Genomic DNA, 55,893 nt, shown 5'->3' on the forward strand with positions numbered 1-55,893 from the left:
GCCGACAAAGATTCGCGAATTCGCGTCGTCCGCAGCGGCGGCAACACAACCACATCCATCCCACTCACCGCCGCATCCACGGGTTTGGCCGCCCCTGCCGCGGCGACCGAGGATGTGGCCACCCACCCCGGCGCCGTGGTCAGTCCGATGGTCGGGGTCGCCTATCTTTCGCCGGAGCCCGGCGCCTCGCCGTTCATCAGCGTGGGTCAGCAGGTAACCGCGGGCCAGACCCTGTTGCTGATCGAAGCCATGAAGACGTTCAATCAGATCAAGGCCCCGAAAGCCGGTTCGGTGACCGCCATCCTGGTGCAAAGCGGTGCGCCGGTGGAGTACGGCGAAGCACTGGTCATCCTGGAATAGGCCGTTGTTTCGGAAAATCCTCATCGCCAATCGCGGCGAGATCGCCCTTCGCATCCAGCGCGCCTGTCGGGAATTGGGGATCGCCACCGTGGCCGTGCACTCCACCGCCGACGCCGAGGCAATGCATGTCCGCCTGGCCGACGAGAGCGTTTGCATCGGACCGCCCCCGGCGAAGGACAGTTACCTGAACATTCCCTCGATCCTGTCCGCGGCGGCCATCACCGGGGCGGACGCGATCCATCCGGGCTATGGCTTCCTCTCGGAGAATGCCGGCTTCGCGGACATGGTCGATGCGCACGGGCTTACCTTTATCGGCCCGACAGCGGAACATATTGGCATGATGGGCGACAAGATCGCCGCCAAAGCCGCAATGGCCGCCGTCGGTGTGCCCTTGGTGCCGGGTTCCGACGGCGAGTTGGCGGGTCTGGACAGCGCTCGCTCGGTTGCAGCGCACATCGGCTATCCGGTGCTGATCAAGGCGGCGGCGGGCGGTGGCGGTCGCGGCATGAAGGTCGCCCGCGAGACGGCGGATCTGGAGGATGCCTTTACTTTGGCACGCGGTGAGGCTCGCGCGGCGTTCGGCAGCGATTCCGTCTACATGGAAAAATACCTCGACCGGCCGCGGCATATCGAGTTGCAGATCATGGCCGACAACCACGGCCACGTGGTGCATTTTGGTGAGCGTGACTGCAGCCTGCAACGTCGCCATCAGAAGCTTCTGGAAGAGGCCGGCTCGCCCGCGATCAAACCGGCGCAGCGCGACGCACTAGGGGAAACCGCGACGGCGGCGCTGCGCAAACTTGGCTATCGCAACGCCGGAACGCTAGAATTCCTCTACCAGGACGGGCAATTCGCGTTCATCGAAATGAACACCCGGCTGCAGGTCGAGCACCCGGTCACCGAGATGCTGTGCGATATCGATCTGGTCCGGGAACAGATCCGCGTCGCCGCGGGATCGCTGCTGGGCTACGAGCAGCGCGATATCAACTTCGATGGTCATGCCATCGAGTGCCGGATTACCGCCGAGGATCCGGTGACGTTCATGCCGACGCCCGGACGGGTGACCGCCTTCCACGCCCCCGGCGGCCTCGGTGTGCGGGTCGACTCGGCACTCTACGCCGGCTACTTCGTACCTCCATTCTATGATAGTCTTGTGGCGAAGTTGATCGTGCATGCGCCGACCAGATCCCGCGCGATCGACAGGATGCGTCGCGCGCTCGACGAATTCGCCGTCGTGGGCATCAAGACCACGATCCCGTTGCACCAACGGATCGTGGATGACGCCGGCTTTCAAGCCGGTGACTATACGATTCATTGGCTGGAAGACTTCGTCTCGGGCGGCTAACCCAGCGCTGGTCGCCCAGAGGGGATGTTTGTTCAATCGTGCCTCGCCCGGCTTGCCGGGGCGGCCCTGTTTTAGCGGAGCATGACCATGACAGACCAGCATGACCATGATGTGGACTGGAAGCTGAACGGTGTAAGGGTGATCAAGGGTGATCAGCTCGATACCAACACCGCGCAGACGCCGGGCATGAACCGAGCCGCGGCAATCAATCTGGCTCGGGTGGGCGCGCAGAAAATTTGGGCCGGCACGGTGAATATCCATGCCAACGCCAAGACTGGCGCGCATCATCATGGCGCACTGGAAAGCGTGATCTATGTCGTGCGCGGCAGGGCCCGGATGCGTTGGGGCGAAAAGCTCGAGTATGTCGCCGAGGCTGAGGCAGGCGATTTCATCTTCGTCCCGCCGTATGTGCCGCATCAGGAAATCAACGCCTCGACGGAGCAGACGCTGGAATGCGTCCTGGTGCGCAGCGACAACGAGGCGGTGGTGGTGAACTTGGATATCGAGCCGGTGGAAAAGCCGGAGGCGGTCTACTGGGTCGATCCGATCCATAAGCATCCTGCGTAGGATCCGGTCGCAGAGAAACGGTGAGACGCGGAGCGTCCCACTATTCCGCAGGTGAATCGGATACTTAAACAAAAAGCGACGTATTGCGCTCATCTATGCGCGATCCTGGTCCGGCGAAGCCTGTCCGAGGTCCCGCGGTCTGCAACGCCGAGGTCGAGCGGCGTCGCGGCGAACAGTACTGCCGGTTCCCCCTAGTGGGCCCCCCGCAATGCCGAGACAATGATGGCGATCCCCTGCGCGTGCCAGCGCTGGATTGCCTTGTGGTCGGCACCCAGAGCCTTGCCCAGACGGCGCCACGGAAACAGGTGGCGGTCGGTGACCGGATTGACCAGGCTACGGGCGCCGACCACGCGCCGAAGCACGTAGCGATCCACCGGAATCAGCGGGATCCAGCTCATCGCTTCGTCCATCCGGGTAATCCGTTCCGCTGATGGGACGGACGGACGGATCTGAGCCTCGGTCCAACCGTAGGCATCCAGCGCCGTCCGGACGATCTCTAGTGCCGATGTGCGCAACCGGGTTGTCCAGCCGGTGCCGGGCAAGGCGAGCAACGTCGCGCCAGCCTCCTCCAGGCGATAAACAACGTAGTCGGCATCGACCTCATACCCGTTGGTCATTATCGGGCGGACCGGCGCCTGGGGGACCGCGGCCCTCGAACTACGGGATGTCGTCATGATCGAATCCTTCCGGCGATTGAGAAGCAGCTTCGGAATGCTCAGCGGATCGTGCCGGGCGTCTGGAACGGCACGTTCTCCAGGCTGGTGCCGCGGTTGATCGCGCACCAGCTATCGGCATGTCCGGCCGGGAGCGGCTCGCGCCCTGACTCGTCGAGGAACGCGACGGCGTTCACTGGGGGCCGTTCGGCGCCCATTTCCCGGGCACGCTCGATGACCGCCAGGCGGGCGAGGCCGAGTGCCAGGGCAACGATCTCCCAGCTTGCACCCTCGGTGCGCAGGCGGCGGATTTGGGCATCCTGTCCGTCGGTCCAGACTGTCTTCCTAGGCATCGGTGGCTCCGTCATGAACAATGAGTGAACACGACGTTAGTTAGATAAAATAACGCTACCTGTCAATCAAAATGACAGTGGTTACAGGAAAAATTCCCTCACTGCCGAGGGCGGTTAGCCGAGAAGGCAAACCTAACGAATGATTCCAGTTGCTCAGTGCCGCTTAATGACCGGGCCTCGCTGTCTCTCATCGGCAAGGGGGAAAATATCCATACGCGGGCGAAGCCGAGAGTTCTGGAAGATTTTATTGGCGATGTTAGGCGATGTGAGTTATACTAACCTACATGAGTAGTCCGCAAGATATCGGAACCCGCATCCGCGCCGCGCGGCGGGATCGTGGCCTGACCCAGGACGAACTGGCGGACCAGGTCGGTGTGTCACGCAGCGCCGTCGCCCAGTGGGAGACCGGGCGTACCGGTCAGATCACCGGCAACCTCTCCCGTATCGCCGGCACGCTGGAGGTGAATGTCGAATACCTGATGTATGGCGACGATAAGCGAGCGATGGGGGACGTTCGTCAGGGCGATGAATTGGCGCTGCTGCGCCTGTACCGCGAATGCAACCCCGAGGATCGTCAGATGCTGCTGCGCACTGCTCGACGCCTGGCTCGGCAGTAATCGCGGCGAGCGGACGTGCCTCCTAGGCAATTATCGGACGGCGGTCCGTGGCAGCCGCCATGGTTATGGTAGAACCGGCCGGCGCTGGTGGAGCGGGCCGGGCAAATCGTCCAATTTCCGTGCGGGATACCTGAATGAGCCAACATCGTCTCGATCTCAGCTCGCTAAGGAGCGCGGTCGCCTCACTTGAAGGCAGCCTCGACGTGGTCGGCGATCGTATTTGGTTCGGTGAGCAATCGGCCACCGTGCAGAACACGCTGGTGGCGGGGGTCATCCAGAATTTCGAATTCGTCTTTGAGTTGAGCGTCAAAATGATGCGGCGGCAAATCGAGCAGGAATCCGACAGTCCGGAGGAAATCGATCACCGCGATTTTCGCGACATACTTCGAATTGCCGCCGAAAAAGCCCTGATCGCCAACGTTGAGCCGTGGTTCGGTTACCGCAGAATGCGAAATATCAGCGCCCATACCTACGATCACGAAAAGGCCCGCCAAGTCTATCAGGACACGTTGACGTTCGTGAATGATGCCCGAGCCCTGCTCTCGAGCTTGGAAACGCGCAATGGGTGAGCTCCCGCCGATCGATATTCGCCCGGATCTTTGGCCGATCGTTCGCGATATTCTGACCCGGCACGTCGCCGGCTATGAGGTCTGGGCCTTTGGATCGCGTGTCAGAGGTAACGCCAAGCCCTACTCCGATCTCGATCTGGCGATCATCTCGGACGCGCCGTTGCCGCTGCGGGTCAGCGCTCGGTTGGCTGACGATTTTTCCGAATCGGACCTTCCCTGGCGAGTGGACGTGGTGGACTGGGCAGCGACACGGCCGGCGTTCCGCAGCATCATCGAGCGTGACAAAGTCGTGTTGCAACGGCCGGGCGGTGGGAACCCTGGTGACGCGGCGGACGTTCCCACGCCATGAGCACGCAAGAACCGGACGCTCCAAATACCAAGCTGCCGCCGCGACCCGATCCGCCGGGGGGCGCGGCTGCCTTGCCTGAGGGCACCTTGCCGGCACCTTATCTCGGCCCGCAGGGCGATGAGAACCGCGATCCGCCCGCCAATGCGCCGGCGCCTATACCGCCGACGGAAACCGTCAAGGACACCAGCCGCTAACGGCCTTGTCAGGCGCCTCGGCTCGACCGGACGCGGTCTTGGGCTAGAGACGCTCTTGGGCTAGAGGATGACAGCGCTCCGCTAAACGCACGTGCGTCATGCGGCTAGACCGTCCGGACACGCTGGAAGCGCAGCCCGAAAGGAGGGCGAGAGTCTTTGAACACTCCACCCGGCGTCAACAGCCTGCGAACCGGCCCGAACGAACGGGGCCGGTTCGGCGAATTCGGCGGCCGCTTCGTCGCCGAAACCTTGATGCCACTGATCCTGGAGGTCGAGCGCGCCTATAACCAGGCCAAAGCCGACCCCGCCTTTGACACTGACCTGAAGCATCACCTGGAACACTATGTCGGCCGGCCAAGCCCGCTTTGGTATGCCGAACGGCTGACCAGGCAGCTCGGCGGCGCAAAGATCTACTTCAAGCGCGATGAACTGAACCACACCGGCAGCCACAAGGCCAATAACTGCATGGGTCAGATCCTGTTGGCCCGGCGGATGGGGAAAACCCGCATCATCGCCGAGACCGGCGCCGGCCAGCACGGCGTTGCTACCGCCACGATGTGTGCGTTGTTCGGACTGCCCTGCACCATCTACATGGGCGCCACCGACGTCGAGCGCCAATCGCCGAACGTCTTCCGCATGAAGCTGCTGGGCGCCGAGGTGAAACCGGTTACCTCCGGCGCCGGCACGCTGAAGGACGCCATGAACGAGGCGATGCGCGATTGGGTGGCCAACGTCGCCGACACCTACTATCTCATCGGCACCGTCGCCGGGCCGCACCCCTATCCGATGATGGTGCGCGACTTCCAGTCGGTGATCGGCGAGGAGGCGAAGGCGCAACTGCAGCAGGCCGAGGGCCGGTTGCCCGACGCCGCGGTGGCGTGCATCGGCGGTGGGTCTAACGCCATGGGGCTGTTTCACCCGTTCCTCGACGACACGACGGTCCGCCTGATCGGCGTCGAGGCCGGTGGTCATGGCGTCGACACCGGCCAGCACGCAGCCAGCCTGACCGGCGGACGCCCCGGCGTGCTGCACGGCAACCGCACCTATCTGCTACAGGACGACGACGGACAGATCATCGAGGCCCACAGCATCAGTGCCGGCCTCGATTACCCGGGCATCGGGCCCGAACATGCCTGGCTGCACGATATCGGCCGTGTCGAGTATGTCTCCGCCACCGATCAGGAAGCGCTCAGCGCATTCCAGCTCTGCACCCGGACCGAGGGGATCATCCCCGCGCTGGAACCGGCGCACGCACTGGCTCACGTGATCAAGCTGGCACCGACACTGGATCCGGACAAAATCATCCTGATGAATCTCTGCGGCCGCGGCGACAAGGATATCTTCGCCGTCGCGGAGCATCTTGGTGTGAAGCTGTGAGAAGAGCGCGGCCGTGAGTCGCATCGCCGCCCGGTTCGCCGACCTCAAACGCCAGGGCCGCGGCGCGTTGATCCCGTTCCTGGAGGCCTGGGACCCCGACCAGGCAACCTCGATGGCGTTGTTGCGCGGGATGCCGGACGCGGGCGCCGACCTGATCGAAATCGGCATGCCGTTCACCGACCCGATGGCCGACGGTCCGATCGTCCAGGCGGCTGGAAAAAGAGGCCTCGCAGCCGGGGTGAAGCTGGCCGACGTATTGGCGATGGTGCGCGATTTTCGGCTGACCGATGCGGCAACCCCGGTCGTGCTGATGGGGTATCTGAACCCGATCCTGTCGTACGATCCGCGGCGTTTCTGCGTCGATGCGGCGGCCAGCGGCGTGGATGGGTTGATCATCGTCGATCTGCCGACCGAGGAGGCCGATGTGTTGCTGCCGCACAGCAACGCCAACGGGCTGGATTTTATCCGCCTGGTCGCACCGACCACTGACGATCAGCGCTTGCCGCATGTGCTGACCGATAGTTCCGGTTTCGTCTATTACGTCGCCATCACCGGCATCACCGGCACCCGCAGCGCCACCACCGAACATCTGCAAGCGGCGATCCCGCGTCTCAGGCGAGTGACCGATCTACCGATCGCGATCGGGTTCGGCGTGCGAACGCCGGAACAGGCCGGCACCGCATCTCGCATCGCCGATGCGGCGGTTGTGGCCTCGGCTCTGATCGAGGCCTTGTCGGCCGATCTCGACACTGACGGCAAGGCGCGTCCCGGCGCGGTGGAAAGAGTGCTGGACCAGGTCCGTGCCCTGGCGGCGGCGGTCCGGCGCCGGGATTGAGTGACCCGGGATCGGACCCGTTCGTCCTATTCGTATTGCTCACCGTCGTATCGGACAAACCCCATCGGCCGGTGGGTAAAGTGCAGCACCGGAAGACCCTCGTTATCCTGTCCCGGTTCGGCCTGATCCGCTGGTATGAACAGCCCTTGCAATTCGACCGGCTTGCCCACCTCGAAAGGGATATCGGTGCCGATGCCGCCATCGGTCACTCGGATGGCCACAAACACGTTGCCTGAGTAATCCGCGCCATCGTCCAATGCCTGTAAATCGTCGATCCAGAGATGCTGGTGTTCGGCGCCGTCGTGCGATGCCCGATCCGGAAACAGCCTCGACACCGTTGCCTCGACATGTCGCTTTTCGCCGCGCCCGGACCCGTCTGGGTTTTGCAGGCCGATGTTTCGATAATGCCGAGCCATGACGCATCTCCGTGAACGAGGCTAGGACAAGGTATCAGACCTCCCGCGTCCGGCGCATGTGAAGCCCCGGTGACGCAGGCTTGCCGGATCCTCGATCCGGAGCTATCGACGCCCGTATGAGCTGGCTCACCGAATACGTCCGACCCAAGATTCGTACGCTGTTCACCCGGTCTTCGGTGCCCGAAAACCTGTGGCACCAGTGTCCCGCCTGCCAGCAGATGATCTTCCATCGCGACCTCGCGGCCAATCTGAAGGTGTGTCCGCATTGCGGCCACCACATGCGCGCCTCCTCCACCGAACGGCTGAACTGGACCTTTGACGAGAACGCCTTCACCAGCATCGAATTGCCCAAGCCGGTCGCCGACCCGCTGCGCTTCCGCGATACCAAGCGTTACCCCGATCGCCTGAAGGAGGCCCGCGACAAGAGCCATACCGACGATGCCATCACCGTCGCCCACGGCATGATCGAGGGTCACAAAGCCGTGGTCGCGGTGATGGACTTCGACTTCATCGCCGGGTCCATGGGCGCCGCGGTCGGTGACGCCATCGTCGCGGCCGCCCGCCTGGCCGTGCTTCAGCAATCAGCGCTGATCGTGTTCACCGCCTCGGGCGGCGCGCGGATGCAGGAAGGCGCGATCAGCCTGATGCAGATGCCGCGCACCGTCATCGCCACCCGACTGGTCAAGGACGCCGGCCTGCCGTTCATCGTCGTCCTGACTGATCCCACCACCGGCGGCGTCACCGCGTCCTTCGCCATGCTTGGCGATATCCAGATCGCCGAACCCGGCGCCTTGATCGGTTTCGCCGGTGCCCGCGTGATCGAGCAGACCGTGCGCGAAAAACTCCCCGACGGCTTCCAGCGCGCGGAATACCTGCTGGAGCATGGCATCATCGACATGGTGGTGAAGCGCACCGACATGCGCACGACGCTTGGCCGGATCATCGGGCTGTTGACCCAAAGGGAGGACCTGGCCGCCGCGTGACCGACGCAATCGAGCAGATCGCGGCGCGCCTCGAGCGCCTGCATCCCAGGCTGATCGACCTCAGCCTCGACCGGCTCCGCGGCCTGCTCGTTCGGCTCGACCATCCGGAACGGCGCCTGCCCCCGGTGATCCATGTCGCCGGCACCAACGGCAAAGGCAGTACCTGCGCCTTCATCCGGGCGATGGCCGAGGCCGCCGGGCTTCGCGTCCACGTCTATACATCGCCCCACCTGATGCGCTTCAACGAACGCATCCGCGTTGCCGGCGCGCTGGTCGGGGACGATGAACTGCTCGCCGCGATGCAGCGCATCGAACGCATCAACGATGCCGCCCCGATCACCGTGTTCGAGGTCATCACCGCCGCCGCCTTCGACCTGTTCGCCGCCACGCCGGCCGATCTGTGCGTGCTTGAAGTCGGCCTTGGCGGGCGCGGCGACGCCACCAACGTGATCGACGCCCCGGCGGCCTGCGCGATCACCTCGATCTCGCTCGATCATCGCGAACTGCTTGGCCCCTCGGTCGAGATCATCGCGGCTGAGAAGGCCGGTATCATGAAGCCGGGCACTGCGGTGGCGATCGGCTCGCAACCACCGGAGGTCCGGCGCGTCCTGCTGGATCACGCCGCCGCGCTCCGGGTGCCGGTCAAACTGCGCGGCCGAGACTGGGATCTGGCCCCGACCGTAAACGGTTTTCGCTATGTCGACGGCTCGGGCAGCTTCGAAGCACCGGCACCTTCATTGCCGGGCCTGTTTCAGCGCGACAATGCCGGCATAGCGATTGCCGCCTTGCGTATCGCCGCCGTGCCGCACGAAGCCGCGGGTCTGGCACACGCCGAATGGGCCGCCCGCCTGCAACGCCTGCACGGACGTCTCGCCAGGCTACTGCCATCCGACTGGGAGCTCTGGCTCGACGGTGGTCACAATCCCGGCGCCGGTGCCGTGCTGGCCGAACACCTTCATGGCTGGGCCGATCGTCCAGTGCATCTGGTCGTCGGTATGAAACAGGCGAAGGATTCAACCGAATTCCTTCGCCCGCTGATACCGGCGGCAGACACGGTCTGGGCAGTCCGCGAACCGGATCAGCACGCCGCCTTATCCGTCGAGGCCATAATCGCGGCATCCGGGGGTGCCGCTCGGAGCGGACCCCGGGTCGAGGATGCTCTGCATGCGATACCGCGCACTGCTAGACCTGCCCGCGTGCTGATCTGCGGCAGCCTCTATTTGGCTGGCGAGGTGTTGAAGCTGGACCGCTAGAAGATCCGACCGGGTGGCGCTATCCAAGGCTGCAATGTCAGGCACCGGAACGTCCGAACAGACCCGTCAATCGCTGGAAGCTGCGGCGGCCAAAGCCGAGGTTTTCGAACCAACCTGCCTGTTCCACGGCCGGTCTGAGATCGCTCTGGGCGAGGCGCTCACGCGGCATCCGGTCAGCCTCAATTTCTATGCGCTCGGCGCCACCACCGCGGTGCGGAGCCATACTCTCGAAAACGTCGTCTTGGATACAGACTCACTCATCCTGTTCAAGGACGGTCAGGCGATCGCCGAGACGGTATATTTCGAGCCGGCGGGTGCGGCCCGGCAGCTTTCCGGAAACCTTGCACTGACCTCGCTGCCGGACGACGAGGATCTTATCTTTGGCTACAACAACGCGCACCTGGGTTATCAGCACTGGCTGACCCAGTGTCTTCCGGCGATCGACTGGTCGTTGCGGCGAAAACGAGCACGCGGTGTACGTCTGATCCTGCCGAGACTGGCACCCTGGCAGGAAGAAACTCTCGCTGCCTTGGGTCTGGACCGCATCCCTCGGCTGACGCCGGAAGCGAACACCCGCTACCATCTGCCGCGTGTCGAGTATTCGGACTTTCTGATCGGGGCCACCAGTTTCGCGATCTGCATGAGCGGGCTGGAGACCGCGAAACGGCTTGCCAAAGCCATGCCGTGCCTCGCATCGGATGACAAGGTGCTCTACATCGATGAGGTCAATCCATATTATGGATCGATCCGCAACGAAGGCAATGTGATCGATCTGTTGCGCAGGCGCGGCGTCACCATCGTCGAGCGTACGCGCCTGTCGACCGCTGAACGCATCAACCTGTTCCGCCACGCCGACGCGATCATCGGCCCACTGGGCCACGGGCTGACCGACGTACTGTTCTGCCGCCCCGGCACGCTGCTCTGGGAATGGATGCCGCGGCACCATCAGAATGCATCGTTCAATCGTCTCGCTCAGGCGGCGCAGGTTGATTACTGGGGCGACATGTTTGAGACCGTCGCCGAACCCTCCAGTCCCGGACAGTGGGAAATCGATCTCGATCTGGTCGAACAGCGGCTGAAGGTGCTTTCCACCCGCCTCGCCCATCGCGCAGCCGCCGTGGCGACAACCGCGGATAGCGTGGCCATCGCCACACGCAGCATCAGCAGCCGCCCCGTCAGGGAGTTGATGGCGGGTTTCGAAAGCCTCGGCGACAACTGTGAATTTGGCCTGGTCCAGCAACAGGCCGGGGTCGCATCGGCCGGTCTTCTACGATTCAACGGTTTCCATGTTGCATCGGAATTTCGTCTGGAAAAGCTGGTGGCGGCGTTGCACAGCAGGTTTGAGGGGCTTGGTGCACCCGGCACGATCACCGTGTCTCCAGAGGGTGCACCGGGCCAGCGTGAACTGATCGTGCACGATTCTGCGTTTGGCTTGTTGTGTCATTCCGGCACGCAAGAGGGCCAGCTTGACCCCGAGGTGCGGATCGAACGGGCGGCGAAGGTTCTAGGCTTTCTTCGTCGGCGCCTGCTGGAGGACCTGGCGACGGGGCACAAGATTTGGGTCTGGAAGTCGCAGGGCAAGACGCGGCGCGAGGAAATCCAGCCATTGCTGCAGACGCTGCGCCAACTGGGTCCGAACTCCCTGCTTTGGGTCGTGGAAGCCGACGACGACCATCCGGCCGGGTCGATCGAGCCACTCGAGTCCGACCTGATCAAGGGTTACGTCGATCACTTCGCGCCCTACAAAGGCGTCGCCAATATCCACTCCGCGTCCTGGTTCGAAGTGTGCTGGCGCGCCGATGAATTCTGTCACCCGGATCGACCGGCGCCTGAACCGGGGCCCGAAGCCGAATACCAACCACCGCCGCCCCCGCCGACGGCGATGGAGTTTCTGGCCCGCAATCCACCGCCCACACCTTTGGCGACGCCCGCCGTGAAGCCGCGACCGGCCGCTGGGTCAGTGATCGGGCGATGGTTGCGCCGGCCGTAAGTTCTTGTTGCCGTTGTGCGCAATGGACCGAGCCAGATCATGCCACGGCCAATGCCTGGTCGAGCTCCCGAAAGTCCGGAAGTGAAACGTTCAGCGGCTTGCCCGCGCGCAGGATTGCCCGGTCCGATTGCGGCCGCGCCAGCAGTTCGGTCATCGACCGCGCTCGGAACAGCACCAGATCGGCCGGCGCGCCGACCGCGATACGTCCTCGGTCGGTGAAGCGACAAGACGCAGCGGGCGTGGCGGTCACCGAGGCGGCCCACGACCCGAACGGATGATCGAGTTGCGCGATGCGCACCGCTTCGCGATAAACCTCCATCATGTCGTAATCGCCGTAGGCATAAAACGGATCACGGCAATTGTCGGAGGCAAACGACACCGGTACCCCGGCGGAACCGAATTCGTGCACCATGGTGATGCCGCGCCAGCGCGGCGTGCGGTCGGCTTGCCGGCCTTGCAGATACATATTGCACATCGGCAGGTTGATCACATGCAGGCCGGCATCGGCGCACAATCCGATCGTAGCCCGAGCCTCTGCCTCTGTCTGGACCGACAAGGAGCAGACATGGCCGACCTGGATCGGTGCCTTGAAGCCCCGCCGCACAGCGGTGCGGGCGACAGCATCCAGGGCCCGCGACGACGCGTCGCCGGTCTCGTCCAGATGCAGGTCGAGTGACAGTCCGCGTTGTTCGGCCAGCAAGAAGAAGCGGTCCAGCGAGGCCTGAAATTCCGGCGATGACGCGCGACCGTCCTCGCCGGTGGTGGTCATTCCAAGAATGCCTTGGGAATCAGCGACCTCATCGGCCAGGGCCACACCATCGTCGCCGGCGAATCGCTCCAGCGGACAGATCGACACCGCTTGCAGGTCGATGCGTCCGGCCCACGCCTCGCGCAGGCGGCGGAACACCGCCCAATGCGCGCGAGCATCCGGCCAATAGCTGTCCAGATGGGTGCGGATCGCGGCGGTGCCGTGCGACAGCGCGCAGCGCAGGCCGAAGTCGAAGCGCGGCTCGATGTCGCTTTCGCTATAGTATCCGCGGCGGTCAGCGGTCACCGCGCTCCTGGCACCGGCATGGGTGCCGTCCGGATTGGGTTGCCGCGGCCAGGTCTGCGTCTTGTCCAGATGCACATGCCCATCGACGAAGCACGGCCAGACCTGGCCTCGGTCCAGGTCGATGCCGCCGGGCGCGGTTCCGGCGCCGGCAATGGCCGCGATGCGGCCAGCGGTTATGCGCAGGTCAAGCCGAACCAGCCCCTCGACGTCCGCAGGTTCCGGCACGCCGGCAAGCACCGCGGCCGGGACCTGAACGTTCCGTAGCCAGATATCGGGCGGCAGGGTGGTGGGAAACCAGGACGGGTTCATGTTGGCATCCGATACTTGGCATCCGAATGGTGGGTCATGCGACCAGACTCGCCGGTCTGTTAACCGAGCGCCCAGGCGATCGAGGCGCGGGCGAGTGCGTCGATCGTGTCGACCACCGGGACCTGAAGTGCATCGGCGGGGCCGGCCTGAATGCCAAGCGGAATTTCGGTGCAGCCCAGTACCACCGCCGTCGCACCTCGCGCGGCGAGGCTGTTCACCACCTCGGCCAACGGTGCGTAGGCTTCCGCGACCCGGTTTGCCTTGACCGATGCGATCGCCGGAGTCACCAGGCGACCCATTTGGTCGGGTTCGGGTTCGACGACCTGCCAGCCCTCGGCTTCCAGGCGATCCTGATAAAGCCGCATGGCAAGCGTCGCGGCTGTGCCCATCAGACCGATACGACCGCGCCTGACGCCGATGCGCCGGAGCTCGGCGGCGGCGGCGTCCACGATGTGCAGGATCGGCATCTCGACGGCGCGGATCATCGGGTCGAACCAGCCATGCGCGGTGTTGCATGGTATGGCGATCGCACCGCAGCCGGCGGCTTTCAGGCCGTTGATGCCGCGCAGTAGCCAGGGCAGCGGATCCGATCCCGTCCCCAGGCTCGCGGCGGTTCGATCCGGAACGCGCGGGTCCGACCAGAGCACGGTGGGGATGTGGTCTTGATCCCGCTCAGCCGGGGTCAGCAGGGTCAGCCGCAGCATGAAATGGGCGCTGGCCAGGGGACCCATGCCGCCCAATACGCCAAGCACCTTGTCGGTCATGCTTCAGCCTCGCTGCGCCGCGCGGACCAGTGTATCGAGCTCGCTGAGGAAGCGCGAGCGGTGCTGCTTGGTAAGCGTGGCCGGCCCCCCGGTCGCGACCCCCATTTCGCGCAGATATCGGCCGACCTCGCGGCCAGCCAGGGCATTGCCTATGTTGTCGTGTGTCCAGACCTTGGCGTTTGGTGCCAGCGCCCGGCCGCCTTTGGCCAGACAGCGCGACGCCAGGGGGATATCGCTGGTGATGCAGACATCCGCCTTGGTCACGCGGTCGGCGATCCAGTCGTCGGCGACGTCTGCTCCTGCCTCGACCGTGATCATGCTGACGTTGGGCCGCCCGGTGGGGCGGATTGGACGGGAACCGTTGGCCACCACGAAGACCTTCAGGCCCAGGCGGTCCGCGACGCGATAGACTTCGTCGCGGACCGGGCAGGCGTCGCCGTCGATGTAGAGGATGGTCATTCCGCGCGAATCGCGCCGCAACGGTCGCCACAGATCATGCGGCGGAGCGCATGCCCCGGTTGCCGCGGTCGTTGTAGCGACGACGCTGCGCCTGGCCGGGAGCAGGCCGCTTTGGCTGGTGCGTCATCGGCGCTGGCGCGTCGCCGACCACCGCGATCGAAACGTTCATCTGGCGCTCGATCTGACGCAGGATGCCACGCTCCGACGGATCGCAGAACGAGATCGCCACCCCGGCGGCTCCGGCGCGCGCGGTGCGGCCGATGCGGTGGACGTAGCTTTCGGGCTCCGCCGGCAGGTCGAAGTTGATGACGTGGGAGATCCCGGTCACATCGATCCCGCGGGCGGCAATGTCGGTCGCCACCAGAACCCGAGCGCGGCCGATGCGGAACTCTCGCAGGGCCTTTTCACGCTGCGGCTGGCTCTTGTTGCCATGGATGGCGTTGACCTGGATGCCGGCATTTTCCAGCACCCCGGCCACCTTGTTGGCACCGTGCTTGGTCCGGGTAAACACGATGACCCGGTTGAAAGCATCATCCCGCAGCATCGAAAGCAGCAAAGACTGCTTGCCGCTCTGCGCCAGGTGATGGACGAACTGGTCGATCTTCGGCGTGGTCTCCTCCCGGCGGGCGATTTCCACCCGGATCGGCTCACGCAGCAGGCTGTTCGCCAGGCTGCTCACCTCGGCCGGCATCGTGGCCGAAAACAGGCAGGATTGGCGGCGCGGCGGCAGTGCGGCGACGATCCGGCGGATGTCCTTGATGAAGCCGAGGTCGAGCATCCGGTCGGCCTCGTCCAGCACGAAGTGGGTGACGGCCCCAAGCTGCAGCTCACGGGTCTGCATCAGGTCGCACACCCGTCCCGGCGTGCCGATGACAATGTCGGCGCCACGACGCATGGCCTCGACCTGCTTGAAGCGGCTGGCTCCGCCGATGATGACGGCGGTGCGCAGACGCAAATTGATGGCCAGCGCGCGGACGGTTTCGTCGATCTGCAGTGCCAGTTCGCGCGTCGGAGCCAGGATCAGGGCGCGGGCAACGAATGGCGCCGGACGGATCTGCTGGGCCGCCAGATGCTGCAGGATCGGCAGGGTGAAGGCAGCGGTCTTGCCGCTGCCGGTTTGGGCGATACCAAGCAAATCCTTGCTCGCCAGCAGCGGCGGGATCGAATCAGCCTGGATCGGCGTTGGCGCTTGGAACTTGCGCGTTTCAAGGGCGCGCAGAAGCGGCTCGGACAGGCCGAGGGCCGTGAAGCTAGCTTGGGTCAAGACGTGGTTATGCTCCAGCGCTCGCCACGATGTGTGGACCAATAAGCGCCTGAAAGTTCGTCGCCCCGCGCGATTAAATGGGGACGAATGGTTTTCGGATGAAATTTTCCGGAACTTCGGCCGAGGAGAACCACGCCCGTTAATCACGCAATCACGGAAACACCAGTGCTATATCGGCCAGAGGTTCCCAGATTGCAAGGTCTTTGTGCAGGTGCGTTGTGACGCCGCCGGGTCTCTGCTCGGTCGCCAAGCAACGAATCATGACCCTGAGCGCCGCGTCACGGTCCACACCGTGATGTCCCAGGAATTATGGATGCCGACGATCAGCAACAGCCCGACCGCCACTGCCAGCGCAGTGCATCCCTGGCCCGACCGCAGCATCAGGCTGGCGCCTGATGCTGTCTCCAGCAGGTATCCGATGATCGGCATCACCAAGTACCAGGTCCGATCTTCCAGATCGATCTTGGCGAGCAAGTCGCTGCGCATCGAATCGCGCCACGACAGGCCGCAATGAGCCAGGCCGACCATTCCGCACGCCATGATCGCCGCGCCGAGCAGGAGCCAACTTTGCAGCGGTGATAGCAGCACCAGGCAGGCAACGAGCACGCTGCTGAAGTTAAATACGCTGGCCGACAGGAACACCCGCAACGGCGCCGGACGATCCGTGGTGAACACGCCGGAGGCGACCGAGGCGGCAACAAACAGCAAGCCGACCATGGTGGCGGACGCGGTGCCCGCCAGCGTGTAGAAATCGTGCCATGGTTCCAGAGCGTCGGTCAGCCGCATGACGTGGCGCCCTGCATGACAATCCCGCCTTCAATGATGGTCAATCTCGATACCGGGCCGCGGCAGTATCCATATGAAGGTCCGCGGTCATCGGCGAGCCGCCGGCTCGTTCCACACCGATGGCGCCGTCGCACCGACCTGGCCGGTGATGCGCCCATAGGCTTCAGGGCGGCGGTGCTTGTCGAAGGCGAAGATCGTCGTGCGGCCCAGCGTACACATATCCAGGTCGCAGTCGGCGGTGATCAGTTCGTCGTCCCAACTGGTGGCCATGGCGATGATTTCACCCTGCGGGTTGACGATGATCGAATGTCCGAACAATTCGCAGCCGTCCTCCACGCCCGCCTTGGCGGTGGCGACCGCGAAGCACGCGTTCTGGTAGCACCCGGCCTGGATCGATAGATGCGAGTGGAATACCCGCAGGTGATGCGCCTCGAAGCCCGCGGCATCCATGTTCAGGCTTGGGGTGTTGTAGCCCAGCGCGACCAATTCGACGCTTTGCAGACCGAGCACCCGCCATGCCTCGGGCCAGCGGCGGTCGTTGCAGATCATCATGCCCATGTTGATCCCCTCCTGGCTGCCCATCGGTGCGCGGATCACCGGGAAGCCCAGGTTGCCGACCTCGAAGTAACGCTTCTCCAGGTGTTGCACGACCCGCTTCGGATCGTACTCGGCATGTCCAGGCAGATGGACCTTTCGATATTTCAGCAGTACGTCGCCCGACGGCCCGACCAGGATCGAGGTATTGAAGCGCCGCTTGCGCAAGGTGCCGGTCTCGTTCGCTTCGTGCGCGATCTCGGCATAGCCGAGGTGAAAGCCGATGCCATAACGGCGCGCCGCATCGAACAGCGGCGCCGTCTCGTTCGATGGCATCGCCGTCTCGAACCAGCCATCGGCTTCGGCGATGTCCTCGTGATAGTGGCGTGGGAAGAACGTGGTCAATGCCAGTTCCGGAAACACGATCAGCTCGACGCCACGTTGATGCGCCCGTTCCAGCAGCCGAACCATGCGCGCGACGGCGACCGACCGCGGTTCGGCTTGCTGGATCGGCCCCAACTGGGCGGCCGCGACGGTAATGATGCGGGACAACGAAACCCTCCTTCGGATGATTCCGCCACGATGCCACGATCGGCCGGTGGCGCAATCGCCCACGCTTGCCGTGCCGCTTTGGCGACACTACCAAGCACGAGGATGGCCTGGCTCGCAGGCCAGGCTTGGAGGAGGAACACCATGATCGACTACGACGTGAGGGTCAGCCCATCGAAGGCGGGCCTGAAACGTGACGACCAGCTCGCGTGGAAGATCGCCGGCGTTGCCGCCGACAGGGTCGCGGTACCCAAGGACGTGGCGGCAATGATCGTCAACCGGGTCATCGACAATGCCTCGGTGGCGATCGCCTCGGCCAACCGCCGCAGCATCGTCTCGGCGCGCGACATGGCACTGGCGCGGCCGAACCGGAATGGCGCATCGGTGTTCGGTGTCCCGGTAAGCAAGCGCGTCAGCCCCGAATGGGCCGCCTGGGCCAATGGCGTGGCGGTGCGCGAGCTCGATATGCACGACACCTTCCTCGCCGCCGATTACTCCCATCCCGGCGACAACATTCCGCCCATCCTCGCGGTGGCGCAGAGCACGGAGAAATCCGGCCGCGAGCTGGTCCGCGGCATCGCCACGGGATACGAGATCCAGATCGACCTGGTGCGCGCGGTCTGCCTGCACGAGCACAAGATCGATCACATTGCCCATCTGTGCCCGGCACAGGCGGCCGGCATCGGGACGCTGCTGGGACTGAAGCAGGACATCATCTATCAGGCGGTGCAGCAGGCGGTGCATGTCAGCTTCACCACGCGCCAGTCGCGCAAGGGCGAGATCAGTTCCTGGAAGGCCTATGCGCCGGCACATTCCGGCAAACTGGCGATCGAGGCGGTGGATCGGGTGATGCGCGGCGAGGGCGCGCCAAGCCCGATCTACGAAGGCGAGGACAGTGTGCTGGCCTGGATGCTGGATGGTCCGCAGGCGCATTACGTGGTGCCGCTGCCGGCACCGGGTGAGGCGAAGCGCGCGATCCTCGACAGCTATACCAAGGAGCACAGCGCCGAGTATCAATCGCAGGCGCTGATCGACCTCGCGTTCCGCATGCGCGGGCAGATCGGCAAGCTCGATGACATCGAGAAGATCGTCATCCACACCAGCCACCACACCCACAACGTGATCGGCACCGGCGCCAACGATCCGCAGAAGATGGACCCGAAGGCGACCCGCGAGACTTTGGACCATTCGATCATGTATATCTTTGCCGTCGCCCTGCAGGACGGTGGATGGCACCACGTCGACAGCTATGCGCCGAAACGCGCGGCCCGAGCGGACACCGTGCGGTTGTGGCACAAGATTGAAACGACGGAAGACGCGGAATGGACCCGCCGCTATCGCGCGACCGATCCGAACGAGCTGTCATTCGGTGGCCGCGTCGAGATCTTCCTGCGCGACGGCAGCAAACTGGAAGACGAGATGGCGGTGGCCAACGCTCACCCGCTTGGTGCCAAGCCGTTTGGCCGCGATGACTATATCCGGAAGTTCCAGATCCTGACCGACGGCATCATCACCGCGCGCGAATCGAACCGCTTCCTGGAAGCGGCGCAGGAACTGCCCCGGATGCCCGCGGGTGATCTGCACCGCTTGAACGTGGCCCTGCCCACGGGCACGTTGGTCGTCGGCAAGCCTGGTATTCTCTGAAGGAGGAACGCATGAGCGAGACCACTTCCCTGCCCAACCGCGCCAAGAAAGGCGTCGGCCTGTCCGGCGTCAACGCCGGCAACACCGCATTATGCACCGTCGGACGCTCCGGCAACGACCTGCACTATCGCGGTTACGACATCCTCGACGTCGCCGACGCCTGCGAGTTCGAGGAGATCGCCTATCTATTGGTCCACGGCGGACTGCCGACGCACGCCGAACTCGCCACCTACAAGGCAAAGTTGCGCGCCTACCGCGGTTTGCCGATGGCGGTGAAACACGCACTCGAAGCATTGCCCGCCGCGTCCCACCCGATGGACGTTATGCGCACCGGCGTCTCCGCACTGGGCTGCGCGCTGCCCGAGAAGGACGATCAAAATCCGCCCGGCGCACGCGACATCGCCGACCGCTTGATGGCCTGTCTCGGATCGATGCTGCTGTACTGGTTCCATTACGCCCATAACGGCCGGCGCATCGAGGTCGAAACCGACGACGACTCCATTGGCGGCCATTTCCTGCATCTGCTGCACGGCAAGCCGCCGCCTGAGATGATGGTGCGCGCCATGCACACCTCGCTGATCCTTTATGCCGAACACGAGTTCAACGCATCGACCTTCACCTGCCGCGTCGTCGCCGGCACCGGCGCCGACATGTACTCCGCCATCGTCGCCGGCATCGGCGCGCTGCGCGGACCGAAACACGGCGGCGCCAACGAAGTCTCCTTCGAGACGCAGAACCGCTACGCATCGCCGGACGAAGCCGAAGCCGATATCCGCAAGCGCATCGAGGCCAAGCAGGTGGTGATCGGCTTCGGCCACGCCGTCTACACGATCGCCGATCCAAGAAATAAGGTGATCAAGGAAGTCGCCCGCAGGCTGTCACAGCAAGCCGGCTCAATGAAGATGTTCGAAATCGCCGACCGCATCGAGGCAACGATGTGGGACGCCAAGAAGATGTTCGCAAACCTCGATTGGTTCTCCGCCATCAGCTACCACATGATGGGTGTGCCAATGTCGATGTTCACCCCGCTGTTCGTCATCTCGCGTACGTCGGGATGGGCCGCGCACGTGATGGAACAGCGCATCGACAACAAGCTGATCCGTCCCACCGCGAACTACACCGGACCCGAGAATCTGAAATTCGTGCCGATCGATCAGCGCGGCTGATCCGAAGTTTTATCGTGTCGTTCGGAACCGCCGCGACAGTGCTGTCGCGGCGGTTAACTTTTTCCATTCGTCCCTGAAACGCTACGCACGAAAACTTTTTTCATAAATTTACCGGCGACATGTTGCTTTTCGTTGACATGTGTGGCCTGCGCGATGAATAGCGGAATCCGTGTTCGCGAATCGATTCGCATGCTGTGCTGCTTTTCGATGCGCGGGGACGTTTAACAGAAGGACGGTCGATGGGCCGCGACCTTGGAAAGCCGAAGAAGACTCAAGTAAGCCTCGGGATGGTTGCCGGTGTGGCACACGCGTCAGCCGGTTTGCCGATGAAACAAAATTCACCAGCGCCTACATAACCATGCGTCCCGAACAACGGCTTCGTCCAAAGCGCACGAACAGAGACGGCACGTTTAGCAAGGAGAGTGCAAGTGACTGACGATACGACGATTGAGGCCCGACGCGCCAAAGCGACGGGCGCCAAGGCGATGGCGATGAAGGCCGCGACCAAGAAGGCAGCGGTGAAAAAGCCGGCGGCAAAGACGGCCGCGGCGAAGAAATCCGCTGCCAAGACCGCTCCGAGAAAGGCTGCCGCCAAGACCGCGCCGAAGAAGGCTGTCGCAAAGGCCGCACCGAAGAAGGCAGCGGTGAAAAAGTCCGCCGCCAAGACGGCGCCGAAAAAGGCTGCTGCCAAGGCTGCTCCGAAAAAGACCGCCGCCAAGAAGGCTGCTGCGAAGAAGGCCGCGCCGAAGAAGGCAACTGCCAAGGCTGCCCCGAAGACGGTCTTGAAGAAGGCCGCTGCCAAGGCCACGCCGAAAAAGGTGGTGACCAAGAAGATGGCGCCCAGGAAGGGCTCGAAGGTGATGCCCGCGTCAACCCCCGCGCCGTTCGCGACCCCGTTCGCGGCGAGTGAATCCAAGGAGTAATCCACGCGACGATCTTGGAGGAAAGAGGCGCCAATGGCGCCTTTTTCTTTGCTGGTTTGAGACTGCGGCGCCTCGACCTCGCAGCCAGGCAAGGCGGCCTGAACGTTCCGTCCAAGCTTGCAATCATGCGCTACCCGAACGTCGTCAGCAGATCGTCCACCTGCGGCTCCGTCAACATACGCGGCGATTGCCCCCGCAGCAGCAGGAACAGCTTCGCGGCCTCCTCGAGTTCCTCGGCGGCGTAGACCGCATCGGTCAATGTCTTGCCGGAAACCACCGGTCCGTGATTGGCCAGCAGGACGGCGCGAGCATCGCGTGCCGCCGCGTTGATCGCCGGCTCCATCGCGGGGTCGCCGGGCCGGTAGTATGGGATGATCGGCATGCGCCGGCCCACCCGCATGACAAAATAGGGTGTCAACGGAAGCATCGGGTTCGATTGATCCACGTCCGGCAGGCACGAGACTGCCGTAGCCTGCGTCGAATGCAGATGCACCACCGCGCCCGCGTCGTCGCGTGCCTGGTAGAATGCGCGGTGCATGAACACTTCCTTCGACGGCTTGTCGCCCGCGACATGCTTGAACGCGGGATCCAGCTTTGACAGACGGCCAGGATCGAGTCTTCCTAGACTCGAATTCGTCTGTGTCATCAGGTAGCCATCCGACAGGCGCACGCTGATGTTGCCGGCGCTGCCGACAGAGAAACCGCGCGCAAACAGACTGCCGGCGAGTTCGCAGAGCAGACCACGCATGTCCTGTTCATTGGTCGGCATGCGATCAGGCTTCCAGCACGCGGAATGCTTTCAAGAAGAAATCGGACGCGCCGAAATTCCCCGACTTCAGCGCCAGCATCAGGCCAGGTCCACTGCCGCCGGTCGCCGTCTTGCCGGCTTCGGCGAATGTCCAGGGCACACCCGGATCGATTTCCGTCCCGATGCGCATGCTTCGCACGCCAAGCCGCCGCACGACCGCGCCAGAGGTCTCGCCGCCCGCCACAACGAACTTGCGCACCCCCCGAACGAGCAGGCCCTCGGCGATTTTGGCGACCGCGTTCTCGATCAATGCGCCGGCCTGGTCGCGGCCGAGGCGAGACTGCAGCGCCGCCACTTTGTCAGGCGGCGCGGAGGCCGCGATGACCACCGGCTTGTGGCCGATCTTGTCGGCTGCCCATGCCAGGGCTGCCTCGCTCAAGGCCGCCGCGTCCGGCGTCGCCAATGCATCCAGTTCGAACGTCGGCAGATGGGAACGCGCGTAACCAAGCTGCGCCAGGGTTGTTCGTGAGCACGATCCGGCGATGACCGCGCAGGCACCCTCGATCGGTGGCAGGACACCCGGATCGGTCGTCCGCGAAAGCAGTCCGGCGCGACGGAAGTTTTCCGGCAACGCCATCGCCACGCCAGAACCGCCGGTGATCAGCGCGTGGTTCGCCGCGGCCTCGCCGATCGCCGCCAGATGCGCGTCGGTGATCGCATCGACGATGGCGTAGCGACGCCCGCGCTCCTTCAATTGCGTCATCGCATCGCGGATCGCGTTCGCCCCCCGATCGACCGCGGCGAACGCGACCAGGCCGACCGTGCCCTCGGTCTGACGCGATAGCACGCGCACCAGGTTGGCGTCGGTCATCGGGGTCAGCGGATGGTGCTCCATGCCGCTCTCGTTCAGCAGGCTGCCGCCGACAAACAGATGGCCCTGGTAAACCGTGCGGGCGTTGGTCGGGAACGCCGGGCAGGCCAATGCGAAACCGCAGCCAAGTGCGGCGATCAGCGCGTCCGCGACCGGACCGATGTTGCCCTGATCGGTGCTGTCGAAGGTGGAGCAATACTTGAAGAAGAACTGGCGCGCACCCGCTGCTTGCAGCCAGCGCAGCGCCGCAAGGCTCTCCTCCACTGCCTGCGCAGTCGGCGCGGTGCGGGACTTGAGCGCCACGACGACGGCATCGGCGTCGGGCGTCGGCAGCTCCGGTTCCGGAACGCCGATCAACTGCACGGTTCGCATGCCGCCGCGTACCAGCATCGAGCACAGGTCGGTGGCACCCGTGAAATCGTCAGCGATCGCACCTAACAGCATTGTCCGGTCTCCCTGTGTTGCGCGTCGACGCGCAGGATCGTACCCAGCTGCTCTCACAATGACGCGTCGTTATCGGCGCTGTCGATCTAACCGGCGAGTATCGCCGCGAGGTGGGCCGCCTGTTCGTTCCAGGACGGCAGCGTCCGCCCGGAGAGCCATGCGACCTCCGCCATGTCGCGCCGTAACGGTTGGTCGAAGATCAGTCGGCGCAGCGCCTTGGAAAATTGTTCGACGTCACCGGGGGCGCACACCACACCGGCCTCGGGTCGTACCATGGTGGGCACGGCTCCAACGCTGCTCGCCGCGACCGGCAGACCGCGTCGAAGTGCCTCGGCGATCGCCACGCCGTAGCCCTCGAAATACGAGGTCAAGGCGAACAGGTCGGCTCCCATCCATAGCGCATCGGTCGCCTCGTCGACGAAGCGCACGCGACGCGCAATCCTTAGCTGCTCGGCCAGGGCAGACAGACCGTTTGCATGCACCGGATCGCGCTCCGGGGATCCGGCGATGGTCAGTTGCCAGTCGAGGTCGAACAACCGGCTGAGCGCGCGCAATAATACGTCGTGACCCTTGCGCGGAATGAGCGCCCCGACCGACAGGATCTGGCAGTCGGGCCCGTCCGAACCAGGGCAGCGAGGCAGGTCATCGATGCCGGGAATGACCGCGGTGATGCGATCCGGCGGCGGCCCGAACTCCTGGATCAGCCGTTCGGCGGTCTGCTGGCTCGTCACCACGAAGCGCGGCATGTCACGGAACATCTCCACCTCGGTGGCGCGCAGTCGCCGCACCGTGTCGTCCGGCAGGCCGGTCTCCAGCGAGGCGGGATGGTGGATCAGCGCGGTCACCCGGTGCAGCGGCAGGCCGGCGAAAGCCGGCAGCGCCAGTCCATCGATCAGCCGCGCTGCGTCGGCCGGCAACCCCGACCACACGGTCCTGGCGGCATAGATCGCGGCCTGGTCGGGGTCGGGCAGGCGGCCATCGAGTTCGACGACGTGGACATCGTGTCCCGAGGCACGCAGACCGTCCGCCATGCGGCGATCGTAGGTGTGGCCCCCGGACACCGTTGCCAGCGGGCCCGGGACGATCAGGCAAATATCCATGGGCGTGCGTTCTAGCAGGTTCCGCGGCGGCGTCAGGATAGCGATTTTTTCGCCGGAAGCATTATCTGGTTCGGGCCTTGCGGGCAGCCCGGTCCGCGGCGGAAGGATGATGGGTGGACCCGGATCGGTTAGTGGTAGAACTTTGCAATGCGGAGATGTTCATGCCGGCTCCAAGCCAATCGACCCTCGCCGCCGTGCTGAACCATGTCGATGCCAGCCTGCCCGCATCGCGCGCCAACCTGTTCGATCTGTTGCGCATCAAATCGATCAGCGCCCAACCGGCGCACGCGGCGGACTGCGTCAAGGCGGCGGAATGGTGGCGCGGCCAGTTGACGGGGCTGGGATTCGAGGCCTCGGTGCGGCCGACCGCCGGCCACCCGGTTGTCGTTGCCCACGTCGCGGGCGCGGCCGACTACAAGGGTCCGCACATCCTGTTCTACGGGCACTACGACGTGCAGCCGGTCGATCCGGTTTCGCTGTGGCACAGCGATCCGTTCGATCCGCAATACGTCCACGGCCCGCGCGGCAAGCGCTTCGTCGCTCGTGGCGCGGTCGACGACAAAGGTCAGACCTTGATGTTCCTGGAAGCGCTGCGCGCGTGGCACGCCGCCGGCGGCGGCATCCCGGCGCGCATCACCGTGCTGATCGAGGGCGAGGAAGAAGTTGGCTCAATCAACCTCGAGCCTTTCCTGCGGGATCACAAGGCGGATCTGGCCGCCGATCTCGCGCTGATCAGCGACACCGGGATGTGGGATGTTGATACACCGGCCATCACCACGCGGCTGCGCGGAATGACCTATGCCGAGGTGACGCTGAAAGCGGCGAAGCGCGACCTGCACTCAGGCTTGTACGGAGGCTCCGCGCTGAACCCGATCAATGCGCTGACCAGGATACTCGGCGATCTGCAGGACGAGAATGGCCGCATCCAGCTTCCGGGTTTCTACGACAAGGTCGCGCCGGTGAGTAACTCGCAGCGGGCGCAGTGGGACGCGCTGGGCTTCGACGAGGCAGCGTTCCTCGGCGGCATCGGCCTGACGACGCCGGCGGGGGAGCGCGGCTACGCGCCGCTGGAGCGGCTTTGGGCACGCCCGACCGCGGACATCAACGGCATCTGGGGCGGCTACACCGGGGCCGGCAGCAAGACGGTGATCGCCTCGGAAGCGTCGGCGAAAGTATCGTTCCGTCTGGTGCCGAACCAGGACCCCGACGAGGTGATGGCGCAGTTCAAGCGCTTCGTCACCGATCGGTTGCCACCCGATGCGACAGCCAGCTTCGCCGATTTTTCCCGCGCCCCGGGGATCGAGGTGAACGTGGACAGCCCCTACGTCCGAGCCGCCCTGGATGCCCTGGGCGACGAATACGGCAAGCCGGCACTGCTGATGGGCAGCGGCGGGTCGATCCCGGTGGTGACGTCGCTGCGCTCGATCCTCGGGGTGGACTCCTTGCTGATGGGCTTCGGGCTGGACGACGACCAGGTGCACAGCCCGAACGAGAAATTCGAGGAGGCCTGTTTCCATCATGGCATCCGCTCACATGTGCGGCTGTTGGCGAAGTTTGCGGGCGGCTGATCAGCAAACCCGTCCGCGACCCCCCACGAACAACACAAGACTGTGATATGCAGTCCGCTGTTCCTGCTTGCGCAGCGGGTTGGCGGCGGTTCCTAACCCATCCAGTCGCGGGCGGGTGGTGCCGATGCTGACGGAACAGGATGCGGGGCTGGTCGAGTATGAGAGATTGCGATCGGTGTTCGAGCATGCACCGGTCACGCTGTCCGTCACCGTCGTCAATTCGATCCTGACCGGGTTTGTCCTCGCACCGCTCGATGGCACCCGGCTGACACTCGCCTGGGTGGCGTCGGTCGTCGCCGTCTCCGCGCTGCGCTGGATCCGCGGCCGAACCTTCCTCGGGCTTCGCTCCGAGGCAATGGCGCCGGTTCGGTGGGCGGCATTCAGCGTCCTCGGGTCGCTGCTGACAGGCGTGCTGTGGGGGTTCTGCGCGACGGCGATGTTCCCCGCCGAGGGATCGCACCAGCTTTTCCTGGCCCTGGTGATCGGCGGCATGTGCTCCGGTGCCGTCGCGGTCAACGCTGGCCATCTACCCACCGTCCTGGCCTTCGTCGTGCCTGCCAGCCTGCCGCTGGCGGCGAGCTTCTTCGCCGAGGGCGCCGCGTGGCGGGTCTCGGCGCTGATGATTGTGCTGTTCGCCGCGGCGTTGTCCGGCATCAGCCTGGCCGCGCATCGCAAGTTTGGCGAGCGTATCCGCCTGCGCATCGCGCTGAGCCACGAACAGCGCAAATTGACCGAGATCAACCAACGGCTGCTGCAGGAAATCGCCCAGCGCCGGACCGCCGAAGCAACCCTGCACCAGGCGCAGAAGATGGAAGCGATCGGTCATCTTACCGGCGGAATAGCGCATGATTTCAACAATCTGCTGCAGGTGATGATCGGCAACATGCATATGATCCGACGGCTCGGTGCGGACAATCCCAGGATCGTCAAATACGCCGACGCGGCGGAGCAGGCCGCCACAAGAGGCTCGCAATTGACCGGCAGTCTACTGACCTTCGCCCGGCGCCAGACCCTGGAAGCGAGATCGGTCGATATCAACGCGCTGCTGCGGGAGTTCGAACCGATACTGCTGCGAACGGTTGTCGCGAGGGTGCAGTTCGAGATGGTGCTCGCGGCGGATCTGCCGTTGTGCCACGCCGATCCAGCGCATTTTCAATCAGCTGTGCTGAACCTGGTGATCAATGCCTGCGACGCGATGCCTGAAGGCGGTGCCCTGTCCGTCACCACCGACGTTGCGGAATTGGCACCGGCTGACCTGGCCGGCAACGACGATGCCGCTCCCGGCCGGTTCGTCAGCCTTTCGGTGCGCGACACCGGTTTCGGCATGACTCCAGAGGTCATGACACGCGTTTTCGAGCCGTTTTTCACCACCAAGGAAGTGGGCAAAGGCAGCGGCCTCGGGTTGTCGCAGATTTATGGTTTCGCTCGTCAGTCGGGTGGCCATGTTCGGCTGCTCAGCACGCCGGGCGTGGGAACCCAGGCAGTACTGTGGCTACCGGTCTCAGCGCCGGAAGCTATCGCAGGCGGCCTGGGCGACAAGCACCACCAGATCGCGGTCAACGAATCCCAGCGATGAGGCCTGAGCGATGAGGTTCTGCGCAGCGATCGCCCGCGCCGGACCGTGTTGCCTGAACCATGGTGGAGCCGAGGGGAATCGAACCCCTGACCTCCTGAATGCCATTCAGGCGCTCTCCCAACTGAGCTACGGCCCCGACCGGTGAGGCAGGCGGTATAACCACGTCGTTCCGCCGGATCAAGGGCAGGGTCGAGCGAACATCGGCGAATGACTCCCTACCGCTCGACCTCAAACGATGACCCGCCGAGCCGCCGAAACGACCAATACAGCGGCTGGCGACCGGCCCGCATCGCCTTCGCCTCATATCGGGTCGGCGGCCAGGCCGCCGGTCGTGTCGTCGCCGGTGTCGCCCTCGCGAACAGCGTCTGCGCTGCCATGACCTCGCCCAGCCAGGTCTGATAGGTGGGATCATCGCTCGCCACCCGCCATTCCGCGTTCGGTTTCAGCACCCGCGCCAGCAGCGGCAGCACCGCCGGATGCACGAAACGGCGCTTGACATGCCTGGCCTTCGGCCAAGGATCGGGAAACAGCAGGAACAGCCGGTCCAGACAACGATCCGGCAGGCTGCGCAGCAACACCCGCGCGTCCTCGGTCCATAGCAGCAGATTGGGCGGCAGCGGGGCCTCGGCTTCGCCGCCTTCCGGGACCAGCGCCGACAGCAACGAGCAGATGCCGTTCTGGAAAACCTCGCAGGCGATCAGCGTCGCCTCGGGATGCGCGCGGACCTGCGCCAGCGCGTGCTCCCCACCACCGAAGCCAACCTCCAGCCACAGCGGACCCGCCGGCAGCGTTCCGGTCAATGCCAGCCGAGGCAGAGTCACATCCAGCAGGTATTGCTGCCGACGGCGAAGCGTGTGACCGCGCGCCCTTCCGTATAAGCGATCCGGCGGCGGCTTTACCGCCCCAACGCTGCCTTCAGCGCCGGCACCAGATCGGTCTTTTCCCACGTGAAGGTGCCCCTCGCCTCGTCCGGTTCGCGCCCGAAATGCCCATAGGCCGAGGTCGGAACATAGATCGGACGGTTCAGATGCAAATGCTCGCGGATACCGCGCGGCGACAGGTTCATCAGGTCGCGCAGCGTCTTTTCCAGGCGGATTTCATCGACGTCCCGGCCGGTGCCCTGCAGGTCGACATAGACTGACAGCGGACGCGCAACGCCGATCGCGTAGCTGATCTGCAAGGTGCAACGATCAGCAAGGTCCGCCGCGACAACGTTCTTCGCCAGATAGCGGCATGCGTAGGCCGCCGACCGATCGACCTTTGTCGGGTCCTTGCCGCTGAACGCGCCGCCGCCGTGAGGCGAGGCGCCACCGTAGGTATCGACGATGATCTTCCGACCGGTCAGGCCACAATCTCCGTCCGGACCGCCGATCACGAAATTGCCGGTCGGGTTGACGTGGAATTCTTCCTCGGAACACATCCACCCCTTCGGCAGTATGCCTTCCACCAGCGGCCACAGCATTCGCTTGATCTCGGCCTGCTCAAGCCCGTCTTCATGCTGCGTCGACACCACCACCGAAGTGGCGCCGACCGGCTTGCCATCGACATAGCGCAGCGTGACCTGGCTCTTGGCATCCGGCAACAGGCCCTTCGCCGCAAGATCGCCGGCCTTCCGCAGATCGCGCATGGTGCGCAGGATCTCGTGCGAATAATACAGCGGCGCGGGCATCAACGTCGCGGTTTCGCGGCAGGCATAACCGAACATGATGCCCTGGTCGCCGGCGCCCTCGTCCTTGTTGCCGGCGCTGTCGACGCCCTGGGCGATGTCGGAGGATTGCGAGTGCAAGTGCACCGCGACACCCGCGGTCGCCCAGTGGAACCCGTCCTGCTCGTAGCCGATGTCGCGGATCGCCATGCGGGTCAGGTGGGTCAGCAATTCCGGCGTTACCGTCTCCGGACCGCGGGTTTCGCCGGCCAGGATGACGCGGTTTGTGGTGACCAGCGTCTCGCAGGCAACCCGCGAGTAGGGATCGGCTGCCAGAAACGCGTCCAGGACGGTGTCGCTGATCCTGTCGGCGACCTTGTCGGGATGGCCCTCGGACACCGACTCCGAGGTAAACAGATACTCGCCCGTGTCCCGCATGCGTGAACTCTCGCCTCGCTATAGGTTGCGGCCTGCCAAACGGCGGCGTTCGCAGGATGCCAGAGTGGCCGGCCAAGGTGGCGGGTGTGTGGCGGAATCCGCCATCAGGGTCAAGTTGGCCCGGATCGTTGCTCCTCGGAGCGTGGCTGGGCCACGCGTTGGCCCATGCCCAATACGTCCATCATGGAATACAGCCCGGGCGGTTGCGACACCGCCCACAACGCCGCGCGAATCGCTCCCGTCGCAAACGTGCGCCGGTCGAAGGCGCGATGGGTCAGCACGATGTGCTCGCTGCCGGCGGCGAAGATCAGGCTGTGCTCGCCGACCACCTGGCCGCCACGCAGCGCGGCAAACCCGATCGTGCCGGTCCTGCGCGCTCCGGTGTGGCCGTCACGGCCGCTTGACATGACGTCGTCCAGGCGCACGCCGCGGCCCTTGGCGACCGCGCGCCCCAAGCCGACAGCGGTGCCGGACGGCGCGTCGACTTTCTGGCGGTGATGCATCTCGACAATCTCGGCATCGTAGGCCTCGCTCGGCAACGCCGCACCCATCCGTTCGGCAAGCGCCAGCACCAGATTGACGCCGGCCGAGAAGTTCGCGGCATAGACCACCGGAATGCGTGCAGCGGCTTGCTCGACGACGGCTTCGTCACCCGCGGACAGGCCGGATGTGCCGAGGATCCAGGCTTTGCCCGCCGCCACCATGATCCGCGCGTTGCTCCGGGCCGCGGCGGCATTGGTGAAGTCGACGACAGTGTCGGCCGCGGCGGCGAGGGCGGCCAGATCGGCGAACCGCCCGGTCCCACCCCGGCCCAACCCGCCGATCAGGGTCGCACCCGCGGCGGGCACTTCCTCGGCCAGCAGTTGGCCCATCCGACCGGTGATCCCGGCGATACCGATACGTGTGCTCATGGTTCCTCCCGCGCCGTTTCGGTGCTGCGATCGGTGACGCAACGATCGCCGCGCCTACGCGACCTGATGATCCGCCGCCGGCAGCGACAAGCTGACGGTCGCACCCGCGCCCGGCCGGTTGCTGGCGGTCATCCGTCCGTTCATCGCGCGAGCCAGGCGACGGCTCAGCGCCAGCCCCGTTGCCCCCGCCCCGGGCAAGGCGTAGCCGTCGGTCCGCGTTTCGTCGAAATCCAGCGCCACCTCGGAGGACAGGCCGTTGCCGGTATCGCTGACGGACGTGGTCACGGTGTCGGCGCTGCGCGCCACCGACAACGAAACGGTACCCCCGGGCGGGGTCAGTCGGACCGCATTCGCCAACAGGTTGTCGAGGATGCGCCGCATCGCCCAGGAATCGCCGATCGCCGACGCCCTGTCGGGATCACGATCGGGGTGCAGGGCGATGCTGACCCGTCGTTCATCGGCCGCCGGGCGAGCGTCTTCAGCGGCATCGCGGGCGATCTTGACCATGTCGATGGTCTGCTGGAGCAGCTTGCGCTCTTCGATCTGCGTCAGGTCGAGCAGATTGTCGATCGTCGCCAACAACCGCCTGCCATCGTTTCGGACTTGCCCGAACGCCTCGCGCTGATCCGGCTCGCTGGCAGCCATGGTCAGGCTGAGCACGCCAAGCAGGCTGTGCAGCGGCATTCTGATCTCCTGGCTCAAGTTGGTGAGGACGTCGGTCTTGATGCGTTCGGCGGCTTCGGCACGCCGCGTTTCGGCTGCCAGGCGGTCCTGGATGCCGCGTGCATGATGCACGAAGAACGCGGTGACCGCGATCGCCAGGATCGACAGGACACGGTTGCCCACCATGTCCGGCAGGTCGGCTTCGACGACCGGAAAGAATGCCCCTACGAAGACCAGCATGCAGGCGATGGAGGTCAGTATCCATAGGCTGAAACGGCTCTTGTGGAACACCGCGGTGGCGATCAGCGGCGCATAGATGATCCCATAGGCCAGGGTGTTGTCACGACAAAGGTCAAACACGAAGGCAACGCCGCTGAAAACATAGAGCACCGGCACCAGCCAACGAGCGGAGCGTCCGCCAGCAACTCGCCGGGACGTTTGGTCGGCTGCTTCGGTGGAACCCGCAAGCGGCATGAACAATTCCGGGACTTATCGGTCGCGACCGGTCAAGCCAGTTACGACCCACTGAATCAGGACGCATGCACCGTCAAGAAAATCCTCGATATTCATTGCTTCGTCCGGATTGTGGCTGCCGTTCTCGTTGCGGACGAAAATCATCCCCATCGGCACCCCGGCCGCGCCGAAGGCGGCGGCATCGTGCGACGCCGGGCTGCCAATGTGCAATACGTCGATCTCTTGCGTGCTTGCGGCGGCCTCCAGTCCGCCGAAGACCGCCGGATCGACCGGCCCGACTGCGGCCCGTGCCGCCGTTCCCAGGTGAAATCGAACCGCGCGCCGCTGCTCGATGCCTTGAATGATCTGCCCGACTTTCTCTTCCAGGCCGGCCAGGATGGTCTGACCATAGGCGCGAACGTCGAGGCTGAAATGAAACGCGCCTGGCACGATGGTCATGCCGTGCGCGGCCGGGTCGGTGTGGAAGCGACCAAACGTGCAGGCCATCGGAATGCCGCTCGCGTCGTGCTCGGCCCAAACCGCGTCGAGCGCCATGGCGAACTCCGCCCCGGCCATCGCCGCGTCATGGCGGAAGCGGCGAGGCAGGCCGACATGGTCGTGACGCCCCTCGATCCAGGCATCGGGATAGCGGAAATTGCCCGGGATTCCGGTGCAGATCGCCACCGGACGCCGCGCCTCGACCAGGCTTGGCGCCTGTTCGATATGCAACTCGACATAGGCGCGGATGTGCGCTGGATCGAAGTGGCGCGCGCGGGCGCGCAACGCGTCGGGATTACCGCCGCAGTCGGCGATGTGTTCGCCCAGGGTCCGGCCGGTATCGACCCGGCGGACATTCAGGGCACCGTCCGGCAATGTGCCAAGACTGCCTCGGCTGCCGATATAGGAGACTTGGAACCAGACGCTTTCCTCGGCCCGGATGCCCATCACCACGATGTCGCAGTCCGGCGTCAGGCGCATCGTGCGCAACGCCGCCACCGCCGCCAGCCCGGCCAGCACGCCCGCGGCACCATCGAAGTTGCCGCCATGCGGCACTGAATCCAGATGCGAGCCGATCACCAGCGGCGCCGCTTTCCGGTCGCGGCCGGGCAATGTCATATACAGATTGGCGGCGGCATCGCGGCCGATCTCCAGTCCCAGCGCATGGGCTGCTTTGGTGACCGTGACGTGCGCCCGTTGCTCACCGTCGCCATAGGGATCACGAGACACCCCCGGTTCATCCAGCCCGTCCTGCCGAAGCTGGTCGAACAGCGCCAGCATGGCATCACGTTGGGCATGGACCGCGGCCCTGATCGTGTCTGGCTCCGGCGTGCCCATCGATGCTCCGTCACGAACTGTCTGGCGGTATTATTGGCCTTGATGGCGGCAGCGGCTAGTGTCCCGGCAGTTCACCGCACGATGCGGCGAACCAGGGAACTGAAATGTCCTTCTGTTTCTGCCACGGGCCTGGGTCACTCGGCCGTCGCGGTTTCCTCACCGCGGCGGTCGCCGCCGGCGTCGAGCCCGCGGCTCGGGCGCAGGCACCGCTGGCCTCGGCCGGGCCGCCGAATGCGGCGCTGCTCGACGATCTGGTCGCGGCCAACCGCATCCTTTACGACCAGGGCGTGGTCGACGGGTTCGGCCATGTCAGCGTCCGGCACGACAAGGCCCTCAACCGCTATCTGCTGTCGCGCAGCATGGCGCCCGCCCTGGTCACCCGCGACGACATCATGGAATACGATCTGGACAGCGTGCCGGTTCAGCCGCGCGGCCGTACCTCGTATCTTGAACGGTTCATCCACGGCGAGCTGTACAAGGCGCGGCCCGACGTGATCGCCATCGTGCACAGTCATTCTCCGGCGGTGATCCCATTTGCCGACACTGCGGTGCCGCTGCGTCCAATGAATCACATCGCCGGTTTCCTGGGAACCGGCGTGCCGGTGTTCGAGATCCGTGACACCGCCGGACCCGCCACCGACATGTTGATCCGCAATCCTTCGCTCGGCCACGCGCTGGCAGCGACGATGGGCGATCATTCGGTCGTGTTGATGCGCGGGCATGGATCGGTCGCCGCCGCGCAGTCGATCCGCCATGTCGTGTTCCGCGCGGTGTATACCGAGGTCAACGCGCGGATGCAGGCCGAGGCGATGAAGCTGGGACCCATAACCTTCCTGAATGCCCAGGAAGCCGCCGCCGCCACCAAGACCAACGATGCCCTTGTCGATCGGCCGTGGGAATTGTGGAAGCAGCACGCCATGGCAAAGACCTGACCGCGATGCTCCGATCCGAATAACCTCCGATGACGGCGACGTGCTGCGCGACACCGCCGTCCGGCTGTTTTCAGACCTACTGCGATGCGGCGACGCAACGCTCTGCCGATCAGGGTCGCCGCAGAGTGGGCTGCGGTAGCGGACGCCGGACTGCACCGCGCGCTGGTGCCGGATACGGCGGGCGGCTTTGGCGTCACGGTGCCGGACGCGCCGTCGCGGCTGAGAATGGCAACCGGCTGCTTGGCCGCCACATGCCCCAGGGTCGGAACCGACAGGCTGTGGGCGGAGGTCACGGCGGCATAGGCCCTGGCCGCGGCGGCGATGGACGCCCGGAGCGCCGCACCCCGGCACCGGCGAAGTTCGACGATTACGCGAAGGCGTCGTCCGGTTCCGAATAGGCCTTCAGACTGGCGATGTCGTGCAGGATGACGCGCGCACCATGCGTCTCCACCCCGAAGCCTCTCAGCGCGGCGAACGCCCGTGACAGGTTCTCCTGCCGGCAGCCGAGGCGCGCTGCCAGCAGCCGCTTGTCGAACGGCAGCCGCAGCGACGTCGCGTTGGCCTGGCGCTCAGTGTTGAGCGACAACAGGTAGCAACCCAGCCGTTGTGCCGTCGTCCGCAGCTTCAAATCGCAGACCTGCCGCACCAGCGCGTGGAATTCGTTGGCCTGGGCGCGCAACAGAGCAGTGACCAAAGATGGTTCCTGCTCCACCAATGCCAGCAGTCCATGCGCATTGATCAACAACAGGCGACTCGGCGTGACGGCACGCACACCTAGCAGTCTTGGCAGACGCGCCAGCAGGGTGGCGAGGCCAAGTGTTTCGCCGGAGCGGATCACCTCCACCACCGCGGTGGTGCCGTTCGCGGCGGTGCTGGACCCCGCGAGCTGTCCGTCCAGCACGATGATCAACTCGTCCGCTGCGTCGCCCTGGCGGCAAATCTCGTCATTCTCCGCCACGTTCACGACCTTGCTGATCGCGGCCAGTCGATCCAGCACCGGATTGGGTAGGTCGCGGAGTATCGATGCTGTGCGCAAGGTCTGCAGAATCTCGGAGGCGTCGGGGTGGCTAGATCCCTCGGCTTCGATCAGCGTGGCTGCATTGGACATGAGAATCGCGCCGTCCTTGGGATGCCGCGGATGCGGCGACTGTTCTTCCAAAGCGATTTGACCACAATCAGGCCAAGCGAGGAAGGTTTCTACCGAGGGCAGCGCCTGATACTGTCTGTTACGATAACCAGGGAGATTGGTTCGTGAAAGCAATGGTTTGCGAGCGGTTTGGTGGACCCGACGTGCTGGCACAGCATGAGCTTCCCGATCCGGAGGCGCCGGGCGCCGGCGAAATCCAGGTCCGCATCGCAGCCCGTGGCGTGCAATACGTCGATGTCTTGATGCTGGCCGGAAAATACCAGTTCCGCCCCGAACCGCCGTTCATACCCGGCGGTGAGGCCGCCGGCGAAATCGTCGCGGTCGGCCGGGGAGTGACCCAATTCGCGGTTGGCGACGCGGTGATGTCGCGCCACACGCTGGGTGCCTTCGCGGAACTGGCCAATGCGAAAGCAGCGCTGTGCGATAAAATCCCGCCAGGCCTGGCCCTGGCGCAGGCCGGCGTATTTCGCGGTGCTTACACGACGGCTTATCACGCTCTATTGCAACGCGGGCGACTGAAAGCCGGCGAGTGGGTGTTGGTGCATGGCGCCGCGGGCGGCATCGGCATCGCCGCCATCCAGGTCGCCAAGGCGTTTGGTGCCAAGGTCATCGCCACCGCAGGCAGCGACGCGAAACGCACGGCGTGTCTGGAAGAAGGCGCCGACCAGGCCATCGACTACCGCTCCGGCTTTGTCGAGCAGGTGAAGCAACTGACCGCCGGGCGTGGTGTGGACATCGTCTATGATCCGATCGGCGAGAAGGTCGCCGAGGAATCGCTGCGCTGCCTGGCATGGGGCGGCCGATTGTTGATCCTGGGCTTTCTCGGCGGCGGCCCAACCAATATCAAAAGCAACTATCTGCTGATCAAGGGAATCGATGCCATCGGCGTGCGGATCGGCGGCCTCAACGAGGCCGACCCCGAACTTGCCATCGCCAATATGAAGGCGCTGATTGGCCTGGCTGGGCAAGGCAAGCTGCGTCCGAGGATCTCCCACACCTTCCGTCTGCAGCAGGCGGCCGAGGCGCTTCAGGTGGTGATTGATCGACAGGTGATCGGCAAGGCCGTGCTGCTGAGCTGATCGACACCGGAGCCGGTGTTCTGCTCCAGAAGTCCGCCGCATAAATCTTGCGCACGCGCTGCGTCGAGGGCATCGAGGTCGACCGCGTGCGTTGCGAAAGTCTGGTTCGCGACAGCATCGCGCTGCTGACCGCACGGCTTCCCGCGTTGGCAACGAGGCGTCGCCGGCGTGGCTCAGCGCGCGTTGGCGGAGCGTTCAGGCGCCGAACATCGTATTGGATCAGAAACTTCTGACGGAAGCTCAACCCAATGAACTGCTGCAACTGGAGGCGATGACGCGGCCGTCGCGCGCCAAGGCGTGGGTGGCGCGGACCTAGCCGCTTGCGGCGCTGGTTGCCGGTCTGCAATGCCTGGCTTAACGTCTCACCCACCAATCGGAGGACGACGAACAATGGCGACACCTGGACGCGCTTTGCCGCAGCCGACGCCCGAAACCCAGCATTTCTGGGACGGCACCAAGGCGAACCAGTTGCTGCTGCAGCGTTGCGATGAATGCAGTAAGGTGTACTTCCCGCCGCGGCCGTTCTGTCCGGTTTGCGCGTCACGCAAAGTCTCGATCACCAAGGCCAGCGGCAAGGCAAAGCTGCACAGCTACGTCATCCATCATCGCCCGGTGCCGGGCTTCACCCCGCCCTATGCGATCGCCGTGGTGGAACTGGACGAGGGACCGAGGATGATGACCAACATCGTCGAATGTGAACAAACGCCCGAGAAGCTTGTGCTGGATATGCCGGTGGAGGTGGTGTTCGAACCGCAGACCGATACCATCACGCTGCCCTTGTTCCGCCCGACCTCTTCGGTGAAAGGCTGATCCGATGCCGCACAACACCGTAGCCGTCGTCGGCGCCGCCGAAACCACCAAGATGGGCGTGATCAACGATCTGTCGCAGATCGGACTGCACGCCGACGCCGCGATGAACGCGATGGCCGATTGCGGCCTGAAGCCGAAGGATATCGACGGCATCGCCACCGCCGGTGAAACGCCGGTGCAACTGGCGCACTATCTGGGCATTACCCCGACCTGGATCGACGGCACCGCGGTGGGCGGGTGCAGCTTCATGATCCATGTCCGCCATGCCGCCGCGGCGATCGAATCCGGGCTGGCAAAGACCATCCTGATCACCCACGGCGAATCCGGCAAGTCGCGCATCGGCAATCCGCCGCGTTCGGTGCATCCACAATCGCTGAACGGACAGTTCGAGCAGCCATTCGGGCCGATGGGACCGCCCAGCATGTTCACCATTCCGGTGCTTCGCTACATGAAGACCTATGGCGTGACCGAGGAACAGATCGCCCAGGTCGCCGTCGTGCAGCGCGAATGGGCCTCGAAGAACCCGCGGGCGACGTTTCGCAACCCGATCACCACGGATGACGTGCTGAACAGTCGGATGATCGCCTATCCGTTTCGTCTTCTGATGTGCTGCCTGGTGACCGATGGCGGTGGCGCGTTGATCCTGACCTCGGCCGAGCGCGCGAAGGATTTCCCGACCAAGCCAGTTTATGTTCTGGGCACGGGGGAAAGCGCGGAAACGCCGCTGGTCAGCCAGATGGAGGATTTCACCTCGTCGCGCGCATTCCGCGTTGCCGGCCCGACCGCGTTCAAGGAGGCCGGGATCACCCACAAGGACGTCGATCACCTGATGATCTACGACGCCTTCGCGCATCTGCCGATCTACGGACTGGAGGACCTCGGCTTCCTGCCGCGCGGTGAGGCGGCGGGGTTCATCGCCGGACGCAACACCGCCCCGGGTGGGTCATTGCCGTTGAACACCAACGGCGGCGGGTTGTCCTACATGCACTCCGGCATGTACGGCATGTACGCGCTGCAAGAGAGTGTGCGCCAGATGCGCGGCGTCGCGCCGGCGCAGGTATCCGGTGCGAAGATCTCGGTTTGCCATGGCGTCGGTGGAATGTTCGCCGCTTCCGGCACCATCATCTTCAGCAACCAGGCGCCCTAGCGCTTTTGAGGGAATCGCCCATGGCCGAAAGCCTGTTTACCGGGCTGAAAGTCATCGACTGCGCAAGCTGGATCGCCGGCCCGGCAGCGGCGACGATGCTGTCCGACTTCGGCGCCGAGGTGATCAAGATCGAACCCCCCGGCGCCGGCGACCCATGGCGCGCGTCGCAGCCGATCCCCGGAAAGACCGTCGACTACTACTGGCAGTTGACATCTCGCAACAAGCGCAGCCTGGCACTCGATCTGAAGCACGCCGAGGGCCTGGCCGTGCTGCGCCGCCTGGTTGCTTCAGCGGATGTTTTCATTACCAACTTTCCGCTGCCGGTTCGCGATCGGCTTGGCATGGCCCCGGCCGACCTGACCCCGCTTAATCCGCGGCTGATCTACGCGTCGTTCACCGCCTACGGCGAGGCCGGCGAGGAAGCAGCCAAGACCGGATTCGACTCGACAGCGTATTGGGCGCGCACCGGCTTGATGGACATGGTTCGCGCCGATGAAGCCACCGTGCCGTCCCGCTCGATGCCAGGGATGGGCGATCATCCCAGCGCGACCGGACTGTACGCGGCAATCGTCTCGGCCCTGTATCGGCGAGAGAAGACCGGGCTCGGCGGCGTCGTGCGGTCGTCACTTCTGCAGAACGGATTGTGGGCCAATGGCTGTGCTGTGCAGACCCGGTTGTTCGGCGAAGACGTGGCGTTGCGTCCGCACCGTGACGACGCGCCGAACGCCCTGGCGAACCATTACCGCTCGCGCGACGGCCGATGGTTCATCATGGCACTGTTCAATGAGCAGCGTCAGTTGCGTTCCTTCCTCGGCGCGATTGGCCGAGAGGAATTGACCGATGATCCCCGCTTCGCGACGCCGGCTTCTCGCAAACAGCACGCCAGGGAACTGGTGATCATCCTGGACGAAGTTTTTTCCAGGCGCGATCTGGCGGAATGGCGGACAATCCTGGACGGCGTCGGAATAACCTTCGGGATCGTCGCCACCGTGAATGAGGCGCTGGACGATCCGCAGATGCGTCATTCCGGTGCCTTGGCGCCGTTCGGCGACGGCCACGGGCTGACCGTGATGACTCCGTTCCATATCGACGGCGTCGAGAAAATCCCGCCGGCCCGAGCGCCTTCTGTCGGGCAGCACAACGAGGCCGTGCTGCTGGGTGCGGGTTACAGCGCTGAAGACGTCGAACGTCTGCGCGGCCTGGGCGTGGTGTAGATCGGCTTGCTTTCTGTCGCCGTCTGGACCTTGACCGTGGCGGTCGCCGCCGGAACCCTGCTGGCGCTTTGGCATCTGCGCGCTATCGATGGTGCGGGCGGACCGCCGCTTGCCGCCGGTGTGGCCCACGGTGTTGTCGGAGCACTGGGGCTCGCGCTGTTCTTGCTGTCGCTGCTTGGGGGTCCGGCCAGGGGAGCCGCCACCGGCGTGGCATCGTTCGGTGCGTTGTCGGCCTGGTTGTGCGGCGGCGCGCTACTCACCGGCGTGGTCATGTTCTGGCTGAAGCGCAAGGGACCGGTGATGGCGATCCATGCCGGCGTCGCCATCAGCGGTTACGTCCTGTTACTGGCGTGGAACGCGTTGGGCTAACGCCGCGGGTTACCCCAACGCACGGCACCTTACCCGACGGCAACCGAATAGATGTCCTTCACGCCCGACGGCAACGGCAGGGACTCCCACGTCGCGCCGCCATTCTCGGTGCCAAAAATCTCTCCGTCATAGCGGGCGCCGATATAGACTTGATCCGGATCGGTATGATGCACCGCCACCGACATGATGGTCCCATGCACCTGCACCTTGTCGAAACGTTTCTACGTCGAACCCTTGTCGGTGCTGCGATAGATGGCTCCGTCCTTGCTGGACGCGGCCACGCTGAGCGCCGCATAGAGCGTGCTTCCGTCTTGCGGCGAAACCTTGATGTCGCGCCCGTAGGTCGTCGGTGAGAACCGCCCGACCTCCATGTCCTGCCAGGTTTTTCCGCCATCGCCGGTTTCGAACAGGCCCATCCGTACCGCCACGATCACCTTGTCAGGGTCGGCCGGGCTGATGGCGATGGCGTGACCGTCCAGCATGCCCTCGTTGTAAGTGTCGCTGACGATCTTGCTCTTCAAATGCGGCTGTTGCGCCAGCCGGATCAGGTCTGAACTGCAATCGCTCCAGCTTTCCCCGCCGTCGGTGGTGCGCATCACGCCATTCACCTCGAGTGCCGCGAAGATGGTGCCGGGCTTTGCTGGATGTTGCGCCATGCGCATGACGCGGCAAGCGAACGGCATCACCGCGCGATCGGGCATGCCGGGATCGGGCAGCTTGCGCCAGGTCTCGCCGGTGTCCTCGCTGCGATACATGCTGATCGGAGAGCCGCCGGCGTAGATCAGCTTGCGATCGTTCGCGTCCACCAGGAACGACCAGATCTGGATGCCCTTGTCCGGAAAATTCGTCCGCTGGAAGGTCTTGCCGCGATCCGTGCTGCGGTACACCCCGTCGGCGGTGCCGGCGAAAACAACGTTCGGATCGGTCGGGTGGATGTTGACGGTATAGGTCTCCTGATCCGCCAGCGAGTGCTCCCACCGCCCGGTCTCCGCCCCCCGCGTGAACACCCCCACCGTTCCCTGCTGATCCGCTCGGCCGACATAACCCGCGACGCCGGCGTAAACATTGGACTTGCTCGCCATGATCCGCTCCCTTGGTTCGTCTCTCGCGGCACGCTAAGCCGGTTTTGCCGTTCTGGCCATCCGACGACCCCTGGTTTAGCCTGCGTCGGAGCAATCCGCGGAGAAAGTCCATGCCCAATGTGCCCGCCGAAAAACTGATCGAGGTCGCCCGAGGCTTGCTCGTCGCCGCCGGCGCGTCGGAACAAGAGGCCGAGGTCATCGCCCGCTACAACATCGGCGCCAACCTGGTCGGCCATGACAGTCACGGCATCATCCTGATCCCGACCTACATAGACCGCATCAAGGTCGGCCACATCGTTCCGCAAGCCCCATGGGTAATCACGCAAGAGACGGCGACCACAACCGTGATAGATGGCAACTGGGGTTTTGGCTACGCGGTGACCGACCGAGCGATGCGCTATACAATCGAAAAGGCGAAGACGCAGAATGTGGCGGCGGCGACGGTGTTTCGCCAGAGCCATATCGGACGCCTCGCCAGCTATCCTTTGCTGGCTGCCAAGGAAGGCATGATCGCGATGATCACAGCCGATTCCGGCCGCAGCGCCAAGGCCGTTGCCCCGTTTGGTGGCGCCAAGCCGCGCCTTGGCACCAATCCGATCTCCTTCGCCATCCCGTCCAACCTGGACGGTCCGTTCGTGTTCGATATGGCGACCTCGGCCGCCGCCGCCGGCAAGATCAATGTAGCGACCGCCCGCGGTGAGCAGGTGCCGACGGGCTGGCTGATCGATGCGGAAGGAAAACCATCGACCGACCCGCGCGTGCTGAAGTCCGGCGGCGCCCTGCTGCCTCTTGGCGGCGCCGAGGGTTACAAGGGCACCGGCCTGGCCGCGATCGTCGAAATCATGTCCGGGTTGCTGACCGGTCTCGGGTTCGGCGTGGAACCAAGCGGACGTCACAACGACGGCTGTTTCATCGCGGTATTCAACGTGGCCGCGTTCCGCGATCTGGCAATGTTCAAACAGGAAGTGACCGAGTTTGCACACTATCTGAAAGCGACACCCCTGGCCCAAGGGTTCACCGAAGTGTTCTATCCGGGCGAAGTCGAGTTCAACAAGGAGCGCGATCGCCGCAAGAACGGCGTGCCGATCGAGGATTCCACCTGGGCCAAGATCCGCGATCTGGCACACGGCTACGGCATTGCCGACAAACTCGGGCTTTGATGGCATTCATCGGCCAATCCTCGCGGCGGCTGGAAGACCAGCGCTTGCTGATCGGCCGTGGGGTATTCGTCGATGATGTGAATGACCCCGGACAAGCCTGGGCCATTGTTGTCCGGTCGCAGCACGCCCACGCGGTGATCGATCGGATCGATACGACGACGGCGCGGGCGATGCCCGGTGTCCTGGGTATCTACACCTATCAGGACATTGCCGACCTCGGGCCGCTGCCGTGCGCGACCCAGGTAGCGACGCTAGCGCCGATGATCGTGCCGCCACGTCCGGCGTTGGCAGATGGGCGGGTGCGACATGTCGGCGACCCGATAGCGTTCGTTGTCGCCGAAACCATCCATGCCGCGCGTGACGCGGCGGAGCTTGTGGAGGTGGATTACACGCCGCTTCCCTGTGTCGTCGACGCAGCCGCCGCCTTGGCACCGACAGCACCGCGACTGTGGGACAGCGGCAATGAATCGTATCGCTTCCAGCGTGGCGATGTGACGGCGGTGCAGGCAGCGATGGCCGCGGCCGCGCACGTCGTGGACATCGAGGTCATCAACAACCGCCTGGTGATCGCGCCGATCGAAACCCGAGCGGCCATCGGGCGATGGCTGGGAGGCGGGTATGATCTGTTGGCGACCGCCGCCAGCGTGCACGCCATCCGCGATCAGCTTGCCGACAGCGTATTTCGTTGCCCCCGTGACCAAATCCGGGTTTCGGCGCCTGACGTCGGCGGTGGGTTCGGGATCAAGAATTGCCTGTATCCGGAATGGGTGATGCTGCTGTGGTGCGCCCGCAAGCTGGGGCGTTCGGTGAAGTGGGTGGAAGATCGGGCCGAAGACTTTGTGTCCACCGCGCAAGGCCGCGACAACTTGTCGCGCGGCCGTCTGGCATTGGATGAAAACGGCCTTTTTCTGGCCCTCGAGGTCAGCACCATCGCCGGCCTGGGCGCCTATATGTCGGGCGGTGGTCCCGGCAGTTCGACCAACGCACCGGCGGCGGCGATGGGCGGCGGCTACGTCATCGCGGCGATCCACATGGATGTGCGCGCGGCGTTCACCAACACCGCGCCGATCGATGCCTATCGCGGCGCCGGCAAGCCCGAGGCGAACTATCTGATCGAGCGCCTGATCGACAAGGCGGCTAACCAGTGCGGTTTCGACCCGATCGACTTGCGGCGTCGCAACCTGATCGGATCGTTTCCTTACCAGAAAGCGCTGGGCACGGTCGTCGACTGCGGCCGCTTCGCCGCCAACATCGACGACGTTCTGTTGCTCGCCGACCATGCGGGTTTTGCCGGGCGCCGCGCCGTCAGCGAAAGCCATGGCAGGCTTCGCGGCATCGGCCTCGCCTGCTTCCTGGAAACCGCCCGCGGTGCTCCGAATGAGGGCGCCGAACTTCGTTTCGGCAAAGACGACACGGTGAAGATCCTCGTCGGCACGCAGAGCAACGGCCAGGGACACGAAACATCATACCCCCAGATCGCCGCCGACCTGCTCGGTCTTAACCCCGAACAGTTCCGTTACATCCAGGCAGACACAGCGGAAATTCCCGAAGGTAACGGCCATGGGGGCGCCCGATCGATGCATATGGGCGGTGCCGCGCTGTTCAAGGCGGCGCAAGAGGTCATCGAGAAGGGCAAGGCCGTGGCGGCCAGACTGCTGCAGGCCAGCCCCGATCAGGTGGTCTTCGCGGCTGGGCGTTTCACCGTCGAGGACCGTTCCGTCGATCTGCTGTCTGTCGCCCGCGATACCTCGCTGGATACCTATGTCTGGAACCTGCTTGATATCATCACCTTCCCCAACGGCTGCCACATCGCCGAGGTCGAAGTCGATCCCGATACCGGCATGGTCGTGCTGGATCGCTATACCGCGGTGGACGATTACGGCACGCTGATCAATCCGTTGCTGACCATCGGCCAGGTACAAGGCGGCCTGGCTCAGGGCATCGGCCAGGCGTTGCTGGAACATACGGTCTACGATCCGCAATCGGGGCAGATGCTCAGCGGGTCGTTCATGGACTATCAGTTGCCACGTGCCATCGACTTGCCGGATCTTGATATTACTCTGACCGGCATCCCAACCCAGGCCAATCCGCTGGGCGTCAAAGGTTCGGGTCAGGCCGGAGCAATCGCCGCACCACAAACCATCATCAACGCCATACTGCACGCCTTGTCGCCGCTCGGCGTGACCCATATCGACATGCCCGCGACGCCGGAACGGGTCTGGCGGGTCATTCAGCAGGCAACCATACAATGACCGGAACGATATACGAAGCCCCGCGTGCCGAAGCCAAGACCGGCGAAACGATTGTCACCAGCACTTGCGGCCACAATTGTGGCGGTCGTTGCGTGGTCAACGCCCATGTCAGCAACGGGCGTATCGTACACATCTCGACAGACGCCAGACGCTGGAACCCCGACCACCCTCCATTGCCGGCGTGCGCGCGTGGTGTCGGCCAGATCGAGCGCACCTATCACCCCGACCGGCTGAAATACCCGATGCGCCGCAGCGGTCCGCGCGGATCGGGTCAATACCAACGAATAGACTGGGGCGAAGCGCTCGATACCGTCGCGAACCATATGTTGCGAATACGATCCAAATACGGCAACGCCGCGATCCTGGACGCATCGCGCACCGGCAGCCAATCGATGCTGCATGGACGGGTCGCCGCCCAGCGGTTCCTGTACATGTTCGGCGGCTGCACCGATCTCTGGTCCAACATGTCCGCCGAAGCCGAGGTATTTGCCGTCCGCATCACCTACGGCGAGAAAGACTACAAATCGGCCGGGCGCGAGCCGACCGATTTCGTCAACTCCAAACTGATCCTGATGTGGGGCTGGAGCCCGGGCGACGGAACCTTCGGCACCGGCACCATGCAGTATCTGAAACACGCGAAGCAGAACGGCACGCGAATTATCTGCGTCGACCCGCGCGTTACCATGACCAGCAGACAGCTTGCCGACGAACACATCTTCATCCGCCCCTCGACCGACGCCGCCGCCTTGATCGCCATGGCCTACGTCATCGTGTCGGAGCAACTGAATGACCAGCCCTACTGCGACCGTTACGTCTACGGACTAGACGAAGGCAACGTCCCGCCTGGTGCATCCTATAAATCCTATCTGCTCGGCCTGAACGACGGTCAGCCGAAAACCCCCGAATGGGCCGCTTCGATCACCGGTATTCCAGCCGAAACGATTCGCCGTCTGGCGGTCGAATTTGCCTCCGCCAGGCCAGCCGCGATCCAGGCCGGCTACGCCGCCGGGCGCACCAGCTTCGGCGAACAATTCCACCGCGCCGCCTACGCCCTGGCGGCGATCACCGGCAATGTCGGCGTCCCCGGCGGCAGCTCCGGCGTCAGCAATGGTGCAACCGGGCGGGCAGGAATCAAGAGCCTGCCGATGGGCAAGAACCCGATCGAAGCGAAGGTTGCCTCGCCGCTGCTCGCCGACCTGCTGGCACGGGGCAAGGCGGGCGGCTATCCGGCGGATATCCGGCTGATCTATTCCTCCGGCGGAGACCTGTTCAACCAGTGCCCGAATGCCGGAAAACTGGCGGCCTCGCTCGACAACGTGGAATTCATCGTCGCCCAGGATCACTTCCTGACCCCGACCGCACGCCTCGCCGACATCGTGCTTCCGGCCACCACCTTCTGGGAACGTAACGACGTTCACACCCCCTGGGCCGGCGCCGGTCATTACGCGATCTACATGCGCCAGGCAATCGAACCGATGTATGAATGCCGCAACGACATCGACATCTTCAATGACCTGTCGCGACGCCTCGGCATCTACGGCTACAACGACAAATCCGAGACCCAGTGGCTAAAGGAACTCACCGCCGATGCGGTGGGCGACTTCGACAGCTTCACCGAACAGGGCGTGGCAAGATTTCCCGCGCCGCCTGACGCGGTGGCCTTCGCCAAACAGATCCGCGATCCGGACCACCACAAATTCGCGACGCCATCAGGCAAGATCGAAATCTATTCGACTGTCCTGGCAGACAAACCCAATCCCTACGGGCTCGGGTTGATCCCGCCGATCCCAACCTGGTTTGCTTCCGACGACGACACCGAGCGCTTTCCTCTCAGCCTGTGCACACCAAAGTCCCGCGCTCGCACCCATAGTATCCACGGCAACCAACCCGGCCTCGCCCGAGTCGATCCCGATACGGTGTGGATGCATCCCCAGGACGCGGCAGCAAGGGGAATCAAGCATGGACAGCGCGTGCGAGTGTTCAACGACATCGGCGCGACCGTTCTGCCTGCCCAGGTGACGGATCGAATTGCGCCGGGCGTGGTCTCGATCAAAGAGGGAGCCTGGTACACACCTGGCGTGGACGGGGTCGATTCGAACGGCTCCGCCAATGTCCTGACCACCGATCGCGCCGCGCCCTCCGGGGCAACCACCTACAACACGAACCAGGTGCAGATCGTACCTGTTTAGCGCCGAGGCCGCGAAACCCAGCCATACAACGCCCCGGCTGCCATCAGCACGGAAGTCCCCAGAAACACCGCGCGCATGCCGAAATGCCCGCCGACGAAGCCCCCTGCCAATGGACCCGCCACCTGCCCGACATACTGCGAGGATGTCGAAAGCCCCAGCACGCTTCCGGCGCTCTGTTCGGGAACATTGTGGCGAATCACCGTCGCCACGCAGGGCAGCAATCCACCGAGTGAAAGCCCCATCAGAAAGCGCAGCGCGATCAACTGCCATCCGGCGGTGACGAAGGCCTGCGGTATCAGCAACGCCGCGCACACCAGCAGGCAGCCGATGATCACCGCCCAGTGGCCCATTCGATCAGCCAGTTTTCCCAGCCGGGACGCGGAAAGAATGCTGCCCAAGGCCGCCGCCGCCATCACGAAGCCGGCTACAATAGTGACCTGCGCCGGGTCGCGAACGAGCTGCGACACATAAACCGTGATGATCGGCTCGATCGACATGTTCGCCAGCATCAGCAGCATCCCGGTGATCAACATCGCCACGACGGGGCCCTTGTCGGGAACACTCGCCCAACCGCCCTGCCGCGAGGCCTGTTTGGATCGCCGCGGCCGTGGCTCCTCCCGGATCAGGAAAGTCGTCGCCAGGAATGCAACGAAGATGATCGCGCCGGCTGCAAGGAACGTCATCCGGATGCCGATCAGCGGTGGCAGAAAGCCGCCGATCAACGGACCCGCCAGGTTGCCGGCCATTATCCCCGACGACATCATGCCCAGCGCCCAGGCGGTCTGCGCGCGCGGCGTCTGCGTCGCCACCAGCACCGTCGAACCGGAGGAGTAGCCGCCCAGCAGCCCCGCCAGCAGCCGCAGCCCGACCAGTTGATAGACATTCTGCGACAGGCCGATCAGCGACATCGCCACCGCCATGCCCAGGCTCGCCCTGATCAGCATCAGTTTGCGGCCGTATTGATCGCCCAGCCTGCCCCATAATGGCGCGAACAGCGCCGCCGTCAGGAACGTGGCACCATACGCCGCACCCGACCATTGCACGATCGCGGCGTGGTCGCTGACCCCAAGCTGCTGCACATACAACGGCAGAAACGGCAGCAGCAGCGTCATCGCCACGATGGTGGTGAACGACCCGAATACGCAGACCCAAAGGTTGCGCTGCCAGTGGGATGTCCCGTCTTCCTCGTTCACAGCGCGGGGATCACCTTGTCGTTGAACAAGGTCAGGCTGGCCGCCGTCTGTTCATGGCTCATCGGCCCGAGACGGAATTGCATGATCAACCCGCCGACCCCCGTCGCCTTCAAAGGCGCCAGTTTCTCGGCCACGGTCGCGGGCGACCCACAAACCAGCGCGTGCTCGACCGCCGCGTGCGCCGGAGGCGCGCTGCCCGGCGCCGGCATCGGCAGGATCGACGCCTGCTGCTCCGCGTATATACGATTGCGCATCGCCACGCGGTGCTCGTGCATCGCCTTGAAAGCCGGAACCGCGACCCGTTCTGCCTCGGCGTCGGTCTCGGCGACGAACACGTTGCGCCACACCCAGCATTCATCCAGCTTGGCGGCTATCGTCGCCTCATCCAACCCGATCCCGCGCAACGTCTGTCGATACAGCTCCATTCGCTGCGCGGTGACGGCATTGTTCTGCACGTTCATCATGAATGGATTGCCGCGCCGGGCGATCTCCAGCATGCCGTGCTCCGTCGCCGCGGCACGGATCACGTAGGGATGCGGTTTGGTGAAGGTCGAAGGCCTCAGCTCCGGCAGGTTCAGGTTAAAAAACCGGCCGTTGTGCCGCACAGGCCGCCCCTGCCAAGCCTCGAACATCACCGCCTCGGCTTCCTCGAAGCGGCCCTGCGCCTCGGTATGGTCGATGCCGTAACCTTGGTAGTCATAGATGTTGTAAGCAGTACCCCGGCCCAGCCCGACGATCAGCCGGCCCTTGCTGATGTGGTCGATCAGCGCAACCTGCTCCGCCAGCCGGATCGGGTGATGCAGCGCCATCTGTGCGACCGCGAAACCAATCCTGGCGCGGCTGGTAGCGACAGCCAGCGCGGCGGCGAAGGCGACCGGATCGACATAGGCGACGATACCGTCGAAATGGTGCTCCGCCAGCCAGATCGTGTCGAACCCAAGCGCGTCGGTCAGCCGAGCTTCCTGAAGCGTCTCGTCGATGATCCGCCCGTCGTCGGCAGCCGACATGCTATCGGGGAACAGAAAGTTAGAGAATTTCATCCGGCAACCTAACTGTGTTTCCGGTGACCCGTTGACCTCGCATAAGGCAACAAACTCACCCCTCCCCAGCATCGGATGGACCGGCTTTGCAGGCAATGCCCCTTCTGGTACGACCAAGCCAAACTGGAGCGCATTGCCATGAGCTACGAACCAAAGCGTGCCGATCTCTCTGTTCCGGTCCGGGTCAACCTCTACTCCGACACCCAAACGAGGCCTTCCCCCGCCATGAAACAGGCGATGATGGAAGCCGAGACCGGCGACGAACAAGGCGGCTCCGATCCGACGGTCTGGGAACTCTGCGACCGCACCGCCGCGCTGCTCGGCAAGCAAGCGGCGATGTTCATGCCCTCCGGCACCATGTGCAACCAGGTGGCGGTGGCCACCCATTGCCGCCCCGGCGACGAGATCCTGGCGCACCAGGACGCCCACATCCAATCCAGCGAGGCCGGCGGCCCCGGCGCCATCAGCGGCGTCATGATCCGCGGCTTGCCCGGCAACCGCGGCATCTTCACCGCCGAAACGCTGAACGCCGCGATCCGCCCCCTCAGTCGCTACTCGCCCCCGCAAACTCTGGTCGAAGTAGAGCAGACCGCCAATAAAGGCGGCGGCTCCTGCTGGAAGCTGTCCGAACTGCGCGAAGTCGCCCGGGTCGCCCACGCCCATGGGATGAAGGTCCACATGGACGGTGCGCGCATGCTCAACGCAGCGGTCGCGCTCGGCGTGGCGGCGAGCGATATGGTCGCCGATTGCGACACGGTCTGGCTGGACTTCACCAAGGGACTGGGCGCGCCGCTCGGCGCGGTCCTGGCCGGCCCGCGGGATTTCATCGGCGAGGCCTGGAGATGGAAACAGCGGCTCGGCGGATCGATGCGCCAGGCCGGCATGAACGCCGCCGCCTGTATCTACGCATTGAACCACAATATCGACCGCCTCGCCGAAGACCACCGCAATGCAGCGACCCTCGCCCGCGCCATGAGCCAAATACCGGGGATCGAGGTTGAAACTCCGGAAACCAACCTGGTATTTTTCGATAACAAAGCCACCGGCCTGACCACCTCCGAGTTCGCCGCCAGGCTACGCCCGCTCGGTGTCTCGATATCCGTTTCGGACACGTACCGAGGGCGCGCCTGCACCCATCTCGATGTCAACGCGGCGCAGATCGACGGAGCGATTGCTGCCATGCGCCAAGTTCTCCCGTGACAACGATCGGCCGCGCCCGCACAAGACCGATGAAGGCCGATGGCGCGGCGATGCAGCGCCGAGTGCTGACATTTATGCAAGCCGCGCCCCTCGCCGCGATCCTGATCGTCTTCCTGCTGCTGCCCATGTGCGTGATCGTCGTGGTAAGTTTCTTCGACTACAACAGCGTCCAGATCATCCCTGCCTTCGAATTCACCAACTACACCGACGCCCTCGCTTCTTCTGTCACCTGGGAAACCTACCTCAACACCCTGCGCTACACCCTCATCGTCTGGGCAGTCACCACGGTGCTAGGCTTCATCGTCGCCTATGTGCTGGCGTTCGAAATCCGCAGCCGCACCGCTCAACTGGTGTTGTTCCTGGTATGCACGGTGCCGTTCCTGACCTCGAACATCATCCGCATGATCTCGTGGATTCCGTTTCTCGGCCGGGAAGGCCTGCTCAACAGCACGCTGATCAAGCTTGGACTCATCCATCAGCCGCTCGAATTCCTGCTATTCTCGGATTTCGCCGTCGTCCTGGCCTACACCCATCTATACACGCTGTTCATGGTCACACCGATCTTCAACACCATGATGCGGATCGACCGCCGCCTGCTGGAGGCAGCGATCGACGGCGGCGCCGGTTGGGGCCGCACCCTCACCACGGTCATCATTCCGCTGTCCAAATCCGGCATCGCCATCGGCTCGATTTTCGTCGTCACAATGGTCATGGGCGATTTCATCACCGTCCGGCTGATGAGCGGAGGCCAAAGATCATCCGTCGGACTGATGATCTCGAACCAGATTTCATCCCTGCAATATCCGGCCGCCTGCGCCAACGCCGTCGTGCTGCTGTCGGTCGTGCTGATCATGATCGCGGCAATCCTGCGCATCGTCGATATCCGAAAGGAGCTGTGATGGCCGCGCCACTCCGTCGCTTCGCACTGCTGACCGTGCTGGGCCTGTTCATTCTTTTTCTCTACGGACCGACCTTGACCATCCTTGTGCTGTCGTTCCAAGGCCCGGACGGCGGCTTGACCTTTCCGATGAACGGCTTCTCGCTGCACTGGTTCTACCGCTTGTTCCAGACCCAGGCGGTCGGCGACTTTGGTAGCTCGATCGCCCGATCCTTTGCCCTGGCAACCATGGTGATGATCGCCACCGTTGTCGTGTCGCTCGCGGCCGGCATGGCGTTCCGTCGCCGCTTCTGGGGCTCCGGACCGTTGTTCACGCTGACCGTGGCCAGTCTCATTATCCCCTCGATCCTGGTCAGCCTCGGCGTCGGCTTGCTGTTCAACCAGCTCGGCCTCGATCCCGATTGGTATAGCTCCGCGTTCGGAGCGCAACTTACCTGGACCCTGCCGTTCGGCCTGCTGATCATGTTTGCGGTGTTCAACCGCTTCGACCGCGCGTGGGAGGAAGCGGCGCGCGACCAGGGCGCCACCGCATGGCAATCGTTTTGCCATGCCGTGTTGCCGATCATCATGCCCAGCGTCATCGGCATCGCCCTGTTCGGCTTCACACTGTCCTACGACGAGTTCGCCCGCACCCTGCTGACCGCCGGCAGCGACAACACCCTGCCGCTGGAAATCTTCGGCATGACGACCAGCGTCACCACGCCCGTACTTTACGCCCTAGGAACATTAACCACGATGTTCTCGTTCCTGGTTATCCTGTTCTGTCTGATCGCCGTCCGCCTGTTGGCCGCCAAACGAGCGATCGCGGCATGATCGCCAAACGCCTGGAGTGACGCGATGCCCGACGTGACCGTTCTGGATCACCCGTTACTGCGCCATAAACTGACCCTGCTGCGCGACAAGCACACCACAACCGCGCAGTTCCGGCAGGTCGCCCGCGAGGTCAGCCTGCTGATCGCCTACGAGGTCACCCGCGACCTCCCGCTGGAGCCGATCGAAATCGACACCCCGTTGGAGCGGATGCAAACCGAACATCTCGCCGGCAAGAAACTCTGCATCGTCCCGATCTTGCGCGCCGGCAACGGTATCCTCGATGGCATGCTCGACCTCGTCCCATCCGCCAGGGTCGGCCATATCGGGCTGTACCGCGATCCGGCCACGCTGCAACCGGTGGAGTATTACTTGAAGCTGCCGACTGACGTCGCCGACAGGCTGGTCATCCTGGTCGATCCGATGTTGGCCACGGGTCATTCGGCGGTCGCGGCGGCGTCACGCCTGAAGCAGTCGGGGGTCACCGCGATGAAGTTCGTCTGCTTGCTAGCCGCACCCGAGGGCGTGGCTAACTTCACGCAGGCGCACCCCGACGTGCCGGTTTTCACCGCGGCAATCGACCGCGAACTGGATAGCCACGGCTACATCAGGCCCGGATTGGGCGATGCCGGGGACAGGCTCTACGGCACCCGGTAGCCGAGCAAAAGCCGTTCTGATATGCGCTATTTCGTTGCTAATACGCTTTATTGAAAGCACAAATTCGAAAAGTCCCGATCTATTTGCCGCCGCACCGATGCCCATGCGGATTTATCGAGAGTTTTGCTTGTCCATCACTAAACCGTGTGCTTATCCTCACGTCGCCGTGATCCAAAGCAAACCAGCGGGGCTGTGATGGCTGTAATACAGTTAACATCGAAAGCGTCCAAGGGCCAGTCCTTCGCTGTGCCGGAACTAATTCTGATCAGAAGTTGGTCCGAAGCCAATGGCCTTCGAATGGTTGTGCGGCTTGATCACGGTTCAGAGGCAGAGGATTACGAAGAAGTACTCGCGTTCCATCGCGGCGACAGCCCGCTCTGCTGCTGGATCATGTGGCGCAATGCCCGATCAGTATTCGTCCAGCCGCTGATTGGACGGATCCAGAGATATAGTTCGGTCGCGGAAGCGTTTGAGGCAATGGCCGCAAAGCGACGCGTCGTTGTCACCGACATCGACGCGACACATTGGCCGACTTAGCCGGCAACCCATTCCGATCAGAAATCGCCCACCCGATGCCCTCGTTTCCGCCAACTGGAGTTGAAACAATGTCGAGTGAAGTCATCACAGTCAGACTTTCCCAAAAGCACGCAGCATTCCTTCAGGCCAACCTGGCGGTGCTCGCAACCACCACGCGTCAGGCCATGACGCGTCCCGGAGTGGAACCCGACCGTCGCGTCGCGCTTGGAAGTCGCGCCGCGCTGCTGGAAACCATTGAGGACGCTGTTCACGGTGCGCTGCTGGAGGATTCGCAGAATGCCCGCAAAGCGACAGCGCGCCCCGACGTCCGGCAAACCGTGCATAACCTCAGCCAACTTTCCGCAGCCTAGGCATCACGCAAGCTGAGCTTGACGCTTCGCATCAAGCCGCGGTGTTCCTCCGCAGCCCCGATATCTGACTCACTTTACCAAAACGAAGTGACCTGCCGACTTCCTTGTGAACGTCGGAAAGCCCCGAGCAGTCACTGCTTGTGCCACGCCGAAGCCGCATCCCATGTAGCTCCGCCAACCCGATAAGATGAAGGGTTTTGCCATGCGATCCATGCCCGGTGAAAAGGTCTTTGAAAAAGTCGCCCTGGCGGTTCGGCAGACCGTTTCCATCGAACAACATGGCCTGACGCCAAGAACCCGCATTGCCGGTGATCTCGGCGTCGGCCGGTTCGGCCGAATCAAACTCGCACTCTATCTGGAAGAGACATTTGACGTCGAAATTCCGGACGACGTGGTCGGCCGGTTCGATACCGTCGGCGACATCGTCCGCTACCTGAGCCGCTGGTCACACGAAACAGTGGAGTTCTCGGCCCACGCGGTCGCAACCTAATCGACCGCTCGCGGGTTGCCGCCTGGCCTGCCGCGGCCGTGTTCCTGCAATTGCCGTCAGTGCGCCGCGCGCGGCGCCTCCGGGGCGGAGGCTACCGATTGATGCGGCCCGTTGGCCGGACCTGTGGAGAACCAACTCCAATCGGTCGCGGCTTGAGCGCCATTCGGTCCAACCGTATCGACCTTCCAAAGGTAGAAATCGGCATTCGCCGGCAGATGGGCGACCATCGCGGTCGTGCTCACCGAGGCTGAAAACACCGGCTTCAGGTTGGGACCGCCTAGCACCTGCACGTCATAGTGTACCGGTTGCGGTTCTGCCGGCGCCTGCCACACCAGTTCCACCGCCGGTTTGCCTTCCGCCAATTTCAACGCCGCATTCCGGGTCGGCACCGCCAAGGTGACCCCAACCAATTGACCGGCCGGCCGAGCCGCCGCGCTCGCCTGCAGAAGCTTCAATCGGGACGCCGCGGCGGGAAGACCACCGTCAGCCGCCTTTCGCAGCCAGGCTGCAGCGACATCGGAATTGTGCGGCACACCCTCGCCCTGGTCATATAGCAAGCCGAGATCGTAGGCTGCCCGCAAGTGCCCGCGCGCGGCTGCTCGTGCATACCAAAGCGCCGCCTTATCGACGCTTTGTGCAACGCCGCGGCCACTGTCATACATTGCCGCAACATTGAATTCGGCCTCTGGCAAACCGGCATCGGCAGCGGTCTTATACCAGAAGAACGCGGTTTCAGGATCCTCCGCCGTGCCGTTGCCGAGGTCATACAGCAGGCCCAGGCCAAACTCCGCCTCGGCATTCCCGGCCCGGCTGAGCTCCGCCCAGATCCCCAAAGCGTCGGAGAAGTGCCCGGCATCATAGGCCCGTCGGCCGTCCTCCGGCGTCGCGGCCGCCGCTGGGGTCCAACACAGCCCCAGCAGCACCATGCCGGCCGCGAACCGCAATGCCAGGGTCGGGCTCAGCGCCAACTGATCTCGACGCGGCGATTCCGCGCCTCGGGCTTGCCATCGGGATCCGGCACCGCCGGCTCGGTTTCACCCTTGGCGAGCAACTGGAAACGCTCGATCGGGATGCCGCGTGCCACCAGTCCTTGCAGCACGGCATCCGCACGTACTTGCGATAGTCGCAGGTTGGTCGCGGCAGTCCCGGTGGCATCGGACCCGCCACTGACCACCATGATGATCGGCTTGCCGTCCCGATAGGTCCGCGCCGCCTGATCCAGCACCGCTAGACCCTGCGGCGAGATCGTCGCGCTACCGGAAGAGAAAAACACCGACAACGAATCCGGCGCTTTCGCTGCCGCCGGCGCCCCGGAAGCAGGCGTCGAAACGGCCTGCGGTGTCGGCGCCTGCGGGGTCTGGGCCTGCGGCGTCTGGGCCAATGTCACTGTCGCGCCAAGAACGGTCGCCACCCCTGTCAACACAAACAACCCTTTGAACATGCTGAGCCTCCTGAGGAACACAAAAGACGGGTTCACACAGCAGTCATACGCACGATTCAGCCGCCCGGATGCTGTTCACAGCGACTTGTGAACATATAGGATTACGTGAAACCAACTAAATTGCCGGTCAAACCACTGTTTCAGATGCTTCCGCAATAGCTTACGCGAAACCGATAACCTTTCCGTTGCGCGACTCCGTTGGCAGGCAAAGCGCTGCCAATGAAGGGGCAACCGCCGCCGGACCGGGCAGGGTATCGCGATCCTCGCCGGGGAACGCGTTCGAGCGCATCCGGGTCGCCACCGGACCCGGATCGAACAGGTTCACCCGCAGCCTGCTGATCGCAACCTCTTGCGCCCAGGTCTGCACCAGGTGCTCCATCGCCGCCTTGGTCGCCCCCATCGCCCCCCAGTAGGCCCGAGGCTCCCGCGCTCGGCTTTCGGTGACGAACACCGCTCGTCCCGCCGGCGCTTGGCGCAACAGAGCGTCACAGGTGCGGATCAGCCGCCAACTCGCGGACAGATTCACCGCCACCACGTCGGCCCAGTCATCCGGCAGGATATGCGACACCGGCGTCAGCCGCCCCAGCACCCCGGCATTGTGCACCAGAACATCCAGCCGGCCGAAACGCTGATACAAGGTCGGACCGATCGCATCGATCTGGTCACCCTCCCGTAGGTCCAACGGCAGGATCGTCGCCTCGCCGCCGGCCGCGCGGATCGCATCGTCGGTTTCCTCCAGCCCGCCCTGGGTGCGCGCCGTGATCGCCACCCGCGCCCCCAGCCTGGCCAGTTCAATCGCCGCCGCCGCGCCGATGCCCCGGCTGGCGCCGG

57 protein-coding genes and 1 tRNA gene (2 of these 58 only partly in view) are annotated in these 55,893 nt (G+C 64.3%); 32 read left to right on the top strand and 26 right to left on the bottom strand.

Going from position 1 to position 55,893, the window contains the following annotated elements; all coding sequences use genetic code 11:
- The 3 genes from ACQY4T_RS01060 to ACQY4T_RS01070 all read left to right on the top strand — a co-directional run.
- Positions 1 to 360: the 3' portion of an acetyl-CoA carboxylase biotin carboxyl carrier protein gene (locus tag ACQY4T_RS01060; protein WP_428536459.1), read on the top strand. Its footprint begins 84 nt before the window's first position; the window shows 360 of its 444 coding nt (coding positions 85-444); its start codon lies beyond the left edge, outside the window; the stop codon is at positions 358 to 360.
- A 4-nt stretch (positions 361 to 364) separates the two neighbouring features.
- Entirely contained in the window at positions 365 to 1,705 is a 1,341-nt protein-coding gene (gene accC, locus ACQY4T_RS01065) for an acetyl-CoA carboxylase biotin carboxylase subunit (RefSeq protein WP_428536461.1), read from the top strand.
- A gap of 87 nt (positions 1,706 to 1,792) precedes the next feature.
- Positions 1,793 to 2,272, top strand: coding sequence for a cupin domain-containing protein (locus tag ACQY4T_RS01070; RefSeq protein WP_428536463.1), 480 nt, complete (start codon positions 1,793 to 1,795; stop codon positions 2,270 to 2,272).
- A gap of 191 nt (positions 2,273 to 2,463) precedes the next feature.
- Here ACQY4T_RS01070 and ACQY4T_RS01075 read toward each other — a convergent pair whose 3' ends face one another.
- A complete protein-coding gene (locus ACQY4T_RS01075; protein WP_428536465.1) occupies positions 2,464 to 2,946 on the bottom strand; it encodes a DUF6362 family protein in 483 nt (160 codons plus the stop codon).
- A 41-nt stretch (positions 2,947 to 2,987) separates the two neighbouring features.
- Positions 2,988 to 3,278, bottom strand: a complete 291-nt coding sequence (locus ACQY4T_RS01080) for an AsnC family protein (RefSeq protein ID WP_428536467.1) — start codon at positions 3,276 to 3,278, stop codon at positions 2,988 to 2,990.
- 284 nt (positions 3,279 to 3,562) lie between these two features.
- On the opposite strand from ACQY4T_RS01080, the gene ACQY4T_RS01085 reads away from it, so the two are divergent.
- From ACQY4T_RS01085 to trpA, 6 genes are all read left to right on the top strand, one after another.
- The gene (locus tag ACQY4T_RS01085; RefSeq protein WP_428490323.1) at positions 3,563 to 3,895 is read left to right on the top strand and encodes a helix-turn-helix domain-containing protein; all 333 of its coding nucleotides are present in this window, start codon (positions 3,563 to 3,565) and stop codon (positions 3,893 to 3,895) included.
- Between the two features lie 134 nt (positions 3,896 to 4,029).
- Positions 4,030 to 4,464 (top strand): nucleotidyltransferase substrate binding protein, encoded by a 435-nt coding sequence (locus ACQY4T_RS01090; protein ID WP_428536469.1) that lies wholly within the window; start codon positions 4,030 to 4,032, stop codon positions 4,462 to 4,464.
- Complete coding sequence (locus tag ACQY4T_RS01095) at positions 4,457 to 4,813, top strand: nucleotidyltransferase family protein (protein ID WP_428536471.1); 357 nt, start codon at positions 4,457 to 4,459, stop codon at positions 4,811 to 4,813. Before ACQY4T_RS01090 ends, ACQY4T_RS01095 begins: the two co-directional genes overlap by 8 nt.
- Positions 4,810 to 5,007 (top strand): hypothetical protein, encoded by a 198-nt coding sequence (locus ACQY4T_RS01100; RefSeq protein WP_428536473.1) that lies wholly within the window; start codon positions 4,810 to 4,812, stop codon positions 5,005 to 5,007. The genes ACQY4T_RS01095 and ACQY4T_RS01100 overlap by 4 nt, the downstream gene beginning before the upstream one ends.
- 156 nt (positions 5,008 to 5,163) lie before the next feature.
- Positions 5,164 to 6,384, top strand: a complete 1,221-nt coding sequence (trpB, locus tag ACQY4T_RS01105) for a tryptophan synthase subunit beta (protein WP_428536475.1) — start codon at positions 5,164 to 5,166, stop codon at positions 6,382 to 6,384.
- Between the two features lie 13 nt (positions 6,385 to 6,397).
- Entirely contained in the window at positions 6,398 to 7,219 is an 822-nt protein-coding gene (gene trpA, locus ACQY4T_RS01110) for a tryptophan synthase subunit alpha (RefSeq protein ID WP_428536477.1), read from the top strand.
- 26 nt (positions 7,220 to 7,245) lie between these two features.
- On the opposite strand, the gene ACQY4T_RS01115 is transcribed toward trpA, so the two are convergent.
- Complete coding sequence (locus tag ACQY4T_RS01115; RefSeq protein ID WP_428536479.1) at positions 7,246 to 7,635, bottom strand: hypothetical protein; 390 nt, start codon at positions 7,633 to 7,635, stop codon at positions 7,246 to 7,248.
- A 116-nt stretch (positions 7,636 to 7,751) separates the two neighbouring features.
- On the opposite strand from ACQY4T_RS01115, the gene accD reads away from it, so the two are divergent.
- Genes accD through ACQY4T_RS01130 form a run of 3 tightly spaced genes read left to right on the top strand, consistent with a single transcriptional unit; the run spans position 7,752 to position 11,861 of the window.
- Positions 7,752 to 8,618 carry an acetyl-CoA carboxylase, carboxyltransferase subunit beta gene (gene accD, locus ACQY4T_RS01120; RefSeq protein ID WP_428536481.1) on the top strand — a complete coding sequence of 289 codons (867 nt, stop codon included), beginning with the start codon at positions 7,752 to 7,754 and terminating at the stop codon, positions 8,616 to 8,618.
- Positions 8,615 to 9,871, top strand: coding sequence for a bifunctional folylpolyglutamate synthase/dihydrofolate synthase (locus tag ACQY4T_RS01125; protein ID WP_428536483.1), 1,257 nt, complete (start codon positions 8,615 to 8,617; stop codon positions 9,869 to 9,871). The genes accD and ACQY4T_RS01125 overlap by 4 nt, the downstream gene beginning before the upstream one ends.
- Before the next feature lie 13 nt (positions 9,872 to 9,884).
- Positions 9,885 to 11,861, top strand: coding sequence for a glycosyltransferase family 61 protein (locus ACQY4T_RS01130; protein WP_428536485.1), 1,977 nt, complete (start codon positions 9,885 to 9,887; stop codon positions 11,859 to 11,861).
- A 37-nt stretch (positions 11,862 to 11,898) separates the two neighbouring features.
- On the opposite strand, the gene ACQY4T_RS01135 is transcribed toward ACQY4T_RS01130, so the two are convergent.
- The 6 genes from ACQY4T_RS01135 to ACQY4T_RS01160 all read right to left on the bottom strand — a co-directional run bounded on the left by ACQY4T_RS01135 (position 11,899) and on the right by ACQY4T_RS01160 (position 17,583).
- Entirely contained in the window at positions 11,899 to 13,224 is a 1,326-nt protein-coding gene (locus tag ACQY4T_RS01135; protein ID WP_428536487.1) for a cytosine deaminase, read from the bottom strand.
- 59 nt (positions 13,225 to 13,283) lie between these two features.
- The gene (locus tag ACQY4T_RS01140; protein ID WP_428536489.1) at positions 13,284 to 13,988 is read right to left on the bottom strand and encodes an aspartate/glutamate racemase family protein; all 705 of its coding nucleotides are present in this window, start codon (positions 13,986 to 13,988) and stop codon (positions 13,284 to 13,286) included.
- A gap of 3 nt (positions 13,989 to 13,991) precedes the next feature.
- Complete coding sequence (locus ACQY4T_RS01145; RefSeq protein WP_428536491.1) at positions 13,992 to 14,447, bottom strand: YaiI/YqxD family protein; 456 nt, start codon at positions 14,445 to 14,447, stop codon at positions 13,992 to 13,994.
- A 34-nt stretch (positions 14,448 to 14,481) separates the two neighbouring features.
- The gene (locus ACQY4T_RS01150) at positions 14,482 to 15,711 is read right to left on the bottom strand and encodes a DEAD/DEAH box helicase (RefSeq protein WP_428536493.1); all 1,230 of its coding nucleotides are present in this window, start codon (positions 15,709 to 15,711) and stop codon (positions 14,482 to 14,484) included.
- A 258-nt stretch (positions 15,712 to 15,969) separates the two neighbouring features.
- Complete coding sequence (locus ACQY4T_RS01155; RefSeq protein WP_428536495.1) at positions 15,970 to 16,497, bottom strand: hypothetical protein; 528 nt, start codon at positions 16,495 to 16,497, stop codon at positions 15,970 to 15,972.
- Between the two features lie 87 nt (positions 16,498 to 16,584).
- Positions 16,585 to 17,583: an N-carbamoyl-D-amino-acid hydrolase gene (locus ACQY4T_RS01160; protein ID WP_428536497.1), complete on the bottom strand. Its 999-nt coding sequence runs from the start codon at positions 17,581 to 17,583 to the stop codon at positions 16,585 to 16,587.
- 141 nt (positions 17,584 to 17,724) lie between these two features.
- Between ACQY4T_RS01160 and ACQY4T_RS01165 the strand changes: the two genes are divergently transcribed.
- The 3 genes from ACQY4T_RS01165 (at position 17,725) to ACQY4T_RS01175 (ending at position 21,313) form a co-directional block, all read left to right on the top strand.
- Positions 17,725 to 19,224 (top strand): MmgE/PrpD family protein, encoded by a 1,500-nt coding sequence (locus ACQY4T_RS01165; protein WP_428536499.1) that lies wholly within the window; start codon positions 17,725 to 17,727, stop codon positions 19,222 to 19,224.
- Positions 19,225 to 19,235: 11 nt separating this feature from the next.
- Complete coding sequence (gene prpC, locus ACQY4T_RS01170; RefSeq protein ID WP_428536501.1) at positions 19,236 to 20,390, top strand: bifunctional 2-methylcitrate synthase/citrate synthase; 1,155 nt, start codon at positions 19,236 to 19,238, stop codon at positions 20,388 to 20,390.
- Positions 20,391 to 20,818: 428 nt separating this feature from the next.
- Positions 20,819 to 21,313, top strand: coding sequence for a hypothetical protein (locus tag ACQY4T_RS01175; protein WP_428536503.1), 495 nt, complete (start codon positions 20,819 to 20,821; stop codon positions 21,311 to 21,313).
- A gap of 130 nt (positions 21,314 to 21,443) precedes the next feature.
- On the opposite strand, the gene ACQY4T_RS01180 is transcribed toward ACQY4T_RS01175, so the two are convergent.
- From ACQY4T_RS01180 to ACQY4T_RS01190, 3 genes are all read right to left on the bottom strand, one after another.
- Positions 21,444 to 22,082 (bottom strand): aldolase, encoded by a 639-nt coding sequence (locus ACQY4T_RS01180; protein ID WP_428536505.1) that lies wholly within the window; start codon positions 22,080 to 22,082, stop codon positions 21,444 to 21,446.
- A gap of 4 nt (positions 22,083 to 22,086) precedes the next feature.
- The gene (gene otnK / locus ACQY4T_RS01185) at positions 22,087 to 23,376 is read right to left on the bottom strand and encodes a 3-oxo-tetronate kinase (RefSeq protein ID WP_428536507.1); all 1,290 of its coding nucleotides are present in this window, start codon (positions 23,374 to 23,376) and stop codon (positions 22,087 to 22,089) included.
- Positions 23,377 to 23,462: 86 nt separating this feature from the next.
- Complete coding sequence (locus tag ACQY4T_RS01190; RefSeq protein WP_428536509.1) at positions 23,463 to 24,476, bottom strand: glycosyltransferase family 4 protein; 1,014 nt, start codon at positions 24,474 to 24,476, stop codon at positions 23,463 to 23,465.
- Between the two features lie 161 nt (positions 24,477 to 24,637).
- Between ACQY4T_RS01190 and ACQY4T_RS01195 the strand changes: the two genes are divergently transcribed.
- Positions 24,638 to 26,044 carry a dipeptidase gene (locus ACQY4T_RS01195; protein WP_428536511.1) on the top strand — a complete coding sequence of 469 codons (1,407 nt, stop codon included), beginning with the start codon at positions 24,638 to 24,640 and terminating at the stop codon, positions 26,042 to 26,044.
- A 124-nt stretch (positions 26,045 to 26,168) separates the two neighbouring features.
- The gene (locus ACQY4T_RS01200; RefSeq protein WP_428536513.1) at positions 26,169 to 27,620 is read left to right on the top strand and encodes an ATP-binding protein; all 1,452 of its coding nucleotides are present in this window, start codon (positions 26,169 to 26,171) and stop codon (positions 27,618 to 27,620) included.
- Positions 27,621 to 27,680: 60 nt separating this feature from the next.
- Here ACQY4T_RS01200 and ACQY4T_RS01205 read toward each other — a convergent pair.
- The 6 genes from ACQY4T_RS01205 to ACQY4T_RS01230 all read right to left on the bottom strand — a co-directional run bounded on the left by ACQY4T_RS01205 (position 27,681) and on the right by ACQY4T_RS01230 (position 33,065).
- Positions 27,681 to 27,756: transfer RNA gene (locus ACQY4T_RS01205), tRNA-Ala, on the bottom strand.
- 79 nt (positions 27,757 to 27,835) lie between these two features.
- Positions 27,836 to 28,567 carry a tRNA (guanine(46)-N(7))-methyltransferase TrmB gene (trmB, locus tag ACQY4T_RS01210; protein WP_428536515.1) on the bottom strand — a complete coding sequence of 244 codons (732 nt, stop codon included), beginning with the start codon at positions 28,565 to 28,567 and terminating at the stop codon, positions 27,836 to 27,838.
- Positions 28,516 to 29,703, bottom strand: a complete 1,188-nt coding sequence (metK, locus tag ACQY4T_RS01215) for a methionine adenosyltransferase (RefSeq protein ID WP_428536517.1) — start codon at positions 29,701 to 29,703, stop codon at positions 28,516 to 28,518. Before metK ends, trmB begins: the two co-directional genes overlap by 52 nt.
- Before the next feature lie 110 nt (positions 29,704 to 29,813).
- Positions 29,814 to 30,614 carry a 4-hydroxy-tetrahydrodipicolinate reductase gene (dapB, locus tag ACQY4T_RS01220; protein ID WP_428536519.1) on the bottom strand — a complete coding sequence of 267 codons (801 nt, stop codon included), beginning with the start codon at positions 30,612 to 30,614 and terminating at the stop codon, positions 29,814 to 29,816.
- A gap of 54 nt (positions 30,615 to 30,668) precedes the next feature.
- Positions 30,669 to 31,751 carry a sensor histidine kinase gene (locus ACQY4T_RS01225; protein WP_428536521.1) on the bottom strand — a complete coding sequence of 361 codons (1,083 nt, stop codon included), beginning with the start codon at positions 31,749 to 31,751 and terminating at the stop codon, positions 30,669 to 30,671.
- Between the two features lie 15 nt (positions 31,752 to 31,766).
- Complete coding sequence (locus ACQY4T_RS01230; RefSeq protein WP_428536523.1) at positions 31,767 to 33,065, bottom strand: hydantoinase/carbamoylase family amidase; 1,299 nt, start codon at positions 33,063 to 33,065, stop codon at positions 31,767 to 31,769.
- 104 nt (positions 33,066 to 33,169) lie between these two features.
- Between ACQY4T_RS01230 and ACQY4T_RS01235 the strand changes: the two genes are divergently transcribed.
- Positions 33,170 to 33,997 (top strand): class II aldolase/adducin family protein, encoded by an 828-nt coding sequence (locus ACQY4T_RS01235; RefSeq protein WP_428536525.1) that lies wholly within the window; start codon positions 33,170 to 33,172, stop codon positions 33,995 to 33,997.
- Between the two features lie 367 nt (positions 33,998 to 34,364).
- On the opposite strand, the gene ACQY4T_RS01240 is transcribed toward ACQY4T_RS01235, so the two are convergent.
- Positions 34,365 to 35,105 (bottom strand): cyclic nucleotide-binding domain-containing protein, encoded by a 741-nt coding sequence (locus tag ACQY4T_RS01240; RefSeq protein ID WP_428536527.1) that lies wholly within the window; start codon positions 35,103 to 35,105, stop codon positions 34,365 to 34,367.
- A gap of 152 nt (positions 35,106 to 35,257) precedes the next feature.
- On the opposite strand from ACQY4T_RS01240, the gene ACQY4T_RS01245 reads away from it, so the two are divergent.
- The 5 genes from ACQY4T_RS01245 (at position 35,258) to ACQY4T_RS01265 (ending at position 39,763) form a co-directional block, all read left to right on the top strand.
- Entirely contained in the window at positions 35,258 to 36,223 is a 966-nt protein-coding gene (locus ACQY4T_RS01245) for an NADPH:quinone oxidoreductase family protein (RefSeq protein ID WP_428542639.1), read from the top strand.
- 390 nt (positions 36,224 to 36,613) lie between these two features.
- Complete coding sequence (locus tag ACQY4T_RS01250; RefSeq protein ID WP_428536529.1) at positions 36,614 to 37,033, top strand: Zn-ribbon domain-containing OB-fold protein; 420 nt, start codon at positions 36,614 to 36,616, stop codon at positions 37,031 to 37,033.
- Between the two features lie 4 nt (positions 37,034 to 37,037).
- Entirely contained in the window at positions 37,038 to 38,180 is a 1,143-nt protein-coding gene (locus tag ACQY4T_RS01255; RefSeq protein WP_428536531.1) for a thiolase C-terminal domain-containing protein, read from the top strand.
- 20 nt (positions 38,181 to 38,200) lie between these two features.
- Positions 38,201 to 39,394: a CaiB/BaiF CoA transferase family protein gene (locus ACQY4T_RS01260; RefSeq protein ID WP_428536533.1), complete on the top strand. Its 1,194-nt coding sequence runs from the start codon at positions 38,201 to 38,203 to the stop codon at positions 39,392 to 39,394.
- A 6-nt stretch (positions 39,395 to 39,400) separates the two neighbouring features.
- Entirely contained in the window at positions 39,401 to 39,763 is a 363-nt protein-coding gene (locus tag ACQY4T_RS01265) for a hypothetical protein (RefSeq protein WP_428536535.1), read from the top strand.
- A 29-nt stretch (positions 39,764 to 39,792) separates the two neighbouring features.
- Here ACQY4T_RS01265 and ACQY4T_RS01270 read toward each other — a convergent pair whose 3' ends face one another.
- Positions 39,793 to 39,963 (bottom strand): hypothetical protein, encoded by a 171-nt coding sequence (locus ACQY4T_RS01270; RefSeq protein WP_428536537.1) that lies wholly within the window; start codon positions 39,961 to 39,963, stop codon positions 39,793 to 39,795.
- A 21-nt stretch (positions 39,964 to 39,984) separates the two neighbouring features.
- The gene (locus ACQY4T_RS01275; RefSeq protein WP_428536539.1) at positions 39,985 to 40,845 is read right to left on the bottom strand and encodes a WD40/YVTN/BNR-like repeat-containing protein; all 861 of its coding nucleotides are present in this window, start codon (positions 40,843 to 40,845) and stop codon (positions 39,985 to 39,987) included.
- A 110-nt stretch (positions 40,846 to 40,955) separates the two neighbouring features.
- Here ACQY4T_RS01275 and ACQY4T_RS01280 point away from each other — a divergent pair, with 110 nt between their 5' ends.
- Genes ACQY4T_RS01280 through ACQY4T_RS01290 form a run of 3 tightly spaced genes read left to right on the top strand, consistent with a single transcriptional unit; the run spans position 40,956 to position 46,446 of the window.
- Positions 40,956 to 42,005, top strand: a complete 1,050-nt coding sequence (locus ACQY4T_RS01280) for an Ldh family oxidoreductase (RefSeq protein WP_428536541.1) — start codon at positions 40,956 to 40,958, stop codon at positions 42,003 to 42,005.
- Positions 42,005 to 44,257 carry a xanthine dehydrogenase family protein molybdopterin-binding subunit gene (locus tag ACQY4T_RS01285; RefSeq protein WP_428536543.1) on the top strand — a complete coding sequence of 751 codons (2,253 nt, stop codon included), beginning with the start codon at positions 42,005 to 42,007 and terminating at the stop codon, positions 44,255 to 44,257. The genes ACQY4T_RS01280 and ACQY4T_RS01285 overlap by 1 nt, the downstream gene beginning before the upstream one ends.
- On the top strand, positions 44,254 to 46,446 hold the full coding sequence (locus ACQY4T_RS01290) for a molybdopterin-containing oxidoreductase family protein (RefSeq protein ID WP_428536545.1): 2,193 nt from the start codon (positions 44,254 to 44,256) through the stop codon (positions 46,444 to 46,446). The genes ACQY4T_RS01285 and ACQY4T_RS01290 overlap by 4 nt, the downstream gene beginning before the upstream one ends.
- On the opposite strand, the gene ACQY4T_RS01295 is transcribed toward ACQY4T_RS01290, so the two are convergent.
- On the bottom strand, positions 46,443 to 47,639 hold the full coding sequence (locus ACQY4T_RS01295; RefSeq protein WP_428536547.1) for an MFS transporter: 1,197 nt from the start codon (positions 47,637 to 47,639) through the stop codon (positions 46,443 to 46,445). The genes ACQY4T_RS01290 and ACQY4T_RS01295 overlap by 4 nt on opposite strands.
- The gene (locus ACQY4T_RS01300) at positions 47,636 to 48,679 is read right to left on the bottom strand and encodes an LLM class flavin-dependent oxidoreductase (protein ID WP_428536549.1); all 1,044 of its coding nucleotides are present in this window, start codon (positions 48,677 to 48,679) and stop codon (positions 47,636 to 47,638) included. Before ACQY4T_RS01300 ends, ACQY4T_RS01295 begins: the two co-directional genes overlap by 4 nt.
- Before the next feature lie 138 nt (positions 48,680 to 48,817).
- On the opposite strand from ACQY4T_RS01300, the gene ACQY4T_RS01305 reads away from it, so the two are divergent.
- From ACQY4T_RS01305 to ACQY4T_RS01330, 6 genes are all read left to right on the top strand, one after another.
- Positions 48,818 to 49,879 (top strand): threonine aldolase family protein, encoded by a 1,062-nt coding sequence (locus tag ACQY4T_RS01305; RefSeq protein WP_428536551.1) that lies wholly within the window; start codon positions 48,818 to 48,820, stop codon positions 49,877 to 49,879.
- Positions 49,880 to 49,908: 29 nt separating this feature from the next.
- Positions 49,909 to 50,778, top strand: coding sequence for an ABC transporter permease (locus ACQY4T_RS01310; protein ID WP_428536553.1), 870 nt, complete (start codon positions 49,909 to 49,911; stop codon positions 50,776 to 50,778).
- Positions 50,778 to 51,590 carry an ABC transporter permease gene (locus ACQY4T_RS01315; protein WP_428536555.1) on the top strand — a complete coding sequence of 271 codons (813 nt, stop codon included), beginning with the start codon at positions 50,778 to 50,780 and terminating at the stop codon, positions 51,588 to 51,590. Before ACQY4T_RS01310 ends, ACQY4T_RS01315 begins: the two co-directional genes overlap by 1 nt.
- A 24-nt stretch (positions 51,591 to 51,614) precedes the next feature.
- Positions 51,615 to 52,244 (top strand): uracil phosphoribosyltransferase, encoded by a 630-nt coding sequence (gene upp, locus ACQY4T_RS01320; RefSeq protein WP_428536557.1) that lies wholly within the window; start codon positions 51,615 to 51,617, stop codon positions 52,242 to 52,244.
- 605 nt (positions 52,245 to 52,849) lie between these two features.
- On the top strand, positions 52,850 to 53,131 hold the full coding sequence (locus tag ACQY4T_RS01325) for a hypothetical protein (RefSeq protein ID WP_428536559.1): 282 nt from the start codon (positions 52,850 to 52,852) through the stop codon (positions 53,129 to 53,131).
- Between the two features lie 187 nt (positions 53,132 to 53,318).
- A complete protein-coding gene (locus ACQY4T_RS01330) occupies positions 53,319 to 53,621 on the top strand; it encodes a phosphopantetheine-binding protein (RefSeq protein ID WP_428536561.1) in 303 nt (100 codons plus the stop codon).
- A 56-nt stretch (positions 53,622 to 53,677) separates the two neighbouring features.
- Here the strand turns inward: ACQY4T_RS01330 and ACQY4T_RS01335 are convergent, their stop codons facing one another.
- The 3 genes from ACQY4T_RS01335 to ACQY4T_RS01345 form a co-directional block, all read right to left on the bottom strand.
- Positions 53,678 to 54,589 carry a tetratricopeptide repeat protein gene (locus tag ACQY4T_RS01335; RefSeq protein ID WP_428536563.1) on the bottom strand — a complete coding sequence of 304 codons (912 nt, stop codon included), beginning with the start codon at positions 54,587 to 54,589 and terminating at the stop codon, positions 53,678 to 53,680.
- Positions 54,580 to 55,062: an OmpA family protein gene (locus tag ACQY4T_RS01340; RefSeq protein ID WP_428536565.1), complete on the bottom strand. Its 483-nt coding sequence runs from the start codon at positions 55,060 to 55,062 to the stop codon at positions 54,580 to 54,582. The genes ACQY4T_RS01335 and ACQY4T_RS01340 overlap by 10 nt, the downstream gene beginning before the upstream one ends.
- Before the next feature lie 160 nt (positions 55,063 to 55,222).
- On the bottom strand, positions 55,223 to 55,893 hold the 3' portion of the coding sequence (locus tag ACQY4T_RS01345) for an SDR family NAD(P)-dependent oxidoreductase (protein WP_428536567.1). The gene runs 37 nt beyond the window's last position; only the last 671 of its 708 coding nucleotides appear in the window; its start codon lies beyond the right edge, outside the window; it ends in the stop codon at positions 55,223 to 55,225.

Source organism: Rhodopila sp. (genome assembly GCF_965277825.1).
GTDB lineage: Bacteria > Pseudomonadota > Alphaproteobacteria > Acetobacterales > Acetobacteraceae > Rhodopila.

Bases quoted from the DNA above. Each gene is read 5' to 3' on its own strand.
- ACQY4T_RS01145 (WP_428536491.1), bottom strand. From the start codon at position 14,447: ATGACCATCCTCTACATCGACGGCGACGCCTGCCCGGTCCGCGACGAA.
- ACQY4T_RS01280 (WP_428536541.1), top strand. From the start codon at position 40,956: ATGCCCAATGTGCCCGCCGAAAAACTGATCGAGGTCGCCCGAGGCTTG.
- ACQY4T_RS01070 (WP_428536463.1), top strand. From the start codon at position 1,793: ATGACAGACCAGCATGACCATGATGTGGACTGGAAGCTGAACGGTGTA.
- ACQY4T_RS01135 (WP_428536487.1), bottom strand. From the start codon at position 13,224: ATGAACCCGTCCTGGTTTCCCACCACCCTGCCGCCCGATATCTGGCTA.
- ACQY4T_RS01075 (WP_428536465.1), bottom strand. From the start codon at position 2,946: ATGACGACATCCCGTAGTTCGAGGGCCGCGGTCCCCCAGGCGCCGGTC.
- ACQY4T_RS01090 (WP_428536469.1), top strand. From the start codon at position 4,030: ATGAGCCAACATCGTCTCGATCTCAGCTCGCTAAGGAGCGCGGTCGCC.
- ACQY4T_RS01140 (WP_428536489.1), bottom strand. From the start codon at position 13,988: ATGACCGACAAGGTGCTTGGCGTATTGGGCGGCATGGGTCCCCTGGCC.
- ACQY4T_RS01245 (WP_428542639.1), top strand. From the start codon at position 35,258: ATGGTTTGCGAGCGGTTTGGTGGACCCGACGTGCTGGCACAGCATGAG.
- ACQY4T_RS01290 (WP_428536545.1), top strand. From the start codon at position 44,254: ATGACCGGAACGATATACGAAGCCCCGCGTGCCGAAGCCAAGACCGGC.
- ACQY4T_RS01225 (WP_428536521.1), bottom strand. From the start codon at position 31,751: ATGCCGCTTGCGGGTTCCACCGAAGCAGCCGACCAAACGTCCCGGCGA.
- ACQY4T_RS01255 (WP_428536531.1), top strand. From the start codon at position 37,038: ATGCCGCACAACACCGTAGCCGTCGTCGGCGCCGCCGAAACCACCAAG.
- ACQY4T_RS01305 (WP_428536551.1), top strand. From the start codon at position 48,818: ATGAGCTACGAACCAAAGCGTGCCGATCTCTCTGTTCCGGTCCGGGTC.
- ACQY4T_RS01260 (WP_428536533.1), top strand. From the start codon at position 38,201: ATGGCCGAAAGCCTGTTTACCGGGCTGAAAGTCATCGACTGCGCAAGC.
- ACQY4T_RS01330 (WP_428536561.1), top strand. From the start codon at position 53,319: ATGAAGGGTTTTGCCATGCGATCCATGCCCGGTGAAAAGGTCTTTGAA.
- ACQY4T_RS01325 (WP_428536559.1), top strand. From the start codon at position 52,850: ATGTCGAGTGAAGTCATCACAGTCAGACTTTCCCAAAAGCACGCAGCA.
- otnK (WP_428536507.1), bottom strand. From the start codon at position 23,376: ATGCTGTTAGGTGCGATCGCTGACGATTTCACGGGTGCCACCGACCTG.
- dapB (WP_428536519.1), bottom strand. From the start codon at position 30,614: ATGAGCACACGTATCGGTATCGCCGGGATCACCGGTCGGATGGGCCAA.
- ACQY4T_RS01155 (WP_428536495.1), bottom strand. From the start codon at position 16,497: ATGCGGCTGACCGACGCTCTGGAACCATGGCACGATTTCTACACGCTG.
- ACQY4T_RS01190 (WP_428536509.1), bottom strand. From the start codon at position 24,476: ATGGATATTTGCCTGATCGTCCCGGGCCCGCTGGCAACGGTGTCCGGG.
- ACQY4T_RS01235 (WP_428536525.1), top strand. From the start codon at position 33,170: ATGTCCTTCTGTTTCTGCCACGGGCCTGGGTCACTCGGCCGTCGCGGT.
- ACQY4T_RS01095 (WP_428536471.1), top strand. From the start codon at position 4,457: ATGGGTGAGCTCCCGCCGATCGATATTCGCCCGGATCTTTGGCCGATC.
- ACQY4T_RS01200 (WP_428536513.1), top strand. From the start codon at position 26,169: ATGCTGACGGAACAGGATGCGGGGCTGGTCGAGTATGAGAGATTGCGA.
- ACQY4T_RS01195 (WP_428536511.1), top strand. From the start codon at position 24,638: ATGCCGGCTCCAAGCCAATCGACCCTCGCCGCCGTGCTGAACCATGTC.
- ACQY4T_RS01100 (WP_428536473.1), top strand. From the start codon at position 4,810: ATGAGCACGCAAGAACCGGACGCTCCAAATACCAAGCTGCCGCCGCGA.
- ACQY4T_RS01165 (WP_428536499.1), top strand. From the start codon at position 17,725: ATGATCGACTACGACGTGAGGGTCAGCCCATCGAAGGCGGGCCTGAAA.
- upp (WP_428536557.1), top strand. From the start codon at position 51,615: ATGCCCGACGTGACCGTTCTGGATCACCCGTTACTGCGCCATAAACTG.
- ACQY4T_RS01180 (WP_428536505.1), bottom strand. From the start codon at position 22,082: ATGCCGACCAATGAACAGGACATGCGTGGTCTGCTCTGCGAACTCGCC.
- prpC (WP_428536501.1), top strand. From the start codon at position 19,236: ATGAGCGAGACCACTTCCCTGCCCAACCGCGCCAAGAAAGGCGTCGGC.
- ACQY4T_RS01275 (WP_428536539.1), bottom strand. From the start codon at position 40,845: ATGGCGAGCAAGTCCAATGTTTACGCCGGCGTCGCGGGTTATGTCGGC.
- ACQY4T_RS01285 (WP_428536543.1), top strand. From the start codon at position 42,005: ATGGCATTCATCGGCCAATCCTCGCGGCGGCTGGAAGACCAGCGCTTG.
- ACQY4T_RS01080 (WP_428536467.1), bottom strand. From the start codon at position 3,278: ATGCCTAGGAAGACAGTCTGGACCGACGGACAGGATGCCCAAATCCGC.
- ACQY4T_RS01240 (WP_428536527.1), bottom strand. From the start codon at position 35,105: ATGTCCAATGCAGCCACGCTGATCGAAGCCGAGGGATCTAGCCACCCC.
- ACQY4T_RS01315 (WP_428536555.1), top strand. From the start codon at position 50,778: ATGGCCGCGCCACTCCGTCGCTTCGCACTGCTGACCGTGCTGGGCCTG.
- accD (WP_428536481.1), top strand. From the start codon at position 7,752: ATGAGCTGGCTCACCGAATACGTCCGACCCAAGATTCGTACGCTGTTC.
- ACQY4T_RS01300 (WP_428536549.1), bottom strand. From the start codon at position 48,679: ATGAAATTCTCTAACTTTCTGTTCCCCGATAGCATGTCGGCTGCCGAC.
- ACQY4T_RS01115 (WP_428536479.1), bottom strand. From the start codon at position 7,635: ATGGCTCGGCATTATCGAAACATCGGCCTGCAAAACCCAGACGGGTCC.
- metK (WP_428536517.1), bottom strand. From the start codon at position 29,703: ATGCGGGACACGGGCGAGTATCTGTTTACCTCGGAGTCGGTGTCCGAG.
- ACQY4T_RS01230 (WP_428536523.1), bottom strand. From the start codon at position 33,065: ATGGGCACGCCGGAGCCAGACACGATCAGGGCCGCGGTCCATGCCCAA.
- ACQY4T_RS01085 (WP_428490323.1), top strand. From the start codon at position 3,563: ATGAGTAGTCCGCAAGATATCGGAACCCGCATCCGCGCCGCGCGGCGG.
- ACQY4T_RS01250 (WP_428536529.1), top strand. From the start codon at position 36,614: ATGGCGACACCTGGACGCGCTTTGCCGCAGCCGACGCCCGAAACCCAG.
- ACQY4T_RS01310 (WP_428536553.1), top strand. From the start codon at position 49,909: ATGAAGGCCGATGGCGCGGCGATGCAGCGCCGAGTGCTGACATTTATG.
- ACQY4T_RS01340 (WP_428536565.1), bottom strand. From the start codon at position 55,062: ATGTTCAAAGGGTTGTTTGTGTTGACAGGGGTGGCGACCGTTCTTGGC.